The 57,671-nt window shown below is 44.7% G+C and carries 53 protein-coding genes, 2 pseudogenes and 1 other annotated feature (1 of these 56 cut by a window edge); of the genes and pseudogenes, 46 read left to right on the forward strand and 9 right to left on the reverse strand.

Annotated elements, in window-relative coordinates:
- Positions 1-101: 101 nt before the first annotated feature.
- From A5883_RS15975 to A5883_RS16020, 10 genes are all read left to right on the forward strand, one after another.
- The gene (locus A5883_RS15975) at positions 102-398 is read left to right on the forward strand and encodes a hypothetical protein (protein ID WP_086339043.1); all 297 of its coding nucleotides are present in this window, start codon (positions 102-104) and stop codon (positions 396-398) included.
- A complete protein-coding gene (locus A5883_RS15980) occupies positions 395-607 on the forward strand; it encodes a hypothetical protein (RefSeq protein ID WP_086339044.1) in 213 nt (70 codons plus the stop codon). Before A5883_RS15975 ends, A5883_RS15980 begins: the two co-directional genes overlap by 4 nt.
- Positions 608-612: 5 nt before the next feature.
- The gene (locus A5883_RS15985; protein ID WP_086339045.1) at positions 613-903 is read left to right on the forward strand and encodes a BRCT domain-containing protein; all 291 of its coding nucleotides are present in this window, start codon (positions 613-615) and stop codon (positions 901-903) included.
- Between the two features lie 36 nt (positions 904-939).
- Positions 940-2,373, forward strand: a complete 1,434-nt coding sequence (locus A5883_RS15990) for an ISLre2 family transposase (protein WP_086339046.1) — start codon at positions 940-942, stop codon at positions 2,371-2,373.
- A gap of 111 nt (positions 2,374-2,484) precedes the next feature.
- Entirely contained in the window at positions 2,485-2,943 is a 459-nt protein-coding gene (locus tag A5883_RS15995; RefSeq protein ID WP_086339047.1) for a hypothetical protein, read from the forward strand.
- Between the two features lie 20 nt (positions 2,944-2,963).
- Positions 2,964-3,290, forward strand: a complete 327-nt coding sequence (locus A5883_RS16000) for a hypothetical protein (protein WP_086339048.1) — start codon at positions 2,964-2,966, stop codon at positions 3,288-3,290.
- Positions 3,291-3,677: 387 nt separating this feature from the next.
- Positions 3,678-3,916, forward strand: a binding site (T-box leader).
- A 359-nt stretch (positions 3,917-4,275) separates the two neighbouring features.
- Positions 4,276-5,352, forward strand: coding sequence for a methionine ABC transporter ATP-binding protein (locus tag A5883_RS16005; RefSeq protein ID WP_086339049.1), 1,077 nt, complete (start codon positions 4,276-4,278; stop codon positions 5,350-5,352).
- Positions 5,353-6,033 carry a methionine ABC transporter permease gene (locus A5883_RS16010; protein WP_010748680.1) on the forward strand — a complete coding sequence of 227 codons (681 nt, stop codon included), beginning with the start codon at positions 5,353-5,355 and terminating at the stop codon, positions 6,031-6,033.
- Positions 6,034-6,085: 52 nt separating this feature from the next.
- Positions 6,086-6,925: a MetQ/NlpA family ABC transporter substrate-binding protein gene (locus A5883_RS16015; RefSeq protein ID WP_086339050.1), complete on the forward strand. Its 840-nt coding sequence runs from the start codon at positions 6,086-6,088 to the stop codon at positions 6,923-6,925.
- A 59-nt stretch (positions 6,926-6,984) separates the two neighbouring features.
- Positions 6,985-8,193 (forward strand): M20 family metallopeptidase, encoded by a 1,209-nt coding sequence (locus A5883_RS16020; RefSeq protein WP_015508853.1) that lies wholly within the window; start codon positions 6,985-6,987, stop codon positions 8,191-8,193.
- A 78-nt stretch (positions 8,194-8,271) separates the two neighbouring features.
- On the opposite strand, the gene def is transcribed toward A5883_RS16020, so the two are convergent.
- On the reverse strand, positions 8,272-8,835 hold the full coding sequence (gene def / locus A5883_RS16025) for a peptide deformylase (protein ID WP_005227211.1): 564 nt from the start codon (positions 8,833-8,835) through the stop codon (positions 8,272-8,274).
- Between the two features lie 246 nt (positions 8,836-9,081).
- Between def and A5883_RS16030 the strand changes: the two genes are divergently transcribed.
- From A5883_RS16030 to A5883_RS16155, 25 genes and pseudogenes are all read left to right on the forward strand, one after another.
- Positions 9,082-10,146 (forward strand): DUF871 domain-containing protein, encoded by a 1,065-nt coding sequence (locus A5883_RS16030; RefSeq protein ID WP_153882984.1) that lies wholly within the window; start codon positions 9,082-9,084, stop codon positions 10,144-10,146.
- Entirely contained in the window at positions 10,139-11,047 is a 909-nt protein-coding gene (murQ, locus tag A5883_RS16035; RefSeq protein WP_005227213.1) for an N-acetylmuramic acid 6-phosphate etherase, read from the forward strand. Before A5883_RS16030 ends, murQ begins: the two co-directional genes overlap by 8 nt.
- Complete coding sequence (locus A5883_RS16040) at positions 11,047-13,059, forward strand: glucose PTS transporter subunit IIA (RefSeq protein WP_086339051.1); 2,013 nt, start codon at positions 11,047-11,049, stop codon at positions 13,057-13,059. The genes murQ and A5883_RS16040 overlap by 1 nt, the downstream gene beginning before the upstream one ends.
- 128 nt (positions 13,060-13,187) lie before the next feature.
- On the forward strand, positions 13,188-14,219 hold the full coding sequence (locus A5883_RS16045; RefSeq protein ID WP_086339052.1) for an LPXTG cell wall anchor domain-containing protein: 1,032 nt from the start codon (positions 13,188-13,190) through the stop codon (positions 14,217-14,219).
- 266 nt (positions 14,220-14,485) lie between these two features.
- Positions 14,486-15,154 carry a TetR/AcrR family transcriptional regulator gene (locus A5883_RS16050; RefSeq protein WP_005227217.1) on the forward strand — a complete coding sequence of 223 codons (669 nt, stop codon included), beginning with the start codon at positions 14,486-14,488 and terminating at the stop codon, positions 15,152-15,154.
- Positions 15,147-16,874 carry an ABC transporter ATP-binding protein gene (locus A5883_RS16055; protein ID WP_005227218.1) on the forward strand — a complete coding sequence of 576 codons (1,728 nt, stop codon included), beginning with the start codon at positions 15,147-15,149 and terminating at the stop codon, positions 16,872-16,874. Before A5883_RS16050 ends, A5883_RS16055 begins: the two co-directional genes overlap by 8 nt.
- Positions 16,871-18,751 carry an ABC transporter ATP-binding protein gene (locus A5883_RS16060; protein WP_005227219.1) on the forward strand — a complete coding sequence of 627 codons (1,881 nt, stop codon included), beginning with the start codon at positions 16,871-16,873 and terminating at the stop codon, positions 18,749-18,751. Before A5883_RS16055 ends, A5883_RS16060 begins: the two co-directional genes overlap by 4 nt.
- Before the next feature lie 204 nt (positions 18,752-18,955).
- Entirely contained in the window at positions 18,956-20,101 is a 1,146-nt protein-coding gene (locus A5883_RS16065; RefSeq protein WP_086339053.1) for an acetylornithine transaminase, read from the forward strand.
- 146 nt (positions 20,102-20,247) lie between these two features.
- Entirely contained in the window at positions 20,248-21,270 is a 1,023-nt protein-coding gene (gene argC, locus A5883_RS16070) for an N-acetyl-gamma-glutamyl-phosphate reductase (protein ID WP_016609579.1), read from the forward strand.
- Between the two features lie 78 nt (positions 21,271-21,348).
- A complete protein-coding gene (argJ, locus tag A5883_RS16075) occupies positions 21,349-22,539 on the forward strand; it encodes a bifunctional glutamate N-acetyltransferase/amino-acid acetyltransferase ArgJ (RefSeq protein ID WP_034857838.1) in 1,191 nt (396 codons plus the stop codon).
- Positions 22,540-22,574: 35 nt separating this feature from the next.
- Entirely contained in the window at positions 22,575-23,336 is a 762-nt protein-coding gene (argB, locus tag A5883_RS16080; protein ID WP_086339054.1) for an acetylglutamate kinase, read from the forward strand.
- A gap of 175 nt (positions 23,337-23,511) precedes the next feature.
- A complete protein-coding gene (locus A5883_RS16085; protein WP_015508862.1) occupies positions 23,512-24,333 on the forward strand; it encodes a VOC family protein in 822 nt (273 codons plus the stop codon).
- A gap of 416 nt (positions 24,334-24,749) precedes the next feature.
- Positions 24,750-25,664, forward strand: a complete 915-nt coding sequence (locus tag A5883_RS16090) for an ABC transporter permease (protein WP_050759610.1) — start codon at positions 24,750-24,752, stop codon at positions 25,662-25,664.
- Between the two features lie 22 nt (positions 25,665-25,686).
- Positions 25,687-26,580: a carbohydrate ABC transporter permease gene (locus A5883_RS16095; RefSeq protein WP_005227226.1), complete on the forward strand. Its 894-nt coding sequence runs from the start codon at positions 25,687-25,689 to the stop codon at positions 26,578-26,580.
- 65 nt (positions 26,581-26,645) lie between these two features.
- A complete protein-coding gene (locus tag A5883_RS16100; RefSeq protein ID WP_005227227.1) occupies positions 26,646-28,277 on the forward strand; it encodes an extracellular solute-binding protein in 1,632 nt (543 codons plus the stop codon).
- Positions 28,278-28,314: 37 nt separating this feature from the next.
- Positions 28,315-29,016, forward strand: coding sequence for a DUF624 domain-containing protein (locus A5883_RS16105; protein ID WP_086339055.1), 702 nt, complete (start codon positions 28,315-28,317; stop codon positions 29,014-29,016).
- A 119-nt stretch (positions 29,017-29,135) separates the two neighbouring features.
- Positions 29,136-30,152: a serine hydrolase domain-containing protein gene (locus tag A5883_RS16110; RefSeq protein WP_086339056.1), complete on the forward strand. Its 1,017-nt coding sequence runs from the start codon at positions 29,136-29,138 to the stop codon at positions 30,150-30,152.
- Positions 30,153-30,197: 45 nt separating this feature from the next.
- Positions 30,198-31,151: a mannose-6-phosphate isomerase, class I gene (manA, locus tag A5883_RS16115; protein WP_170920124.1), complete on the forward strand. Its 954-nt coding sequence runs from the start codon at positions 30,198-30,200 to the stop codon at positions 31,149-31,151.
- A 199-nt stretch (positions 31,152-31,350) separates the two neighbouring features.
- Positions 31,351-32,490 carry a cysteine desulfurase family protein gene (locus tag A5883_RS16120; protein WP_086339057.1) on the forward strand — a complete coding sequence of 380 codons (1,140 nt, stop codon included), beginning with the start codon at positions 31,351-31,353 and terminating at the stop codon, positions 32,488-32,490.
- A gap of 68 nt (positions 32,491-32,558) precedes the next feature.
- Positions 32,559-32,900 carry a DUF1831 domain-containing protein gene (locus A5883_RS16125; RefSeq protein ID WP_005232263.1) on the forward strand — a complete coding sequence of 114 codons (342 nt, stop codon included), beginning with the start codon at positions 32,559-32,561 and terminating at the stop codon, positions 32,898-32,900.
- 177 nt (positions 32,901-33,077) lie between these two features.
- Complete coding sequence (locus tag A5883_RS16130; protein WP_005227233.1) at positions 33,078-33,923, forward strand: aldo/keto reductase; 846 nt, start codon at positions 33,078-33,080, stop codon at positions 33,921-33,923.
- A 41-nt stretch (positions 33,924-33,964) separates the two neighbouring features.
- Positions 33,965-34,569 (forward strand): annotated as a pseudogene (locus A5883_RS16135) (metallophosphoesterase).
- A 205-nt stretch (positions 34,570-34,774) separates the two neighbouring features.
- Complete coding sequence (gene amaP, locus A5883_RS16145) at positions 34,775-35,338, forward strand: alkaline shock response membrane anchor protein AmaP (RefSeq protein ID WP_060792382.1); 564 nt, start codon at positions 34,775-34,777, stop codon at positions 35,336-35,338.
- Between the two features lie 11 nt (positions 35,339-35,349).
- A complete protein-coding gene (locus A5883_RS16150; RefSeq protein WP_005227236.1) occupies positions 35,350-35,544 on the forward strand; it encodes a DUF2273 domain-containing protein in 195 nt (64 codons plus the stop codon).
- A gap of 56 nt (positions 35,545-35,600) precedes the next feature.
- Positions 35,601-36,119 (forward strand): Asp23/Gls24 family envelope stress response protein, encoded by a 519-nt coding sequence (locus tag A5883_RS16155; protein ID WP_005227237.1) that lies wholly within the window; start codon positions 35,601-35,603, stop codon positions 36,117-36,119.
- Positions 36,120-36,183: 64 nt separating this feature from the next.
- On the opposite strand, the gene A5883_RS16160 is transcribed toward A5883_RS16155, so the two are convergent.
- On the reverse strand, positions 36,184-36,897 hold the full coding sequence (locus tag A5883_RS16160; RefSeq protein WP_086339058.1) for a C39 family peptidase: 714 nt from the start codon (positions 36,895-36,897) through the stop codon (positions 36,184-36,186).
- A 412-nt stretch (positions 36,898-37,309) separates the two neighbouring features.
- On the opposite strand from A5883_RS16160, the gene mnmA reads away from it, so the two are divergent.
- Together mnmA and A5883_RS16170 are read left to right on the forward strand one after the other, a co-directional pair.
- Entirely contained in the window at positions 37,310-38,428 is a 1,119-nt protein-coding gene (mnmA, locus tag A5883_RS16165) for a tRNA 2-thiouridine(34) synthase MnmA (protein ID WP_026008140.1), read from the forward strand.
- A gap of 197 nt (positions 38,429-38,625) precedes the next feature.
- Positions 38,626-38,916, forward strand: a complete 291-nt coding sequence (locus A5883_RS16170) for a hypothetical protein (RefSeq protein WP_254907882.1) — start codon at positions 38,626-38,628, stop codon at positions 38,914-38,916.
- 58 nt (positions 38,917-38,974) lie between these two features.
- Here A5883_RS16170 and A5883_RS16175 read toward each other — a convergent pair.
- Positions 38,975-39,728 (reverse strand): annotated as a pseudogene (locus A5883_RS16175) (AAA family ATPase).
- Between the two features lie 311 nt (positions 39,729-40,039).
- Here A5883_RS16175 and A5883_RS16180 point away from each other — a divergent pair.
- Positions 40,040-40,417, forward strand: a complete 378-nt coding sequence (locus A5883_RS16180; RefSeq protein ID WP_005227251.1) for a DUF1033 family protein — start codon at positions 40,040-40,042, stop codon at positions 40,415-40,417.
- Positions 40,350-42,422 carry a DNA topoisomerase III gene (locus A5883_RS16185; RefSeq protein WP_074934407.1) on the forward strand — a complete coding sequence of 691 codons (2,073 nt, stop codon included), beginning with the start codon at positions 40,350-40,352 and terminating at the stop codon, positions 42,420-42,422. The genes A5883_RS16180 and A5883_RS16185 overlap by 68 nt, the downstream gene beginning before the upstream one ends.
- Before the next feature lie 77 nt (positions 42,423-42,499).
- On the opposite strand, the gene A5883_RS16190 is transcribed toward A5883_RS16185, so the two are convergent.
- The 3 genes from A5883_RS16190 to A5883_RS16200 are packed head-to-tail and all read right to left on the reverse strand — an operon-like array spanning position 42,500 to position 46,494.
- Positions 42,500-44,053 carry a response regulator gene (locus tag A5883_RS16190; RefSeq protein ID WP_060792376.1) on the reverse strand — a complete coding sequence of 518 codons (1,554 nt, stop codon included), beginning with the start codon at positions 44,051-44,053 and terminating at the stop codon, positions 42,500-42,502.
- Positions 44,031-45,479 carry a sensor histidine kinase gene (locus A5883_RS16195; RefSeq protein ID WP_086339060.1) on the reverse strand — a complete coding sequence of 483 codons (1,449 nt, stop codon included), beginning with the start codon at positions 45,477-45,479 and terminating at the stop codon, positions 44,031-44,033. The genes A5883_RS16190 and A5883_RS16195 overlap by 23 nt, the downstream gene beginning before the upstream one ends.
- A gap of 10 nt (positions 45,480-45,489) precedes the next feature.
- Positions 45,490-46,494, reverse strand: a complete 1,005-nt coding sequence (locus A5883_RS16200) for an ABC transporter substrate-binding protein (protein WP_005227255.1) — start codon at positions 46,492-46,494, stop codon at positions 45,490-45,492.
- 232 nt (positions 46,495-46,726) lie between these two features.
- Here A5883_RS16200 and chvE point away from each other — a divergent pair, with 232 nt between their 5' ends.
- From chvE to A5883_RS16220, 4 genes are all read left to right on the forward strand, one after another.
- Entirely contained in the window at positions 46,727-47,827 is a 1,101-nt protein-coding gene (gene chvE / locus A5883_RS16205) for a multiple monosaccharide ABC transporter substrate-binding protein (protein WP_005231478.1), read from the forward strand.
- Positions 47,828-47,974: 147 nt separating this feature from the next.
- Positions 47,975-49,504, forward strand: a complete 1,530-nt coding sequence (mmsA, locus tag A5883_RS16210) for a multiple monosaccharide ABC transporter ATP-binding protein (protein WP_005231476.1) — start codon at positions 47,975-47,977, stop codon at positions 49,502-49,504.
- Between the two features lies 1 nt (position 49,505).
- On the forward strand, positions 49,506-50,702 hold the full coding sequence (gene mmsB, locus A5883_RS16215) for a multiple monosaccharide ABC transporter permease (RefSeq protein ID WP_005227258.1): 1,197 nt from the start codon (positions 49,506-49,508) through the stop codon (positions 50,700-50,702).
- 12 nt (positions 50,703-50,714) lie between these two features.
- Positions 50,715-51,050 (forward strand): PTS sugar transporter subunit IIB, encoded by a 336-nt coding sequence (locus A5883_RS16220; RefSeq protein ID WP_010748708.1) that lies wholly within the window; start codon positions 50,715-50,717, stop codon positions 51,048-51,050.
- 512 nt (positions 51,051-51,562) lie between these two features.
- On the opposite strand, the gene A5883_RS16230 is transcribed toward A5883_RS16220, so the two are convergent.
- From A5883_RS16230 to A5883_RS16240, 3 genes are all read right to left on the reverse strand, one after another.
- On the reverse strand, positions 51,563-52,672 hold the full coding sequence (locus A5883_RS16230) for an ABC transporter ATP-binding protein (protein WP_005227260.1): 1,110 nt from the start codon (positions 52,670-52,672) through the stop codon (positions 51,563-51,565).
- A gap of 107 nt (positions 52,673-52,779) precedes the next feature.
- Positions 52,780-53,610 carry a helix-turn-helix domain-containing protein gene (locus A5883_RS16235; protein ID WP_010748709.1) on the reverse strand — a complete coding sequence of 277 codons (831 nt, stop codon included), beginning with the start codon at positions 53,608-53,610 and terminating at the stop codon, positions 52,780-52,782.
- Positions 53,611-53,815: 205 nt separating this feature from the next.
- Positions 53,816-54,682 carry an SHOCT domain-containing protein gene (locus A5883_RS16240; RefSeq protein ID WP_016609601.1) on the reverse strand — a complete coding sequence of 289 codons (867 nt, stop codon included), beginning with the start codon at positions 54,680-54,682 and terminating at the stop codon, positions 53,816-53,818.
- Positions 54,683-54,831: 149 nt separating this feature from the next.
- Between A5883_RS16240 and A5883_RS16245 the strand changes: the two genes are divergently transcribed.
- The 3 genes in view from A5883_RS16245 to A5883_RS16255 are tightly spaced (at most 19 nt apart) and all read left to right on the forward strand, a layout consistent with a single transcriptional unit that may run on beyond the window.
- Positions 54,832-55,938 carry a GntR family transcriptional regulator gene (locus tag A5883_RS16245; RefSeq protein WP_016609602.1) on the forward strand — a complete coding sequence of 369 codons (1,107 nt, stop codon included), beginning with the start codon at positions 54,832-54,834 and terminating at the stop codon, positions 55,936-55,938.
- A gap of 4 nt (positions 55,939-55,942) precedes the next feature.
- Positions 55,943-57,538 (forward strand): xylulokinase, encoded by a 1,596-nt coding sequence (locus A5883_RS16250; RefSeq protein ID WP_086339062.1) that lies wholly within the window; start codon positions 55,943-55,945, stop codon positions 57,536-57,538.
- A 19-nt stretch (positions 57,539-57,557) separates the two neighbouring features.
- Positions 57,558-57,671, forward strand: partial view of an L-ribulose-5-phosphate 4-epimerase gene (locus tag A5883_RS16255; protein WP_008376133.1) — the 5' portion only. 582 nt of this gene lie beyond the right edge of the window; the window shows 114 of its 696 coding nt (coding positions 1-114); the start codon lies at positions 57,558-57,560; its stop codon lies beyond the right edge, outside the window.

Here is a 57,671-nt window from a genome sequence, read left to right on the forward strand (position 1 = left end):
ATGTACTAGAATGATGTACTAGAATGATGTACTAGAATGATGTACGTTTATTGCGCAATCAAAGTACAACCTTACATGAGAGGGTTGAGGAGGGAACCAACATGAATCAATTTACAAAAATCAAACAAGAAGCCCAGGAAAAAAAGAAGCAGCGATCGGCACATATGCCCGCTCCACAAAGTATTAACAATATCAATAAAGGAAATTTGATGCTTTCCTTGGAAAAACTCCAAAAGAAAGAGAAGAAAGAACGGTATGTGTTTGCCTTATACCCAAAAGAACATGACTTATTGAAGGAGTTGGCTTTTCAAGCTGGATTTACCAATCAATATGGCGAGGGCAATGCTTCTGCTTTTCTCAGTGCGATCATTCAAGAGTTAGGAGGGGACAAGAAATGAAACAATTACGTATGGGTCAAGAAATTACGGCTATGACGGTTCACGGGAAGGTATTTACTGGGAAAGTAACAGGATTGAATGACCATACGGTTGTTTTATGTAACGAGGATTCTTTAGAACGTGTGGTGGTATCTGAAAAAGAATTACAAAAACAAGGCTGGACCTGGAAAAAGCCGAATCGCAAAGGGTCGTTATCTGTCAGGGGGTAAAAGGAATGAATCAGAAGTATTTGGTCTTTACCGGTACGTTATCAACCATGACTCGAAAACAAGCCCAAGCGTTGGTGGTTGCCCTTGGCGGGGAGTCGCAAACGAGTGTGACGAAACAAACCACGCACTTAGTGATCGGGGCGAGTCGCCCGACATTGTTTGATGAGTCTCATTCATTCAAGTACCAAATGGTCGAAAAAATGAAAAACGACGGGCAGACGATTCAGTGTATCGATGAACGAGCCTTTTTAGAAGGCGCAATCACTGAATTGCAGCGACGTGTCAGAAATTTATAAGCAAATGAGAGAAAAAAGCGGAGGAACAAAGAAAAGATGCAGGCGTATTTCCAACAAATGGATCAGATTTTATCGCAGGAACCATTGGATCCAATCGAAAAAGAGCGAAAAATTCAGTGTTTGATGAATACACTGATTGAAGATTATTTTCAACAATATATAAACTATAAAGAGAATAGCCAACGTTCCTATTATCAAGCACAGGGGTATCAACCAGAAAAGAAAGCAGTACGAACCGTTCACTTTTTGTTTGGTTCGATCACGTATGCACGCACCCCATGGAAAAAAGGAGGCGAAATCCTTTATCCCGTAGACGAGTTGTTTCAAGTAACTGCCTATGAGCGGTATTCACCTGGTGTCACCTTTTCAATCGCGAAAGCCAGTAAAAATTGTCCGTATCGGAAAGTGTCAACGATGATCGAAGATTTTACACTGATTTCCTGTTCAAAAGATACCGTAGGTAAAGCGGTTCGAGCATTTGGTCAAAAAGCAGCGAATCATTTTTCGTATCAACGAGACTATGGTGAAGCAGGCAAGCGCAAGGTGCCCTATTTATTTCTAGAAGGGGACGGGGTTCTTGTGAATGAAAAAGGCCTTTCTAGCAGAGGTCGAAAAACGAACCAAGGGCCTGGGAAAAAGAAAGAATTAAGCCATTTTGTGATTCATGAGGGAATCGACGACTTAGGGAATCAGACCAGCCGGCGGTTAAAACAGGCGCGCACGATTATTTCATCGAGTTATGCCGAAGCTGTCCATCAGGTAAAGGATTATTTGTATCAAACCTATGATCTGACAGAAACGATCGTTGTCGCAAATACCGATGGTGGGAAAGGGTTCACGAAAACGAAGATCCAAGAAGTATTGCCGGCAAAAATCGGCGGCTTCGAATACTTTATCGATCGGTACCATGTGACGCAAAAATTGATTCAACGGGTCTTCAAATCAGAATTAATCGATTCCTTTCAAGAGGCGATCAATGCGTATGATCCCCGTAAACGAGATGTGTTGTTAACGACATTGGAGAGTTGTTGTGAAACGCAGGAACAATGGTACCAGTATACCAAGCTTAAAGGCTATTTGTATCGGAATTGGCCGTATCTGAAACCGTATTATTTAAGAAATTTGCCAAAGAAAAAACAAGGCATAGGGATTATGGAAAGCCGGCATCGAAGCTTTACGTATCGAATGAAGAATCAAGGAAAATATTGGGGACGAGGATTAGAAGGCATGATCCAATTGATTGCCTCAGAGAAAAACCAAACCATGAAAACCATCTTTTTACAAGAACACCAGAACGCTTTTGCATTGGATGAACGCTTAAAAGGCCAGCCTTTGTGCGGGTTTGAACAGGTGGGCGAACCGGAAAACGATGGTATAACCAAGGGAGTGGTGCGTCTTCAAACGGATCGAGGGGCGGTCAAAGAGTATGTTAATTGGCTCAAAAAAGGAGCCCCCCTAAACAAAAGTTAGGAGGGACTGGGAAAAAAGATTGTAAAGAGGGATTGAGCCTCTTTACAATCCGAGTATAAAAGAAATCGATTTGAAAGACAATCTTTTTTTTATGGAAGGAGGGGGACATAGGTGAAAAAAGTTTTTATTGTTTTGATTGTTGGATTGACCATCTTAGGGAGCAGCTTATTCTTAGGCAATCTCTTTTTTTCAAAAGAAGAAGGGAAAGAAACGACGACCACAAGCACTACAGAAGAACTAAAGCCGGAACTGTTTCTAGACATTGAAATTTTAGCGCCTAATCAAGAAGAAAGCCAACAAGAAACCACCATCAACGAGCTCTATCGAGGGGAACTGGATTTCCAACATGCCGATCCAACAAAACCGTATCTCCTTACGGTTCAATTTATAGATAAAGAAAAACGGGAATTTGTTGGACCAGATAAACAGCCGTTACATCTGGAAAAAGAAATCATTTTAGGGAAAGAACAGGGAACGGTTTTTCTTGTGGTAAAGGGAAACAAACCAATGGTGGCACATATTCAGAGATTAAACGATGTGCAAGTTTCAGCGTCGCTGAAAGAAAAATAAGAGAAGGAAGTGCGTGTAGAATGGAAAATAGAGGAAATCAAACGATGTATTCTTATAAAATCCCCATTAGCAAGACCGCATTAAGAGAAAAATATGACACTTTTCTTTTGAAAAACTATCTGCTTTTTCAAAAGCATGGGTATAGCTATCATTCGTATGACCGGATGGACTATAACCTTAAACTGTCTCTAAGAGACATGACGTTAACGATTACCAGAAAAGATAGTGCAGCACTTTCTGCAAAAGAACGTGCATTTTTTGCGCAAATGCTTCCGGATTTTTTTGAGAAATTAGAAATAGAGTTCATACAAGAAAAAGAAATGATGGAAGAATACGATTTGCAGTAAAGAAAAGAGAAGCGGAGATCCTTTCATATTTATAAAAAAACGACGTCATGGGATAACACGACCCATGACGTTTTTAGTTCAAAAAGAAAATTTTAGATGTTTTTTATTGACAACACTTACAATACCAACTAAAATATGGGTTGTCAAGAAGTATTTTTTTCTTTTTTCTTTACGAATCCAAGCAAAGAAAATCAGAAAATCTACTTTTTAAATAACAGAAAAATCATAATATAACACAAAACCTCGCTAGGAGCTAATAAAAATTATAATCAAAATTTAATTTTTTTGGTTCAAAAAGAAAAAAGGGTAAAACGCAGACACATACAAATTGTGATTTTTTGTTGACAAGGCGTTCATTTTCCAGTAAAGTACTCTTCAACAAGAATAATGAATCTGTTGAGAAGGAAAGTAACCGCGGATACTTCAAAGAGAGACTCTGGTTGGTGGAAAGAGTCAAGTCAGAAGCGATGAAAAATGGCCTTGGAGGATTGATTGTCGATAAGTAGGCAATCACGGATGCGCACTACCGTTACAAAGTGCACCAATCTCTAGCACGACTAGACGTTGGGATGAGGGAAGGGAAACCTTCTAAACAAAAGGTGGTAACACGAGTATTCGTCCTTTTACTAGCAAACGCTGGTAAAAGGACTTTTTTTATACCCAAAATCAAATAGCACCACACACGAAGAATTGGTAAGTACAAAAGCACGTTTTTTCAACAGAGAGTTTCGGTAGCTGAAAAGAAGCATCAAACGACTTTTAGAAAATGGCCAAGGAGTGATTCGTTCCGAGCAGTAGTTTGCAAGGCGACGACGGTAGCGACCGTTATCTGGCTAGAGTATGATCGTACTCGAAAAGGAGCTGTATGCGAGTGCAGCTTAAACTGAGGTGGTAACACGCAAAAAGGCGTCCTCAAACAAGTCACAGGTGACTTGTTTGAGGATGCCTTTTTTTATTGAAAAAGACAAGAACTAGGGGGAAGACGATGATTTCATTAAAAGACATATCAGTAACATTCAATCAACCAAAGAAACCCGCGATCCAAGCGGTCAAAAACGTATCGATCGAGATCGACAAAGGGGACGTTTACGGCATCGTGGGCTACTCAGGCGCCGGGAAAAGTACACTCGTCCGTGTGATCAACTTATTGCAGCGCCCAAGTAGCGGCAGCGTCGTCGTCAATGGTACCGAGCTGACCACGCTTTCTGCGAAAGCCCTGCGAGAAAAACGGAAAACGATCGGAATGATCTTTCAGCACTTCAACTTGATGGACAGCCGCAATGTTTTTGATAACGTGGATTTCTCCTTAAAATATGGGGGACGGTCCAAACAGGAACGTCATCAAAAAGTAACCGAGCTGTTAGCATTGGTGGGATTGGAAGAAAAAGCCCAAGCGTTTCCTAGCCAACTATCTGGAGGACAAAAACAGCGGGTCGCGATTGCCAGAGCGTTAGCGAATGATCCAGAGATCTTGCTTTGTGATGAAGCAACCAGCGCCCTTGATCCGAAAACGACCTTACAGATATTGGCTTTGTTGAAAAAATTAAATCGAACCCTCGGCTTGACTATCGTGATCATTACTCATGAGATGCAAGTCGTCAAAGAAATCTGCAACAAAGTGGCAGTGATGGAAGACGGCGAAGTCATCGAGCAAGGTTCAAGCGTTCAGATTTTCAGTCAACCAGAAAAACCATTGACCAAAGATTTCATCCGAACGGCGACGCACATCGACCAGGCCTTAGAAACGATCCTTGGCAGTTCGAAGTTTTCTTCCTTGGCACCAAATGAATGGCTGGTGGAGCTGTCCTACGTTGGCGATCAAACCAATGAACCACTGATCGCCCAATTGTACAGCCGCTACAAAGTGACCACCAATATTCTTTACGGCAACGTGGAGATCTTGCAAGAAGTGCCGATCGGCAGCTTAGTCGTTAGCTTATCTGGCGAATACCATCAGCGTAAACATGCCTTAGAATACTTGAAGGATCAAGGAGTTTACACCAATATTTTAAAAGAAAATCATGCAGAACCATTAAACAATGTGATTAAAGGAGGATTTTAGATGGCTGCCTTATTAGAAAGATATTTTCCCAATGTTGTTGCGATCCAAGATGAATTTGTGACAGCAACGATCCAAACCTTGTATATGGTTTTTTGGACCTCTTTGATTGCGGGCATCTTAGGTATCTTGTTAGGGATCGTCTTGGTAGTAACTCGACCGAATGGGATTTTAGAAAATCGACCGCTCTTTGAATTTCTCGATAAAGTCATCAATGTGGTCCGCTCGATCCCCTTTATTATCTTATTGACGTTACTAGGAACCTTTACCCGATTCCTTGTTGGAACGACCATCGGCGAAACAGCAGCATTGGTTCCTCTGATTGCTGGGATCATCCCCTTCTTTGCTCGGCAGATCGAGATCGCCTTGCTAGAAGTTGACCCCGGTGTCGTAGAAGCAGCTGAAGCGATGGGCACCAGTCCTTTCGGTATCATTTTTCGGGTCTATTTACCAGAAGGCGTGGCGGGAATCATTCGGGTCTCTGCATTGACCGTGATCAATGTGATCGGATTGACCGCCATGGCAGGAGCTGTTGGCGCTGGTGGTTTAGGCAACTTAGCCATCACCCGCGGGTACAACCGATTCCAGACCGATGTCACGATCATGGCGACCTTGATCATCTTGGTATTCGTTTTTATCAGTCAATTTGTCAGCAACCTACTCATTAAACGAGTATCACACTGACCACCACTTACGTACAAATAAAAAATCAAGCAAGTTTATGGAGGAAGCAAAAATGAAAAAAATCGTACAATCAATCGTCTTAGGGGCAGCATTATTATTTATTACAGGATGCGGAAACAATGGCAGTGCCGCAGCCAATGATCAAGAAGAAGTGACGGTGAAATTAGGGGTGATCGGTGCGGACACCGACGTCTGGGACGATGTCAAGGATCGTTTGAAAGACGAAGGCATCAATTTAGAATATGTCCAATTCTCTGATTACAACCAACCCAATGCAGCTTTAGCTGATGGTTCCATCGACCTTAATTCATTCCAACACCAATTTTTCTTGGACAACTATAATGAAGAATTTGGTACTGATCTCGTATCGATCGGCAATACAGTCAATGCGCCATTAGGCATTTATTCCGACAAAGTGACGGATGTCAACGATTTGGCGGAAGGAGCTAAAGTTGCGATCCCTAATGATGTGACCAATGGTGGTCGGGCATTGCTTTTATTACAGTCAGCTGGAATGATCAAAGTGGATGAAGCAGCCGGACAAACACCAACGGTCGCGGATATTACAGAAAACCGTTTGAACTTAGAAATTTCAGAACTGGATGCAGCGCAAACCGCCCGGGCACTTTCGGATGTCGATGTTTCGGTCATCAATAGCGGCATGGCGGTGGATGCAGGATTTGTACCAACCGAAGATGCGATCTTTTTAGAGCCTGTTGATGAAACGGCCCGTCCTTACGTCAACATCATTGCCGCCCGTAAAGAAGAGGAAGACAATGAAGTTTACCAAAAAGTGGTCGCGGCTTACCAAACAGAGGATACGAAAAAAGTCATCGAGGAAACGTCAAAAGGATCAAGCGTTCCTGCTTGGGAAACCTTTGGAGCAAAATAAGCACCATGTAATTTGATAAAAAAACTGAAAAAGCATGTATAAAAAGGAGAGATTTGATTATGACAACAGCAACTATTACGAAAGCAGCCATCAAACCATTTATCCAAGAGCGTTTAGCCGCTTATCAAGCCTTGGCATTAGATATCCACAATCACCCAGAAGTCAGCAACTATGAGTTTTATTCAGCCGATGCCCTGATCGCCCAATTAGAAAAAGAAGGCTTTGCTGTTAAAAAGGATGTGGCAGGCCATCGCACCGGCTTTGATGCCCGCTATGTCAGTGGGAAACCGGGTCCGACGATTGCCTTTTTAGCCGAGTATGATGCGTTACCTGGCATCGGTCATGCCTGCGGACACAATCTCTTCGGGACTTATTCCGTCTTAGCTGCCAGTGCTCTGCAACCTTTCATCGATGAGCTAGGCGGGGAGATTCGAGTCTATGGGACGCCAGGAGAAGAAGGTGGAGAAAATGGTTCCGCTAAAGGCAGTTTTGTCCGTGAAGGGTTCTTCGATGATGTCGATGCCGCTCTTTGTGTCCATCCAGCCCATCGCTATGGCAAAACGACGGCTTCATTAGCCAATGATCCAGTGGATATCAAGTTCTATGGTCGGGCTTCCCATGCGGCAGCTGCACCAGAAAAAGGCATCAACGCGTTAGAAGCATTGCTGCAAGTCTTTAACGGGATCAATGGGTTGCGCCTGCATTTACCAAAAGATGTCAATATTCATGGTGTGATCACCGATGGCGGCGTGGCAGCCAATGTCGTGCCAGAATATGCAGCCGGTCGTTTTTATTTACGAGCTGCCAATCGAGCAACCTTGAATGATGTCTACGAGAAAGTCGAAAACATCGTAAAAGGAGCCGCTTTAGCTACGGGAGCGACCTATGAATTTGGTTTGTTCCAAAACTCCGTCGACGATGTGATCGTGACACCAAGTTTTGATGAGATCTTCTTCGCCCATGCCCAAGAAGCGGGCGTACCTGCCGATGAGATCGATACGGAAGCCAAAACAAGCCTTGGTTCGTCTGATGTCGGCAATGTCAGCCAAGTGATTCCAACGATCCAACCCACTGTTTCGATTTCAGATGATTACATTGCGGGGCATTCGGAAGAATTCAAAGCCGCTGCCAAGAGTGAAAAAGGCTTGCAATCGATCGCCATCGCGGCGGAACTTTTAGCGCTGACGGCATTAGACCTTTTTGAGCAGCCAGCGTTATTAGAAAAAATCAAAGCCGATCATCAAGAAAGCCTAGCGAAAGGCAATTAATGCCAAAACCGTGAAGGAAGATAGTCAATAGTATAGAAAAAAAGTCTCTGCCGCAAAATGTCGGTAGAGACTTTTTAGTTAGTCGATGACTAAAATGCCTTCTTTCAATGAAAAAGGATTTTGTTGATTGATATGATCGTAGAACATGACCCCGTTCAAATGATCGATCTCATGCTGAACGACGATCGCAGGATAGTTTTTCAAACGAACTTTTTTCTTTTTACCGTTGATGTCGTAATAGCTGATCGTGATCCGGGCATGGCGTACCACGTAGCCAGGGACTTCCCGGTCCACGGACAGACAGCCTTCGCCTTCACCCAAACAAGCTTCTTGCACGGAATGACTTAAAATTTTGGGGTTGTATAGAACATCTTTAAAATCAGGTTCTGTTTTTTCTGGGTCGCTGCTAGGAACGAGGACCGCTGTGATTCGTTTTGAAATATCTAATTGAGGAGCTGCTAGACCAACGCCGCCTCTTAATTCAAGTTCTTCTGCCTTGACTGGGTCTTGGCTATTTTCTAAAAAGGTCATCATTTCTTTTCCTAGTGCGATATCTTCTTCGCTCAAAGGAAAAGGTACTTCTTTTGCTACTTCACGCAAGGTTGGATTGCCTTCGCGAATAATATCATCCATTGTAATCATTGATGATGTGATTCCTCCTACTATGTAAAAATGACGAAAGCAAGTTTCGTTCCTAATAAAGTGTACCATAAGTGTAGAAAGAAGGGCATAAGAAAGTTTAAACGGTAAAGCTTTCTTATTAAATGAAACGATATTTCTATATTAATGATTTAATTATGAAATATAGTTGCGAATGGGAAAAGAATCAGTTATAATGCTTTTATAGAAAACGGTATCACGAAAGTGACCCATCAAGGAGGCAAAGAGATGTTCGGCTTTTCTGTATTTATGAACGAAGACTTGACGGCAGCAGAACTTGAGCAGATGACTGCGATGGCATCAGGCTTTAAAGGGATTTTCACCTCCATGCACATACCAGAAGATGATCGCAGTACTTATCGGCAGCGTTTGACGGACTTGGGAGGTTTCGCAAAAGACCATCAGCTGTCTTTAATGGTAGATATTTCTGGAAACGCATTAGCAGAAGCGGGCTTTTCCATCGACAATCTGGCGGAACTAAGGGAGATCGGTGTCACTGGTTTACGAATGGATTATGCGATCGACAATCAGCAAATCGCAGCTTTTTCAAAAGAAATGACCATCAGTTTGAATGCCAGTACATTGACGGAAAAAGACATTCGAGAGCTGCAGGCGTATGGAGCCGATTTTACTCGTTTGGAAGCTTGGCACAATTATTACCCCCGACCAGAAACGGGACTGGATGTTGGCTGGTTTCAGGAGAAGAACCGCTGGTTGAAAGCACAAGGCTTTTTCGTCCAAGCCTTTGTTCCAGGGGATGCCAAGAAACGCGGACCGTTATTTCAAGGATTACCCACACTGGAAAGACACCGCAACTGGTCGCCTTTTGCCGCAGCGATCGACTTATTGGCAACTGGCTCAGTCGATGCTGTTTACATTGGCGATGGCATGGTTTCTGAAAAAAGTGCCCAGCAGTTTGCGACGTATCTGCAAGAAGCGCGGATCGTTTTGAGGGTCAAAGATCTTGGTTCCACTTACTTTGAACACGTCTTAGGGAATCACCAAAATCGTTACGATGAAGCTCGGGATGTCTTGCGCAGCGCCGATGCCCGTTTCAATGCCATTCCAGAAGTCAAACCTGAACTTAGTCAAGAGCGGCCAGTGGGGGCTGTGACGATCGATAACCAAGAGTACTTGCGCTATATGGGAGAGATCCAGGTGTGCAAACGACCTTTGCCGGCAGACCCAAAAGTCAACCTCGCCGCTCAGGTGATACCAGCCGATCTGCCGTTGATCCAACAAATCAAAGCAGGGATGCGATTTAAATTAGAAAGAGATGATTCCGATGAATAAAATCAATTTAGACAAATTAACGACCGAACGACGCAATAGCGAAACGAGCAATTTAGATGAAATGACGATTTTAGAAGCGTGTCAAAAAATGAACCAAGAAGATCAAAAAGTTGCCTATGCGGTGGAAAAAGAAATTCCTAGTATTGAAAAAGTGATTGAACAAACCATCGTCGCTTTTAAAAAGGGCGGACGCTTGATTTATCTTGGCGCTGGGACGAGTGGTCGATTAGGCGTCTTGGATGCGGCCGAATGTGTCCCAACCTTTGGGGTATCACCTGAGATGGTGGTCGGTTTGATCGCCGGTGGCGAAGAAGCGATGACGGTCGCTGTCGAAGGAGCAGAAGACTCCTTAACGCTAGGCAAACAAGACCTTATCGATTTGAAGTTGAACCAAAATGATATGGTGATCGGGATCGCTGCCAGTGGCAGAACCCCTTACGTGATCGGGGCGCTTGACTATGCCAATGAGCTCGGTGCCACAACGGCTACGATCGCTTGTAATAAAGACGCGGAGATCTCTCAGCATGCCAGCTTTCCAATCGAGGTCGATTGTGGACCAGAATTTCTTACAGGTTCGACTCGTTTGAAATCAGGGACTGCCCAAAAATTGATTTTGAATATGATTTCGACGTTATCGATGGTAGGGATCGGCAAAGTCTACAATAATTTGATGGTCGACGTGAAAGCGACCAACGAAAAATTGGTGGAACGCTCAAAACGGATCATCATGCAGGCGACTGAAGCTGATTATGAAACAGCCGCCGCGGCATTTGAAGAAGCAGATCAGAATGTCAAATTGGCGATCGTGATGCTGTTGACTGATAGCACGAAAGACGAAGCACAAGCAAAACTTGCCACGGCACAAGGGTTTGTCAAAACGGCGTTAGGAGGAGAAAAGTAATGGCAAAAGAAACACTAACGGTAGAAGAGTTAGCGGAGAAGATTTTTCAAGAAGCCGGCGGAATGGACAACGTAGAAACAGTCAATCACTGTATGACTCGCGTACGAATGACCGTCCGCGACCACGACAAGGTCGATCAACAAGGGTTAAAAGAGATTCCCGGTGTGATGGGTGTGGTCAATGATGAGCAGCTGCAAGTCATTATCGGACCAGGGAAAGTCAACAAAGTAGCCAATGCAATGGTGGCAAAAGCCGGTGTTGATTTAGGGCAAGAGATCCCACCGCAAAAATCAGGCAAAGAGGCGTTATCAGAAAAAACGGCAGAGATGAAAGCAGCCCAAAAAGCCAAACAAAAATCATCGCCATTAAAGTCGCTGCTGAAAGATATTTCTAATATCTTTGTTCCAATGATTCCAGCCTTCGTTGGTGCAGGACTCGTCGCAGGGATCGCTTCTGTTCTGACCAACATGATCACGGCTGGCCGATTAGATGGAGATACTTGGAATTATTATGTCATGATTTTAAACGTCCTCAGAAATGGGATGTTCACCTATTTAGCGATCTTTACTGGGGTCAATGCAGCGCAGGTCTTTAAAGCCAATCCAACCCTTGGTGGCGTGATCGGTTCGATCATCTTGCTGACAGGTATGAACCCAGAAGCCCCGATCCAAAACTTGTTCACTGGCGAAGCTTTAGCTGCCAACCAAGGAGGGATCATCGGTGTGATCTTCGCAGTATGGCTTTTGGCGAAATTAGAGGCAGTGCTGCATCGAGTGATTCCTGAAGCGATCGATATTATCGTGACCCCGACGTTGTGTTTGCTGATCATCGGTTTGACGGAGATTTTCTTGATCATGCCATTGGCAGGTCTGATCTCTGACAGCTTAGTCGGTTCGATCACTTGGGTCTTGAACGTGGGCGGTGCTTTCTCTGGGTTTGTCTTAGGGGCGGCCTTCCTACCAATGGTCATGTTTGGTTTGCATCAAATTTTGACCCCGATCCACATTCAAATGATCGAAGCAACAGGCAGCACGCAATTATTACCGATCTTAGCCATGGCTGGTGCTGGTCAAGTCGGTGCAGCTTTAGCCTTATGGGTACGACTACGTAAAGACAAAGAGCTTTCTGAAATGATCAAAGGCGCATTGCCAGTTGGGATCTTAGGCATCGGCGAACCATTGATCTACGGAGTGACGTTGCCATTAGGTCGACCATTTATCACTGCTTGTATTGGTGGTGGGATCGGTGGTGCGGTCATTGGCGCTTTGACAAATATCGGCGCAACGGCGATTGGACCATCAGGACTAGCTTTGATCCCCTTGATTGCCAACGGCCGTTGGATGGGCTATATTTTCGGCTTGTTAGCAGGCTATGCTGGCGGCTTCGTTGCCACCTACTTCTTTGGGATTCCGAAGGATCGCTTAGAAGCAGTCAAAGAAAGCGAGGCAGAAGAAGCAAAACCAGCTGCAACCGTTACTGTGCAACCGCAACCAAAACAAACGAGTGAAACGGCTGCAAAGGAAACGACAGCAAATCCATCAAAAGAAACGATCGATACCCCTTTATACGCAGTAGCCACAGGCACGACAAAAGTGATCAGTGCATCAAGTGATCCGGTATTTTCGCAAAAAATGATGGGCGACGGGTATTTCGTCTTGCCAGACAATGGTGCGATCTATGCACCAGCAGCAGGAACCGTCACGACGATTTTTCCCACGAAACATGCATTGGGGATCAAGACTGCCAGCGGGCTAGAGATTCTGCTGCACATGGGTGTTGACACCGTCGAATTGCAAGGAGCACCTTTTGAGATCCTGGTGGAGGAAGGCCAAGCCGTGACACCAGCTACCCAAGTTGCCCAAGTCGATTTGGCACAGTTGACGGCTAAAGGCAAAGCTTCTGAGATGCTCGTGATCATCACCAATATGGAGCAAGTAGCCAATATCGAAGGGTTACCAGGAACAGAAACAAAAGCGGGTCAAGCCGTCATGCATGTGGCAACGATAAAATAATGTTAAAACCTCTATCGGATAAAGATAGAGGTTTTTTTTAAGAAGTTACTAAATAGATTGCGAAAAATTTTCCTTTATGTTACAGTTTCGTTACAAAGGGAGTGATCCCATTCGAGGAGGCAATGAGGATGAAAAAAATAATTTGGTTCGGACTAATGACGCTGGCTTTTTCACCACTGATGGTTCATGCAGATGAAACAGCTACGAGTGAAAATGGCAATCAGGCTACCGTTAGCGAGACGCTTTCATCAGAGGAGCAATCAGGAACGGATCAGACACAAGCTGCTGTCCAAGAAAGTACAGTAGAAAATCAAGAGACGGATCAATCCGCTGCTTCAGAAACTACGACTACCGAGAATCAAGAACCAGTCGATTCCGAAGCTGTTATTGCCTCGATCCAAGCAGAGACGGGGACGCAAAACGTCAATGAGATCAACACGTTAGCCGATGAACCTAGTTCGCTGCGTAGCGCCTTAACCCAAGGGATCACTGAAGGCAGTGTGACCGCATTTACCCAAGAACAGTTGGACCAGTTGACAGATGAAGAATTGACCAATGGCAATCGCCTAGCGCTACGTTATTCTAGTGATGCGATGGGCTTTGATATTGCTTACTTGGCAAAAATCATCGGCGCCTTGTTTGTCGATCAGACGTTATCCTGGGAAGCCATTGAGCCGCAACTGGCTTTTGATGCGAATAGCTACGCCAGTTTTGCTGACTTGATTCCTGTCGTGGATCAGTTGCAGGAATATTTAAGGGTCGTCTATCCAGCAGACGGAGTCTTTTTACATTTGAATCAAGCCGTTTCCAACGAATGGATGATTTCAATTTTGACCAATTTGAATCAGATGGAACAAGAGATGCAAGTCGATCCAGGTGCCTTTGTCCCAGGAAGGATCTCTTATATCATTCAAGCGGCAAATGATTCCATGTATCTGCCTACAGGCACGCAAACGAGTACGACTGAAGAAGCGACGGCAACATCGACGACTGCTCAAGAAACAGCGACAACGACTTCTTCGAAAGAGGCCAACGCTACTGCCGATGGTGAAAAAACATTACCTAAAACCAATGAAGCGCCAAGCTATACCTTACTGATCGCAGGTGTTATCCTGCTGCTGATCGTTTTCTTGATTCTATGGCGCCGCAAGAAAAAATGATCGTTATTTATAATCGGCAGAATGAAAAAATAGCAACCTTCGTTTTCCATCAGGGAAACGAAGGTTTTTTGTTTTCAGAAATTTCATTGGTTATTTCTTTTCAAATAACGTCCTTTATAAAAAGACCAGAATCGATTCCTTCATAAAAAAGTCAAATTTAAATTCTTGCATTCTCTGGTGAGGGGTGTATAATGACACAGTGTCATATGACAACGTGTCATATCGAGAGCTGTGATTTATTTTAAATTAGAAAGGAGTTGCTTGTGATGCCGACCGATACATTTTTTCACTTGCCGCCAGAAAAACAAAAGCGCATCTTAAATGCGGCGAAAAAAGAATTCTCAAGACTGCCGCTGAAAGACGCTTCGATCGCCAACATCATCAAAGATGCCGAGATTCCTCGCGGGAGTTTTTACCAATACTTCGAAAACAAAGAAGATCTTTATTACTATTATTTCCATACGTTGAAAAAAAATAGTCAGCGAGATCTGCTGAAATCGATCCAACATGAAAACGGGGATCTGTTTGCGGGGTTCGAATGGTACTTTTCACGGATGATCGCCGAGGTTTTCAAAGGCAAAAACGCAAACTTTTACCGCAATTTATTTATGAGTATGGATTATCGTTCCTTCCATAAAGTCGTGCCAGAGATGCAGCACAAGATGCATCAAGAAAACAAAGCCGATCGGCAGAAGCAGCAAGCCATCTTTTTGTCAGAGGTCGACAAAGATTTATTGAAAGTCAAAGACGACCATGAGTTGAAAATGCTGATCCAGCTGCTGATGCATACCGTCTTTTCGACGATTGCCGAAGCCTATCGCCAATCAGCGTTTGATCCAGACTATGATCCTGCCGAAGCGATCGCTGATTTCAACAGTAAAGTCCGCTGGTTAAGAGAGGGCGCAAAAAAAGAAAGAGGGGAAACCTATGATTAAGCTGATAAAACGCGTATCCGTCATTTCCATAATCATGGCAGTGGTGTTTATGGTGATCCAAGTCGTTTCTGATTTGTATCTACCGACATTGACTTCCAATATTATCAACAATGGGGTGGCGACAGGCGACATTGATTACATTTGGAAAACCGGCTTTTACATGATCGGCTTTTCATTGATCAGTATCATCGCCGCTTTAGGAAATACGTATTTCGCAACAAGAGAATCACAAAAATTAGGACAAAAACTACGTTCGGACATTTACCAAAAAGTTGAGAATTTTTCTTCTCGATCTTTTGATAAATTTGGGACCGCATCATTGATTACAAGAACCACCAACGACGTCAACCAAATTCAAATGGTGACGCAAATGTTTTTACGTATGATGATCAATGCACCGATCACACTGATTGGGGCGAGTTTCTTGGCCTATCAAAAAGATGCCCAATTAACACGAATCTTTTTAGTCGTTATTCCTATCATGCTAGTATTGGTCGGCGGTATTATGTATTTTGCCGTTCCTTTATTCAAAAGTATGCAAAAGAAAACCGACCGTTTGAACTTAGTCTTTCGTGAAGGCTTGACGGGGGTCCGCGTTATTCGGGCATTTGACAAGACGGATTATGAAGCGAATCGCTTTGATGAAGCCAACAAAGATTACACCCACACCGCGATTAAAGTAAACACCATCGTGGCATTGATGATGCCATTGATGACGTTGATCATGAGTGGGACGAACATTGCCATCACATGGTTTGGGGGTCATTATATTGCCGAAATGACTTTAGAAGTCGGAAACTTGATTGCGTTTATGACCTATGCAATGCAAATTTTGATCAGCTTTATGATGCTGTCCATGATCTTCGTGATGGTGCCAAGAGCCCAAGCATCAGCTGATCGGATCAACGAAGTCTTAAATGAAGAAGATGAAATTCTCGATCCAAAAACACCAGCGACATTGAGCTTACAAGGGGACCAAGCAACCTTGGCCTTTGACCATGTGGCGTATCGCTACCAAGGCGCTGAGAAATTGGCGTTGGAAGATATCGATTTTCAAGCAAAATCTGGTGATTTTGTTGCCATCATCGGTGGGACGGGCTCAGGGAAAACGACCTTAGTCAATCTCTTGCCTCGTTTGTACGATGTGGAGTCTGGTGCAATCAAAATCAATGGGGTCAATATTGCAGAAGTCACCCAGCACAATCTACGAGAAGTCGTGGGCTTTGTTCCGCAAAAAGCGGTACTGTTTTCTGGTACCATTCGTGAAAATATGAAATACGGAAAACCCGATGCATCAGATGAAGAAATCTGGCAAGCCTTAGAGATCGCCCAAGCCAAAGATTTTGTCTCCGAACTGGCAGATGGCTTAGATAGCCGTGTAGAACAAGGCGGCGGCAACTTCTCTGGTGGACAACGTCAACGTTTAGCGATCGCTCGTGCGTTAGTGAAACAAGCAGATGTCTATGTCTTTGATGATTCCTTCTCCGCACTGGACTTCAAAACCGATGCTAACTTACGAGCAGCGCTGAAACGCGACATGCAAGACAGCATTATGGTCGTGGTTGCCCAACGGGTCAGCACCGTCATGGATGCCGATACGATCTTAGTATTGGATGAAGGAAAACTCGTAGGAAAAGGGACCCATGAATCATTAATGGCAGACAATGAAACCTACCAAGAAATCGTTTCTTCACAATTGAGAGAGGAGGATCTTGCATGAGTGAAAAGAAAACAACAACACAACACCGTGGCGGACCAATGGGCGGCGGTCCAGGCCGTAACATCGGTGCCAAAGGACCAAAACCAAAAAACTTTTGGGGGACGGTCAAACGGCTTTTCGGGTACATGTCGAAACGCTCCATCGCTATCATTGCCGTCTTCGTTTTAGCGATCGCAGCCGTGATCTTCCAAATCCAAACACCGAAAATTTTAGGGGAAGCGACCACTGAAATTTTTAAAGGTGTCATGATCGGTGCGCAGCAGATGCAAGCCGGCCAACAGGTAACAGAATTTCCTATCGATTTTGAGAAAGTTGGTCAAATCATTTTGATCGCGATCGGCATGTATGTGATTTCAGCCGTCTTCAACTTTCTACAACAGTTTATTATGACCCGTGTCTCGCAACGGACGGTTTATGAGCTGCGTCGTGACTTAGATGAAAAAATGAACCGCTTGCCGATCTCTTACTATGATACTCACTCAAATGGGGATATCATGTCACGGGCGATCAATGATATGGATAATATCGCAAGTACCCTGCAACAAAACTTGACCCAATTTATTACGAGTGTCGTGACCTTTATCGGGGTTTTGTGGATGATGTTGACGATCAGTTGGCAACTGACTTTGGTTGCTTTAGCAACGGTTCCTTTAAGCTTGATCGTCGTGATGATCGTCGCACCAAAATCGCAAAAATTCTTTGCGGCACAACAAAAAAGTTTAGGATTGCTCAATGACCAAGTCGAAGAAACTTACGGCGGTCATACCGTTGTCAAAACCTTCAACCATGAAGCCGCCGATCAAGTCGTTTTTGAAGAAGAAAATGACCGTCTGTATTCCGCTGGTTGGAAAGCCCAATTTATTTCAGCGATCATTATGCCCTTGATGAACTTCATTAAAAACTTAGGCTATGTCTTCGTGGCTGTCCTTGGTGGGATCAAAGTGGCGAATGGGAACATGACGTTAGGGGATGTGCAAGCATTCTTGCAATACACCAATCAATTCTCTCAACCAATCACTCAAATCGCTAGCTTACTAAACACCATCCAATCAACCGTTGCATCTGCCGAACGGGTCTTTGAAGTCTTGGATGAAGAAGAAATGACTGATGAGCCTTCTGGATTGCCAGTGGAAGACAGTGAATACAAAGTTCGTTTCGATCATGTTCAATTTGGTTATGCGCCAGACAAATTATTGATGACCGATTTTAATCTGGATGTTAAAGCTGGTGAGATGGTGGCTATCGTAGGACCTACCGGCGCTGGGAAAACCACGCTGATCAATCTCTTGGAACGTTTTTATGATGTTTCTGGCGGTAGCATTCGTTACGATGGCAAAGATACCCGAGACTTGACTCGTGATGAGTTGCGTAGTAATATCTCGATGGTGCTGCAAGATACGTGGTTGTTTACTGGTTCCATCTATGACAACATTCATTATGGAAATGAAAAAGCAACCAAAGAGCAAGTGATCGCTGCGGCGAAAGCTGCCCATGTGGATGATTTTGTTCGCAAATTGCCAGAAGGCTATGATACGGTCTTGAATGAAGAAGCCAGCAACATCTCCCAAGGTCAACGTCAGCTGATCACGATCGCCCGCGCCTTCTTAGCGGATCCCGACGTTTTGATTTTGGATGAAGCAACTTCTAGTGTCGATACGCGGACGGAAATCTTGATCCAAAAAGCAATGGGTCGTTTGTTAGAAAATCGGACCAGCTTTGTGGTTGCTCACCGTCTCTCTACGATTCGTGATGCTGACAATATTATCGTGATGAATCACGGGTCCATTGTTGAGACTGGAAATCATGAGGAATTGATGGCACAAAACGGTTTCTATGCAGACCTGTATAACAGTCAATTTTCAGAAGAAGTGGCATGATCCACTGTTTGTAATGAAAGAAATTCTTCCCCAAATGATGATAAACAGACCGCCAAAGGTTGACTGAAAGAAAGCAGTGATTGTCACTGCTTTCTTTTTTTTATGAATTTTTATCGCTTTATTTTAAATATTTATTGCAATTAGCTGGATAAAAATGTATATTAATACATAATTTCGGATAATCTAAGACAAGGAGTGAACCCAATGAGTCATCTTTTTCCTAATTACAGCCGTTTACCCATCGATATCCAGCAAGGCAACGGCAGCTATGTGGTAGATTCGCAAGGCAACCAATATTTAGATTTAACAAGCGGCATCGGGGTCGTTAATCTCGGTTATGGGCATCCCAAAGTGCAAGCCGCGTTGATGACACAAGCAGAGCAGATTTGGCATGTGCCGAATTTGTATGACAGCCAGTTGCAAGAAGAAGTTGCCCAAAAGCTGACCCAAAATCAAAAGAGCGCCTCAGACGAGCCGTATCTGGCTTATTTTTGCAACAGTGGCGCTGAGGCGAACGAAGCTGCTTTAAAGCTGGCTCGCAAAGCGACTGGCCGCAGCAAAGTCATCAGTTTTGAACAATCTTTTCATGGTCGGACCTTTGGGGCGATGTCTTTGACTGGGCAAAGTAGTATCCATGATGGGTTTGGACCGTTAGTACCAGAGATGGTGTATGTACCCTTTAATGACCTTGAGGCATTGCAAGCCGTTTTAGATGAGCAGACAGCAGCCGTGTTTTTAGAATTGATCCAAGGCGAAGGCGGTGTGATCCCTGCTGAGGTGGCGTGGGTCCAAGCGGTGACAGCCCTTTGTCAGGAGTTGGGGGTATTACTGGTGGTGGATGAGATCCAAACCGGGATGGGGCGGACAGGAACACTGTTTGCTTTTGAAGGATATGGCATTGAACCTGATCTTTTTACCGTAGCAAAAGGGCTTGGTAACGGGATCCCTGTCGGAGCGATGCTAGGCAAAAGCCATTTGCAAACGGCTTTTGGACCCGGTAGTCACGGTTCGACCTTTGGTGGCAATAAATTAGCGATGGCCGCTGCTAGTGCCGTTTGCAGTGTGTTGCAAGAAGGGGACATTCAAGTCAATGTTCAATTGCGCCAGCAGCAGTTTCTCGACGGATTGCAAGGACTATCTAAGGTGCAGGCGATTCGTGGGAAAGGATTGATGATCGGTATCGAATTAGCCGATTCGGAAAGCTTGCAATCCGTGTTGACCCAACTGCGGAACCAAGGCCTCCTCGCATTAAAAGCGGGAACCAAGGTTTTGCGCTTGCTGCCGCCTTTAACGATCTCGCAAGAGGAAACGACAGCAGCCTTGGCGATTTTGCAAGCTGTCTTAGCATAATTGCATAAAAATAGATTTTTCGGGCTTTTTTTCTTATAAAAACCGAATAATAGCGAATTTATTTTGAATAGTTTTATAAATAATCATTGACAGAGCGATGGGAGTTTCTTATAATCTTAAGTAAATTCTTTTGAGGAGTGACGTGTTTGAAGGCAGCAATCGTTGGTGTAACAGGGTATACCGGAATTGAATTGATTCGTTTGATCCAGCAACATCCCCAATTGGAGGTGGGCACCTTGCATAGTCATTCTATGCATGAAAATTCATCAGTTTTGTATCCTCATTTAATTGGACTGACAGAGCGGCTGATCGAACCTTTTGATGCAGAAAAAATCCAAAAGGAAAATCAACTCGTGTTTTTTGCGACTCCTGCTGGAATCAGCAAAGAACTCGCAGCGACTCTTGTCGCAAATGACTTTCCAGTGATTGACCTTTCCGGTGATCTGCGATTGAAGGATCGGGATAGCTATCAAAAATGGTATCACCAAGAAGCTGCACCTGCCGAGTTGTTGGCACAAGCGACCTATTCGCTGCCTGAGTTTGCAACGACTCCTGGCAATTTGATCGCCAATCCAGGCTGTTATGCGACTGCTGCCATTTTAGCTGCTGCGCCGTTGGTTCAGCAAAAACTATTCAGCGGTACGTTGATTTTTGATGGCAAGTCGGGTTTGTCGGGTGCTGGTAAGAAATTGACGGACAGCAGTCACTTTGCAACCGCTGCGGATAACATGACGATGTATAAGCCAAATCAGCATCAGCATATTCCTGAGATCATGCAGCAGTTTCAGCAATGGGATCAGGCAATGCCGCCGATCCAATTTTCTACCAGCTTACTGCCTGTCAAAAGAGGGATCTTTATGACGCTTTATGCGCCTATCAAAGACGCGATTTCGCAAGAGGACATCTATGAGCAGTACGTAAAAACGTATCAAGACCATCCGTTTGTCCGAGTGCAACCGTTAGGAAAGCTGCCCGAGCTGCGGCAAGTGACGGGAACGAATTTTTGTGACATTGGCATATGTTTCAATCCGCTGACCCAAGTGTTGACCGTTGTCGCAGTGATCGATAATTTAGGCAAAGGGGCTGCTGGCCAAGCGATCCAAAACTTCAATCGATGGGCAAAGATACCAGAAACGACTGGTCTTATGCAAGCACCGTTATATCCATAAAATAGCCAACAGACGCGTGAGGATACTCGTGTCAGCCAGTGGACAATCCGCAAAAAGGTGGCAGTAGGAGGAAAGAAAATGAAAGAAATCGAAGGAACGATCGCAACCCCCAAAGGTTTTTTTGCCGACGGTCTGCATTGCGGTCTGAAGAAAGAGAAAGTCGATCTTGGTTGGATCGTCTCTGAAGTGCCAGCCAGTGCTGCGGCAGTCTTTACCACCAATCAAGTACAAGCGGCACCCATTCTCGTTACAAAGGAAAAAATGCAAGCAGGCACCTTGCAAGGCGTGATCGTCAATGCGGGCAATGCCAATGCTTGTACCGGGGAGCAAGGTTTAAAAGATGCACAAGAGATGGCCGAATTGGCAGCAGCCCAGCTGCATACGAGTCCCGAAGCCTTTGCGGTAGCCTCCACCGGGATCATTGGTAAGAGCTTACCGATGGAAAAAATCACTGCAGGGATTCAGCAACTAAACAGGCAAGGGGATGCCCACCGATTTCAAAGAGCGATTTTGACGACGGATCTGACTGAAAAAAGCAGTGTCATCCAATCAACGATCGCTGACAAAACGGTGACTGTTGCGGGCTGTGCCAAAGGGTCTGGTATGATCCATCCCAATATGGCTACGATGCTGGCCTTTGTTACGACGGATGCGGCGATCGCTCCAGCACTCTTGCAAGCACTGCTGAAAGAATTAACCGACGTTACCTTCAATCAAATCACGGTCGATGGCGATACATCCACCAATGATATGGTGTTAGTTTTAGCCAACGGGTTAGCCAAAAATCCAACGATTGAAGCTGACACGCCAGCTTATCATGAGTTTAAAGGGATGCTCAAAGCAGTTCTGACCGCACTAGCCAAAGCAGTTGCAAAGGATGGAGAAGGCGCCAGCAAATTGATCGAAGCTCACACGAGTGGAGCTGTGACCGATGAAGCAGCCCGAATGATCAGCAAAACCATCGTTGGTTCGCCACTGGTCAAAACAGCCCTCTTTGGCAAAGACCCGAACTGGGGGCGTATCTTATGTGCAGTGGGCTATAGTGGGCAGCCGATCGATCCAGCAACGGTATCGATTGCATTAGCCGACATTCCCGTCTTTGTCCAAGGGACACCGGTAGCTTTTGACGAAACCATCATGCAAGAACAATTGGCGGAAAATGAAGTCAAAGTCGTTGTCGAGCTGAAAGAAGGGGCAGGTGTTGGCACCGCTTGGGGCTGTGATCTGACGTATGACTATGTGAAAATCAACGCACTATATCATACCTGAAAGAAATCAGGTACTAGACAAAAAGGAGCGAGTAGATGGAAACGATCGTAGTAAAAATCGGCGGTGTCGCCTCAGACAATTTAACCCCGTCATTCTTTGAGACGATAGCAGACTGGCAAGCTGCGGGCAAAAAAGTAGTCATCGTCCATGGCGGTGGTCACTACATCTCAGAAATGATGGAGAAAATGGCGTTGACAGTCACGATCAAAGACGGCCTGCGGGTGACCGACCCCCAGACGCTTGAAGTAACTAGAATGGTCCTTTTGGGACAAGTTCAACCGCTGATCACGACCGCTTTCCAGCAAGCTGGGTTCCACGCCGTAGGACTGAATGCTGGCTGTGATCAACTGATTCAAGGAGAAGTCATTGATGAAGAAAAATTAGGACAGGTGGGGAAGGTTCAACAAATCAACGCTGCTTTCCTGAAGCTCTTGACAGAGAAAAAACATGTCCCGATCCTGGCACCGCTAGGAATTACCCCAGAGGGGCAATGGCTGAACATCAATGCCGATGAAGTAGCGTGTCAGGTTGCTGCCAGTTTACAAGCCGAAAAACTATATTTGTTGACGGATGTCCCTGGGATCAAGCAAGAAAGCCAGTGGTTATCGGCTGTTTCTTTTGAAGAGATCCCCCGTTTGATCACCGAAGAAGTAGTCACAGGCGGCATGCTGCCAAAACTAAAAAGTGCGCAGAAAGCCTTGAAAGCAGGGGTAGCTGCCGTTTGTATCACCGATCGAATCGATCATTTAGGAACCCAGATCCTCGCGGCAAGTCCAGCCGCAGCTGTCTGTAGCTGAAGCCATTAGCAACACCCAAATGCCTCTTCTCTACTCATAAAAATGCAAAATTCTGACTTTTCTGTGCTTTTCTTCTTATTTTCTCTAAAAAAAGAATAAAATAGGTAGGGATTTCATTTGCTAGAATTTCGTTTTATCAGTACAATGAGTACATATGTAAGTAGGGGGAGAAACAATGACAGATTTCTTATTGGGGAGCAGTACGAAGTTGCTGACTGTTGCAATCCGGGTAAAAGACCGCGATCAAGCGATTGCCTTTTATCGGGATGTACTTGGTTTTGAGTTGAAAAGAGAAGAAAATGAATTGGCCATCTTTGGTCTAAAAGGATTAGATAGAGAAGTTTTATGGTTGGAAGAAAGCCCGCGTGCCAACGATCACTTCGGCGAGATCAAAAAAATGCAGCGCATCGTCTTAGCCGTATCCTCATTAGAAGAAGCGGCAACTATCGCGAGCAATGCCCAACAAAAAGCGATTGCTTTCGAAGAAGCTCGTTATGAAGCGAATCAATTAGGCTTTATTATAGCTGATCCAGAAGGGAACAAAATTGAAGTCTTATTTACAGCACCCGCAGGAACTGCGGTACCAAAAGACGAAGCAGAATTGATCAAAGCGGCACCTGCAAAAGCGGCTGGCTTATCAAAAGAAGCTCATTTTGGCAAGCTGTATTTAAACGTCAGTGATCTAGCCAAAGAGCAGCTTTTCTTAGAAGAAAGCTTAGGCTTGAAAACAAAAGAAGCCGAAACGAAGGAATTTATCCTCAATGATGGTGACTTCCAAGTCGGCTTGACTGAAGCACAAGGTGGTACGATCGATTTGCCGACCCATGAGGTGCTTGGCTTAGACTTCTTGAAAATCTCCATCAGTCAAGAAGATATCGATACATTGGAAAAACACTTGTCTGAGAAGAACCAAGAGTTCTTCATCGACAAAAAACGGAAGTTGTTGACGACCTACGATGCGATCGGTATCGAATGGTGGTTTATCGTTAAAAAATAATAGGTTATGAAAGAAAAAGCAGAGAGGCCGATTCTCTGCTTTTTCTTTTTTTTGTCAAAAAAAGAAACTTTTGTTTTTATTTCGCACGAAAGAGTGCAAAAACCTGTTACATCGATTTGAAGACCAATCATTGAAAAAACGGTAGTTTATCTGTATTAGCAGAGCAGGTCCAATCTATTTGACTTTTCTTGTTTTGTTATTTAATAGTTTGGGTGCTTATTTTAAAACTTAATATAATAGCCATTATGATTCAAAAAACCTAAACATTATATTGAATTGTGGTTATTCTTAATTTATAATAAAAAAGAATCGAGATTCGATGGCTCTGGACGCAGAGATTGTTCGTTGTTTATTTTGTATGCGGTTTCTATTGTGGGTGCGACAAGGTGGAATTGGGAAGACAAGGAGTAGATGTGATGGAAAAAAAGTGGATACAGCGATATTTTGCTCAGTGGGATCTGCAGATGATGGTACTGCCTGCGATCTTACTGGTAGGCATTTTTAGTTATATCCCAATGTACGGGATTTTGATGGCGTTTCAACAGTACAATATTTTTGAAGGTATGACAGGCAGTCCATGGATCGGCTTTGATAATTTTCGGCGCTTTTTTAGTGAACCACGTTTTTGGGAAATTTTACGGAATACCATTATGATCAGTGTGCTAAAGATTGCTATTTGTTTTCCAGCACCGATTTTGTTGGCATTGATGCTTAACGAGGTCAAGAACGTTGCCTTCAAGCGTGTGGTGCAGACGATTACTTATCTCCCACACTTTTTATCATGGGTGATCGTGGCGGGATTTACGATGTCGATTTTATCGATGGATAACGGTAGCTTAAATATTGCTTTGGAGAGTTTAAACCTGATCGATGAACCAATCAACTTTTTATCGATCCCTCGCTATTTCTGGACGATCATCGTTACGACAAATCTTTGGAAATCGATTGGCTTTGGCTCGATCGTCTATATGGCAGCCATTGCTGGGATCGATCCGCAACTGTACGAAGCAGCATCACTAGATGGCGCAACGAAATTTCAGCAAGTCTTTTTGATCACTCTGCCTTCGATCGTTCCAATCATTACGATTTTTCTCATTTTGGAGATCGGCAACTTATTGAATGCGGGCTTTGAAGATTTGCTTTTACTGGGGAGCAATCCAGCTCTTAGAAATGTGGCGGATGTCATTGATACCTATGTGTATCGGGTAGGGATCAGCAACTCTCAATATTCATACGCAACAGCTGTTGGTTTGTTCAAAGCAGTCATTAGTGTCACTCTTTTGAGCGGAGCAAACTTTTTCGCACGCAAAGTGGGTCACAGCTTATGGTAATCAGCAGAGGAGGAAATGAACAATGAAGAAAAATTGGGGCGACCAAGCGATGATGATTTTTATTTACCTCTTCTTGATAACGCTTGCATTCTTGACGTTTTATCCCTTCTGGAATTCGCTGGTGATTTCCTTTAATTCTGGACGTGACACGGTGACTGGTGGGATCACGTTTTGGCCAAGAGAATTCACGTTGGAAAACTATCAGATCGTCTTTCAAGATCAGCGCTTGATGAATGCCTTTTTCATCAGTGTCTTACGGACAGTGATCGGGACGTTTTCATCTATCATGCTGACAGCGATGGCAGCATATGGAATGTCAAAAAGAGAACTGATGGGGCGAAAATTTATTACGATTTTTTTCATCCTCACGATGTTCTTCAGCGGCGGCTTGATTCCAACCTTTTTAGTGGTACGTTCACTTGGACTGATGGATTCTTTTTGGGTAATGATCATTCCTGGTCTGATCAGTGTTTGGAATATGATCATCTTCCGTACGTTCTTTCAGCAACTGCCGAAAGGATTGGAGGATTCAGCGAAAATTGATGGGTGTGGGTATTGGGGCACGTTTTTCCGAATCATTTTGCCGTTATCAGGTCCAGTCATTGCCACTTTGTCGCTATTTACCGCCGTTGGGCATTGGAATGATTGGTTTATGCCAAGCATCTACATTACTTCAGATCATCTCATTCCCTTGCAGACCTTTTTGCAACGAGTCTTGAATTCGAATACGGTGAGTTCGCAAATGAGTCAAATCGATTCTGGCTCAGCAGCACGTTTGGCGGAAATGACTGGTGTCACTGGCAAGTCCTTATCAATGGCAATTATGATGGTGGCGACTTTGCCGATCGTAATGGTTTATCCGTTTGTCCAAAAGTATTTTGTAAAAGGTGTATTGATTGGTTCGTTGAAAGATTAGCAGAGCAGGAGGAACTCTCTTGATTAGAGGGGAGAAGGAACGAAACGTTGAAAGGGGATAAAAGAATGAAAGCAAAGGTATTAAAAAGCGTGCTGTCAGTGACTGCGATGAGTCTCTTACTGGCTGCTTGCGGCAGTGAGTCAGGGACAAAAGAAAGTGATGGGGCGGCAGCGAATGACCGTGACAGTTCGGAGGTCTTTGAATTAGGTAGTGAACCGTTGGAGATCACGATGTTTGGTAATTATGATTGGTACACGATGGATCGTTGGGGAGATGATCCAGCAACTGCTGCTATCAAAGAACTGACCAAGGTAGATATTCGCGCAATCGATGGTGGCGGGAATGCAGCACAGCGGCTAAGCACAATGATCGCTGGCGATGATCTACCTGATTTTATTTGGCTTGATCGAGGGTCGGATGTGGAACGGCTGCGAGAAGCGGGTGCCTTAGTGCCATTTGATGATTACTTGGATAAGTATCCAAACTTGAAAGAATGGGCGGGAGAAGACATCCTGAACATGCTTCGTTCAGAAGACGGCAAACTTTATCAGTTTCCCAACTGGTATAGCTCGGAGCCTTTCGGGAATGCCGGTTATGTCGTCAATAAAGAGATCCATGATGCTTTAGGTGCGCCAGAATTGAAAACAACAGAGGATCTTTATGAGTATTTGAAAGAAGTTCAAACAGAGTTTCCTGATGTCATTCCATTTGAAACAGATGTCAGCGGACAAGGGATCAATGTCTTGTACTCCGCATTTGCAGAAGGGCGTTCACCAGCAGATATCCGCATTCGCGCTGTTCCTGAAGGCGACGTATTGACCTCGATCTTTGCCAATGAAAACTACGTAGAATCGATTGAATATGCGTCAAGACTGTACCGTGAGCGCTTGATGACCCAAGATACCTTGACCCAAGATGCAGATATGGTGGCAGAAAAAGTAACCAGTGGTCGTGTAGCTGTCTATGCGGCTGCCAGCCCGTCCAACTATGCTCGCGATGCCCATTACATCTTGCAAGAACAAAATCCAGATGCGGGGTATTTCTATATCGAGCCGATTGCAAAACCAGGACTAGACCCTGACAATATTTTCCCAGGTTCCTATGAAATGCTAGGGTGGAATGTCAGTGTCATTACTAGAAATGCAGAAGACCCAGAAAAAGTCTTTGCCTTCTTAGACTGGTTGACTGGACCGTTGGGCCAATCGATCTTGATGTTTGGTCCAGAAGGCCAGTATTGGGATGGCTTTGACGAAGAAGGCTATACGCAATTTACGGATGCCTATGCAGAAGACAGTGCAGGCGTTTCAGAGATCGAGCAAGCAACATCAAGTTTCCAATGGAACGGCAACTCCGCCTTTTTAGACAATACCAAAACAAAATTTGAGTTAAATCTTCCAGAAGATCAAATGAACTGGGCAACGAAATGGCAGCATGCCATCACTTGGGATACGCAAAAAGACGACACGGAATTTGCGGCGATCAACCCGATGCCAGACTCACCAGAAGGAATTATTCAGCAACGGATCAACGATATTTTTGAAGAAGCCAATGCTTCAGCGATCTTTGCTGACAGCGATGAAGAAGTGCGCGCCATCTTTGCTGAGGCGGAAGCCCAAGCACAAGCAGCTGGCTATCAAGAGTTGCTGGATTATCAAACAGAGAAATGGCAGCAAAATCTACAAAACTTAGCCCGCTAGAGGGTAAATCAGCTGATTAGAGAAAGGAGGCGGACTGATGGGAAATGAACGATGGTATCGTTGGTATGGTGCCAGTCAAGCGATAGCTAGTATGTTGCTTTTGAATGGCTACTGGTTACTGTTCAATCTGCCCGTTCTATTGCTAGCTTTGGGGCTGATTTTCCCCAGCTCTCCTCGTCAGTTTCTTTTCTCTTTGGTTGGTTTGATCATTAGTTTTCCTAGCATTCTTTTGCCAGCGACCTTTGCTTTATTTGGGGTCATGCGGCGTTGGTTGTACTATCAAGAACCACGTCAGGCCATCAGAGGGACCTTTTGGCGGCTCTATCGGGAAAATTATCGGCGCAGTTTTGCCGCAGGCCTCTTTTTCGGTAGTCTCGCTTTGCTGCTGTTAGGCTCTTATCGCCAAATCGATTCCTTTCAGTTGCCCTTATTGGCTGTCGGCTATTTGTTTTTAAGTATCATTTTACTCGTGTGGTTGCTGTATTTTATCTGCGACAGTGTGCATTTGGCGGCACCCCTGCGGCTCGCCTTGATCAAAAGCTTTTTCATCATCTTTTGGGCACCGTTGCAGACACTGATGTTGCTAGGGCTGTTGAGTGGCCTCGCTTTACTGCTCGTCTTGATCCATCCCTTACTCGCGGGATTGATCGTAGGGGGACTAGGTAGCCAATGTGCGTGTTACAGTTATTTGAGAATCATCCAAAAGGCGCAAGCAAAAGCTGCACCAGTCGACGAGTAATCTATGTAATACTGATTAGAAAAAAATCTGAAAACTATCCTTAATGGGTAGTTTTTTTCATTGGCGAAAAGTGCTAAAGTTAGAAGCAAGACAAGCCTGAAAGGAGCAAGTATGGAACGATGACAATGTACCCAAAAACAGTACAGCTCATTCAAGAAAAAATGCCGACCGTTTTCCCAGGAGCGGTGCTGCGTTTTATCGCTGGTGAAACCCAAGAGACCCATGTATTCGGACAGGCAGCGCTTCTTCCGAAAACCGAACCTATGACGAAAGATCATTTGTTTGATTTAGCCTCATTGACGAAAGTCGTTTGTACAACGAGTGTTCTGTTAAAATTGTGGGATCAAGGAAAAATCGAAATGGAGGCGCCGCTTACTCGTTGGCTGCCAGCGTTTAAAGACGATCGGGTAACGATCAAGCACTTGCTGACGCATACGGCAGCCATCAACACGTGGATTCCTTATCGAGACCAGTTGGATGCTGCTGCCTTGCGCAAGGCGTATTTGCAGCTTGAAAGCAGTGATACGATCGGTCAAACGGTCAACTATACGGATACTGGGACGATTTTGCTGGGCTTTTTATTGGAGGAGCTGTATCAAAAACCAGTGACCGAGATTTTTCAAGAAGAAGTCTTGACGCCTTTAGGCATGAAGAACAGCGGCTTTCCGCCTTTTCCTCCCTCACAGCTGCCAATGATCGTGCCTACCCAGCAGCAGCCAGACGGCAGCATCCTTAGAGGAATCACCCACGATCCTAAAGCACGGGTGTTGGGAAACCATGCCGGCAACGCAGGGTTGTTTTCTACCGTGGATGACTTGACGCTTTTCGTTCAACTGTTACTGGCAAATGGTCAGCAGCAAGGGGCGCCGTTTTTCTCAGAAAAAGTCATGCAGGCGCTGGCTCAGCGGCAGACGCCTGAAAGCACAAAGCCCCGCACCTATGGCTGGGACTTATTGGGTGCGCCGTACCAATTATTTCATACAGGCTATACAGGCACGTTTCTCGCAGTAGATATCCCTAACAAAAAAGCGTTTATTTTCTTATCGAATCGGGTCCATCCAGTGGATCATCGAGAAAGCTACTTGGGTCATCGTGACGAAATCCTGCAATGTTACTTAAAAGAATCTGCCGAATAAGCGGATTCATGCTATAATATGCACGAACAACTAGAGAGGGGAACAATTATGGAACCATTGTTTATGAAACCTGTTTTTCAAGAGAAAATTTGGGGCGGCAGTCGCCTGCATTCTGTTTTTGGTTTTGATTTACCGAGCGACAAGATCGGTGAAGATTGGGCGATCAGTGCGCATCCTCATGGGGTGAGCGTCATTGAAAATGGTCCGTTTAAAGGCAAAACATTGGCGGATCTTTGGCAAGACCATCAAGAACTATTTGGTCATTCAGACGAACCAGTCTTTCCATTATTAATTAAAATTTTAGACGCGGAAGATGATCTATCCGTTCAAGTCCATCCTGATGACACGTATGGGTTAGCCCATGAAGGGGAATTAGGGAAAACGGAATGCTGGTACATCATTGATGCCGAACCAGGTGCGGAAATCATTTATGGCCACCATGCACAAACCAAAGAAGAACTTGCGGAAATGATCGAAGCGGGTCGTTGGGATGATTTGTTAACAAAAGTCCCTGTGAAAAAAGGCGATTTCTTCTATGTGCCAAGTGGAACGATCCATGCCATTGGAAAAGGGATCATGATCTTGGAAACCCAGCAGAGTTCGGATACGACTTATCGGGTGTACGACTATGATCGTACCGATGATCAAGGACAAACTCGGGAGCTGCATATCCAACAATCGATCGATGTGACGACGATTCCTGCACGGACGCCAGAATTATCGATCCGTGAGGTTAAACAAGGACAATCAGCAGTTGTTACCTATCTTGAAACGCCATTTTTCAATGTGTATGAGTGGGAAGTACGTGGAAAATTATCGTTGGCACAAAAGGCCGATTATACCTTGATGACCGTGATCGATGGGTATGGGCATTTGATGATCGACGGTCATTCCTATGAACTAAAAATGGGCACGAGTTGCATTTTGCCAAACCCGATCAAGAAATGGGAATTGGTTGGTGAATTGACTGTCATTGCCTCTGAACCTGGAAAAAAATAAAACGATCAGTAAGTGACGTGAGCCGCACAAGCAAAACAGCACACGTTCCTGATTTTTCGTAAGGCTGAACTCGTTCAGCTGCCTGTCATCATTGGCGATTTTTCCGCTTTTGACTGACAGGTTTTTTCGTATGGACACTCACGATAGACGTCTGAGGAAGATTTGTTATAATGGCAGTAATGAAGGATAGGTGAAAAGAATGGTTTACTTAGATCATGCAGCAACGACACCGCTGCATCCAGAAGTGATCAAAGTGATGAGTGAAACGATGCAGACATTTTTTGGCAATCCATCAAGCATTCATCATTATGGTCGAGACGCCCACACCCAATTAGAATTGGCTCGTCAAGCGATCGCTCAGCAGCTAGGAGTCAAAGAACATGAGATCATTTTTAATAGTGGTGGTACCGAAAGTGATAATACAGCAATCATCGGTACAGCCCTTAGCAAACAAGCACAAGGCAAACATATCATTACGACCCAGATCGAACATCCGGCGGTCATTGAGAGTATGCGCTATTTAGAAGGCTTAGGCTTTGAGGTGACCTATTTGCCCGTAGATCAAAAGGGGCAATTGGCCGTCAGTGAAGTTGAGGCTGCCTTACGTCCCGATACGATTTTAGTATCCATAATGACGGCAAACAATGAAACGGGCAATTTGCTGCCGATTGCAGAAATTGGGGCCCTTTTACGGGAGCATCCCGCCGTGTTTCATACCGATGCCGTGCAAGCTTATGGCAAGATCCCGCTTGAAATCAATGAAAACAGTATTGATCTTCTAAGCATTTCTGCTCACAAAATCAACGGACCAAAAGGGATCGGCTTTTTGTATAAACGAGATGGCTTGTCGCTGCCTGCGCTACTCCATGGCGGCGAGCAAGAAGAAAAACGGCGAGCAGGGACGGAAAACTTAGCAGCCATCATGGGAATGGCCAAAGCAGCTTCTTTGCATACCCCCGAAACGCAGCAAGCAGCGGCGGAACAATATCAAACGTTTGCCGATGTGCTGATGGAGACCTTAGCAGCACAAGGCATCGATGTTCAGTTGAATGGTGATCCAGCACACAAATTGCCGCATATTTTGAATCTGCGTTTCCCAGGTGTCAGCAGTGACTTGCTGCTGATGAAATTGGACTTAAAAGGGGCTGCGATCTCGACAGGCAGCGCTTGTACGGCGGGCAATGTGGAGCCCTCCCATGTGCTCGAAGCGATGGTGGGCAAAGAGCATCCAGCTATTCGGGAATCGGTCAGAGTCAGCTTTGGCTATGGCAACACATTGGCGGAAATCGAAGCATTTGCTCAGCTATTAGCAGAAACTGTCTTAGCCACGAAAAAGTAGGAGAACAGCTAGCAATCTCGCTGAAAACTATTTATAATGAAAGAAATGATGTTAAAGAGGTGAAGAACATGGCATTTGAAACAACAGCAACCGTTTTAGGCGCAGCAACCCAATACCGCATTGCTCCTGAAGCAAAAAAATATACGTTGCGGGACAATGGCTTTACAGAAACGAACGGCGGCAACTTCCAATTGATTCGCGGCCTTGAAGCAACACCCCAAAGCAAAGAAGGCTTTAAATTAAAAATCACTGTTGCAAAAGATTTGCAAACCTTCAAGATGTCCATCACGACAGCCAATGGGTTAAAAGCAGTCAATATTTTCAAAGATGAACAGCACAAAATGCTGCAAGAAAAATTTTACTTTTTAATGGATGGTTTTATCAGCCGCGGGTTGTTTGTCAAAGCGTAAGCTTTTGTCAAAAGCAGCTATATCGTTCAAAGGGCAAGAAGTGTGTCACTCCGCCAAGCAGGCATGGGATTGATACACTTCTTTTGTATCTTTGGCGGTTTCTTTTTATACTATAGAAAACAAACCCAAGGTGTTCGCAGGAACAGGATGAGTTAAGACGAGAAAGAGGGAATCAAGATGAAACGAACCTTAAACAAGCAATCAGTGCTAGCCGTCGGCATGGGGACTTGGCATATGGGGGATGACCCAGCCAAGGAAAAAGCCGAGATCGATGCGTTGCAAGCGGGCATCAAAGCTGGAGCGGCTGTCATCGATACCGCAGAAATGTACGGCGAGGGAAACGCAGAAACGCTAGTTGGCAAGGCGATCCAGCCCTTTACACGAGGGGATCTTTATTTGATTTCAAAAGTCTATCCCTGGAATGCCTCCGCAGATGAATTGCCGAAAGCTTTAGACCGCAGCTTAACGCGTTTAGGCACCGACTATCTTGATCTGTATCTGCTCCACTGGCGAGGAGATGTGCCGTTAGCAGAAACAGTTGACGCACTAGAAGCTGCCAAAGCCTCTGGAAAGATTCGTGCATGGGGTGTCTCTAATTTTGACGTGGCAGATATGGAGGAGCTGTTGCGGTTAGAAAACGGCGATCAATGTGCCGCCAACCAAGTACTCTATAATTTAGGTGCCCGGGGGATCGAATACGATCTTTTGCCTTGGCAGGCAGAGGCTGAGATTCCTGTGATTGCCTACTCACCCATTGCTCAAGGCGATCGGCTAGGGCACCACTTCAAAAATGATGAAGTGTTGAAAGAGCTGGCAGAAGCCAAAGGCTGCACGATCTTTCAGCTGCTTTTGGCATGGACCCTTCGACAACCCCACGTCTTAGCGATCCCCCAAACCAGTGACTCGCTGCATATGCTGCAGAACATTGAAGCTTGCAAAATCGTTTTTTCCCAAAGCGAATTGGCAGCAATCGATGCGCGGTTTCCTGCACCGACGAAAAAGCAGCCGCTAGCGATGATTTAAAGACGCTGATCACAGAAAAAGCACCAAGGTAAGGAGCGACTATGAAATTTTTTACGTCTGATACCCACTATTTTCATGCAGCCTTGCTCGGGGACAATGACTTTGCCCCACGCCCCTTTGAGACAGTGACGCAAATGCATGAAACGATGATCGCCAGCTGGAATGAGGTCGTTGCGGATAAAGATGTCGTCTATCATTTAGGGGATGTCGCGATGCACCCTGATTACGAAGCGGGCTTTCCAGAAATTGCTGCGCTGTTAGCACAGCTGCAGGGCAAAATCGTTTTTATCAAAGGCAATCATGATACCCGAGCTTTCTTTGCGTACTTGCGCAAGCATGATCCTGGTTGTTTGGGAGCCGAAAAGTATGCGTTTGAAGATGTCGGTGTCTTGCTGAAGTTTGCTCATCAGCAATTTATACTGACCCATTATCCTATGCTGCTGGGGATCACCAAAAACAGCCGTAATCTGCATGGCATATTCATCATCACAGTGTACCGATCGCTGAGAATCTCAACGTAGGAGTCGATGCATCAGAATTGGCGTTTCTGCCACAGCCGCGTCCTTTTGGTCGGCCAGTTTCCGAAAATGAACTGGCGGTGTTGTATCATGCAAAACAACAAGAACTTACTAAGCTGGCTCGTTAACAGATAACAAAAAAAGCAAGCGTCCAAACAGATTTGGGCGGCTTGCTTTTTTTGTGATGACTTTGACAGCAAGCTTTGATTAAGGAAATTTTTTTGATAAAAATAAACTTTATATGTAAAAAATAATCGATTCCAAGAGTTATTATTTGATGGATATTTAAGAAATGTGTATGCTTTAAGTAGAAAGCAGTAAAGGAGGTTGCCAATGCGTAAGATTTCTAAAGTGATTTTTATCATCGGATTGCTTTTACTCTTACTTGTCTTTTATTTTGGGATCATCGCCAATCAGCAAGCGGCTTCATTGCCTGTTTACTTGATTCCTTTGGATGAATATCCTTGGGTCGGATCTTCCATGAGTATGCTGCTCTTTTGGTTATCTGTTGGCTTCGCCATTTTTACCGTGATCGCGCTCTTTGTCGTTTTGTTTTATCCAAAACGTTCGGACCGCTTGATCATTTCCCATAAGACAGGCGATTTAGTGATTCAGAAGAAGGCGTTAGAGCATTTTGTGCTTGAACGGGTGAAACAAGCAGATTTCATCCATCAGCCATCCGTAAAAATCAAAATCGTCAAGAATAAAGTATCCGTAAAAATCGATGGAGAAATGAAACAAACAGCAGCCATCCCGCAAAAACAAGAAGCATTGGTTGGTGAGATCAGCAGCAGTCTGCAGCAGCTTTTCGGTATCGAAAGCAATATCCAAACGGAAGTTGTCTTAAAAGATACGCAAGAAACGCCAGCAGCCCATGACCAGCCGCGTGTAGTTTAGGAGGAACAGGTATGAGTGAATGGTTCTACCACTATAAGATCCCGCTTATCTTTGCAGGTTTCGGTTTGATCCTAGCGATCCTGTTTCTAACGATCGGCTTTTTGAAAACCATACTGCTGGTGCTGTTTACGGCACTAGGTATGTATCTGGGATTTTATCTCAAAGAAGTCGGATTCTTTGAACAATTTCAAAGACCGCGCCGTTAACTTTGGTAACATTATTAGTTTAATTTATATCAAGATTATAGTAGGAGGAATGTACGATGGAAAACCAAACAAAACCAACAACAGGTGTTAAAGGAGAATTAACTTACGAAGATAAAGTGATTCAAAAAATCGTAGGCATTGCATTAGAATCTGTAGACGGACTCTTAACAGTCGATGGCGGTTTCTTCTCAAATATTGCAGGTAAATTAGTCAACACCGATGATGTGACTTCAGGGATCAACGTTGAAGTTGGGAAAAAACAAGTGGCAGTCGATCTTGATATCGTTGCAGAATACGGCAGCGACATGACCACGATCTACGACCAAATCAAAGAGGTTGTTTCAACACAAGTCAACAAAATGACGAATTTAGACGTCATCGAAGTAAACGTGAACGTAGCAGATGTCAAAACACGTGAACAATTCGAAAAAGACTCTGAAACAGTTCAAGACAAAGTAAGCAGTGCGGCAGAAACAACTGGCGACTTTGCGTCAAAACAAACACGTAAAGCCAAAGGTGCCTTCAACCGAACAACGACGCGTATTCAAGAAAACAACGAACCACGCGTTCAATAATAGTAAGATAAGCAAAAGACTAGCTTCGGCTAGTCTTTTTTTGTCGCTTCAGCCGATCAGAACATCAAAGCCAAAAGCTCCAATAATGGATTCCTTCTGCTTGAAAGACATCGTTAGGGTAGCTTTTCTCATAATGGGCTTTTTCGGGGGAATCATTAGGATCGAATACTTGAACATTTCCTTCTTTGTTCAAAGCCAATACCATGATATGTCCTGAGGTCGTAAAGGTTCCTGCTTGAACCGAGACCACAACGGGGATACCTTGTGTCATTTTCTCATAGGCAGCCGCAAAGGAACTTCCTAAATCGGCAAATTGGTAACCAAAAGCTTCGGCAAACTGAGGAAAGATTTGCCAACTCGTTCCTTGTTTGGGAAGATAAAATTGATCGCCAGCCCACTTTAATAATTTGTCAGGATTCGACGGATGATCCGTCCAAAAAGAATCGATCATCGCTAAAGAAGCAATAGCGCACCCGTTTGCTGCAAACGTATTTTGCGCTTCTCCATATCCATATGTGTCATTGCCCCAGCGTTGATCGGTTTGTACAATCAACGACAGTTGCTGCGTGTCTGCCATCGCTTGTTGAATCACTTGATTGGCTCGGTGAGTGAACTCTTTTGAGACAAGCGCTGTCTGATCAAACGCAACATCCCTGACCTGATCAATCACGTAATGAATGACAAAAACACCACCGATGAGAAAAAACAGCAGTGCAAGGCTCTTTCTTTTCTTTCCGTCGTTTCTCCTAGTTTTCGATATCCCTGTGTGTGATCTCATGAAATGCCCCTCCTCATAAAGTAGTATCTAAAAGAAGTATAGTCTTTTTCTGATAGCGGCATTTCTGCTTTTCCTGAAGAATTCCATACGATTTTATGACAAACGACCGTTTAAAAGGTAAAATGCGGCTTCTTAGCATTCGCTTATCTAGTTGTCTTTGAACAATGGGAGTCGTTTGGACGGCTATCGATAAGATACACAAAAAGCAGCGCTTCTTCTATTGGGCTGAATGGGGGAAGAACGAACAGCGGGTTTCCTCCAGATGACTTTTCTAAAAAAGGAATTTATAAGAAAAGACAGCAAACAGTGAACTTTTTTGTGTTTTGTTGTATAATGCAAATTACTGAAAAGTTGCGACCTTCAAATCGTAGATGATTTCAGAATCTATAATTGAAATGATGGTGAAACGATCATGTCTAACGAAAACACCCGTGTGGTGGTTGGAATGAGTGGCGGGGTAGACTCGTCAGTAACAGCACTTTTGCTGAAAGAACAAGGGTATGATGTTGTCGGGATCTTTATGAAAAATTGGGATGATACCGATGAAAACGGTGTTTGTACCGCAACAGAAGACTACAAAGACGTAGCCAAAGTGGCTGCGCAAATCGGGATTCCTTATTATTCAGTGAATTTCGAAAAAGAATATTGGGACCGTGTATTTGAATATTTCCTTGCAGAATACCGTGCCGGACGGACACCTAATCCAGATGTCATGTGTAACAAGGAAATCAAGTTCAAAGCCTTTTTGGATTATGCGATGGATCTTGGTGCCGATTATGTAGCAACTGGCCATTATGCGCAAGTGACCGTTGATGAAAACGGCGTGACTCATATGTTGCGAGGCGTGGATAACAACAAAGATCAAACGTATTTCTTAAGCCAATTGTCACAAGAACAATTGAGCAAAACCATGTTCCCCCTAGGCGGCATGGAAAAATCAGAAGTACGAGCGATCGCTGAACGGGCAGGTCTAGCAACAGCCAAGAAAAAAGATTCCACGGGTGTCTGCTTTATCGGAGAAAAGAATTTCAAACAATTTTTGAGTAATTACTTGCCAGCGAAAAAAGGCAATATGGTTACATTAGATGGCGAAGTCAAAGGACAACACGATGGCTTGATGTACTACACCATCGGACAACGTCAAGGCTTAGGCATTGGCGGCGGCGGTGCCACTCAAGAACCATGGTTTGTCGTAGGAAAAGACTTAGCGACCAACACTTTGTATGTGGGACAAGGATTCCATCACCCCGCTTTGTATGCAGATCGCTTGGAAGCAAGCCAAATCCACTTTACTACAGAACAAGACCGCGGCACGGAATTTTCATGCACAGCAAAATTCCGCTACCGTCAACAAGATGTACCGGTAACGGTGCGTCTATTAGATGGAGATCGAGCAGAAGTGATTTTTGACGAACCAGTACGCGCCATCACTCCTGGACAAGCAGTCGTTTTTTATGACGGGATGGAATGCTTGGGCGGCGGTTTGATCGATGCAGCCTACAAAGAAGCCAAAGAATTACAATATGTTTAACCACTAACACAATCTGCCCTAGCTAAGAACACTGAACCAATCAGTTGCACTTAGCTAGGGCTTTTTATAAATCAATTCGAAAAACCGATTAGAGCGAGCGCTTTCCATTTTAAAAAAATAGTCAAATTATGCTATAATTTAGATAGAAAATGAATGTTTTTGATGTATTGGCATTTTTAAAAGAAAGGAGGAGGAGCATGAATCGTACCAAAGCCAATCTCATGAAATGGGGGTTTGTCGTTAGTGTCTTAGGGGTGGTGATGCTTCATCAGACTCAGGTCATTTCAAGCCAAATCAACCATCTTGCCTTAGCCGTACTATTGGGTTTAGCCGGGTATTTGCTTGTTTTTAAAAAGTTCTACTTTTTGTCCTCTCAAATTGCGGGGCATTCCGATCAGTATAATCAAGCAGAAGTCAAGTGGGGCAAAATTGCGGGAGTTGTCGCCTTCTTTATTGCTCTGATCAATTTGATTTTAGTCTTTGTGTGAGTGTGGCGGAAAAAAAAGCCGCCAAAAGAAATCTTTGACGGAAACTGGGTTGCTTGGCTCATGATCGATCATCAAATTCGGCTTGGTGTGCTTGAAAAAAGCGGTAATACTGCTGGACACTAGCTAACTGGGTCCACTTCCGAACATCGACGGGCGTTTGATCCAAATCATAGATTTTGGCTTCCTTTAAAGACAAAACGAAAGGACTATGGGTAGCAATAATGAACTGACACTGTTCATAGCGAACAAAATCTTCCAGTAACTGCACCAGTTCCAGCTGACGCTCAGCAGAAAGAGAATTTTCTGGTTCATCTAATAAGTAAAGGCTGTTGGGACGAATCTTTTCTTGAAAGAAGCGAAAGGCACTTTCACCATTGGAATATTCTCGGACATTGTCGATCAAGTGCTTGCGGGTGAATTTGGACTGTGTGTTGGATCGTGCAAGATTGATTTTCTTCAATTCATGGTAATCGTCAAAACCCGTGAAACGAAAGTCTGCATACTTTGCTTGGTAGTATTCTTGGAATACTTCTTCTCGGCGATGATCGATCCCTTGATTCAAAAAAATTCGAGCGATTATACGCAGCAAAGCGCTGCGCGTAGATCTTTTCGGCAATCACGTTCAATGCGGTGGTTTTGCCAGAACCATTGCCGCCATATAAGATCGTGACCGGTTCAAAATCGATCTGCTGAAAAAGGCGGGCACTGAGAATCTGAAAAGGGTAGTAAGAATCATAAACGGTTCGTTTGATGGAAAGGAAAAAATCAAACTCGGTCTCTTGATCGGGAAAAGTGATTTGTTCGAGATACATGGGGCACCTCCTGGCAATTTCGTGATTGTCATTATTGTAGCATATCCATCGCAGACAAATTTTTTTTACGAGGTTAAAATAAATCTTGTTTGATATTTTTTTAATCTTTTGATGTTATATTCACAACAGGAAACATCTGTGCTAGACTATAGGGGCATAGAAATGATGTAATCTTAAACAACCGATAAATCGTACAAAAAAACGAGGGTTTAATGAATTTTTAAAGCAATGTTTAAATGCTGAAACTTATTCCTTGCAAGTTTAAGTAAAAGTGACTAATATGAGGAAGGAATCGTGAAAGGAGCAATGGAATGTATCAAGTAGTAGTCATGTATGGGGACAATGAACCGTGGTGGTTTTTTGAGGGATGGCAGTCAGATATTCAAGAGGCGTTCACATTTGCAACTTTCAGCGAGGCGCAGTCATTTTATGAACAAAAATGGCAAGAAATCAGAGAAGAGTATTCGTACATAAATGCAAAATCAAACTTTATGACGGCTTTTTGGAATGAAGAAGACGAACGCTGGTGCGAAGAATGCGACGATTACCTCCAACAATATATTGGACTGGCATTGCTCAAAGAATATCAGCAAGTCGTCGATGAAAGCAGGAAAGATTTTTATGAAACAACTAATTCTAGCGGAAAAGCCAAGCGTTGCCAAAGACCTCAGCAAAGTTTTGGGCTGTGAGCAAAAACATAAAAATTATTACGAAGGACCCAAGGCGATCGTTACTTGGGCCCTTGGTCATTTATTGGGCTTGAAAATGCCTGAAGATTTAAACAAAGACTGGGCATCATGGCAGATGGAAACGTTACCGATGATCCCTAAGTCCATCGGGATCAAGCCGTTGCCAAAAACCGGTCATCAACTAAAAGCCATCAAACAGTTGGCTCAAAGAAAAGATGTCGGGGAAGTCGTGATCGCTACCGATGCGGGAAGAGAAGGGGAGCTAGTCGCTCGCTGGATTTTGGAGTGGGTTCGTTTTGACAAACCAGTCAAACGTTTGTGGATTTCTTCGCAAACCCCTAAAGCCATCAAAGAAGGCTTTGCAAAATTGCAGTCAGCCAAGGACTACGACAATCTTTACTACTCCGCCCTTGCGCGGGCAAAAGCCGACTGGCTGGTAGGGTTGAATGTCACCCGGGCGTTGACGGTCAAATATCAAGACAATCTTAGTGCGGGTCGGGTCCAAACCCCTACCTTAGCTTTGGTGCGCAGTCAGGAAATGCAGATCGAGAGTTTCCGTCCGCAAACCTATCATGTGATTACCCTAAACGTAGGCGATGCCAAGGCTCGCCTGCAGCAAAAAAATCCCTATCAACTAAAAGAACGCAGCGACGCCGAAGCATTGGTCAAGCAAATGAGTCAACAAAATGGTCGCGTGACAGCGATCGAAGAAAAGGTCAAAACAGAAAGTGCACCATTGCCTTATGATTTGACCGAGATCCAACGAGAAGCCAATCAGCGTTATGGGTTTTCAGCCAAGAAGACCTTGTCGCTTGTTCAAAGCTTGTATGAAACCCATAAAATCGTCACTTACCCAAGGACGGATTCCAAGTATTTGACCAATGATATGAAGGCAACCATGAAGGAACGCCTGCAGGCAGTTGCGGATTTTGCCCCAGAAGTCAAAGGATACTTGAAAAATGGCGGACAAGTGGTGCAACAAGCTGTCTTCAATGATAAAAAAGTTACCGATCACCATGCCCTATTGCCAACGGAACAGCGGGCACGTTATGAAAAATTAACTACCGATGAACAACGAATCTATCAAATGATCGTTAGTCGTTTCTTGATGCTCTTTGCGAAACCCCATAAAAAGCAGCAGCAGAAAGTGACCGTGACCTTTGGTTCAGAAACCTTTGTATTCAACCGCAATACCGTGTTAGAAGCGGGATGGAAAACGACTTCTGAAGAAGAAACCAGTGACATAGCTTGGCAAAAAGGCAGTACTGTCAAGCCTGAGTTTACCATCCAGAAAGAGTTGACTACACCACCGAAACCGTTGAATGAAGGAACTCTTTTAGGCAAAATGGAAAAACACAGTCTTGGTACGCCGGCAACCCGTGCGGAGATCATTGAAAAGCTGATCAAATCTGAGCTGATGGAGCGGACCCCAAGCGGCTTGCAAGTATCGCCAAAAGGCAAGCAGCTGTTAGTCTTAGTCAATCCATCCTTGGTGACACCAGAATTGACGGAAAAATGGGAGAAGGAACTGGAAGCCATTGCGAAAGGCACCTATTCTGCCCAAACCTTCCTCGCACAAATCGAAGCAGACACAAAACAACTGGTCAAAGAAATCAAGCAAAGCGAAAGCAAGTACCAAGATTTCTCATTGACCCAAAAACGTTGTCCCGAATGCGGCGAACCCTTGCGGGAGAAAAATACCCGTGATGGCAAGATCTATGTTTGCTCCAGTGGGACCTGCAAGTACCGTCGTCGGAAAGACCCGAAAGTTTCAAACCGACGCTGCCCGCAATGCCACCGAAAGATGGAGATCATTGAAGGCAAAAACGGCGCCTATTTCCGCTGTAAATTCGATGGGACCACCGAAAAAATGGCGGATAAAAAGGAACGCAGCAAAAAGCTGTCGAAACACGAAGAACGCCGCTTGATGAACAAAATCAATCAAGAAGAACCGCAAGAAAGCCCATTAGCAGCTGCTTTAAAAGCTGCTATGGAGAAGAAATAACTGCATGAGGTAGAAAATGAAAAAGAGTGAGGACGATTTTGCTGTCCCTCACTCTTTTTTTGCATCCCTTCACTCATTTAGGCATTTTTTTGACGATATTCTTTCGGTGAGATTTTTTCTTTCTTCTTGAACAAAAAGGAAAAATAATTTGGGTCATTGTAGCCAACATCAAAGGCGATCTCAGATAGCCGTAGATTGGTCGTTAACAGCAGTTCCTTAGCTAAGGTCAACCGTTGCTCGGTCAAGTATTCGATAAACGTAGAATCAGTGGCTTGCGAGAAGATGGTGCTGAAATGTGCTGGACTCAAATGAACTTTTTCAGCAACTACATTTAAGGAAATATTGGGATCAGAAAAGTGCTCACTGATAAAGGCTTTGGCTTGATTGATGACGCTTTGATATTTCGCCATTGCAGGATTGATGGGTTGTTGGGTCAATAGCGGCAACAGTTCTGCCAGAGTCGTTTGATAGTTCTCTGGCTCATGGGTCAATGCCGCTAGATAATCTAAGTCATGGGCGTGTTGAACGATCTGGGGCAGCGAATGACTGTCTTTTTTCTTCAACAATGCCAGCAGTTCGACTAAGACGAACAAACGGTACATTTGCGTTCGCTCAACGGTTCCTTGAGGCGCCATCAATTCAGCGATCAGCTCAGGGATCGTCTGTTTCCCAGCATTTGCCAGCCGTGAAGCAAGGTCGGTTTTGAAGGGATTGGTGGGGGACAGTTCCCCTTCGCGAATGTCGTCTTCATAGCTGATGATTTTTTCCTTGCGGATGCTGCCATAGGTTTTTAGCATGTCACGAGCTTTCTGATAAGAAAGAGAGATGCCCGAGAAGCGATCTGCTACCGGTCCGATCGCCACTGCTACTTCTTCCCCAGAACCATGAACGAGGCTTTGAGCGATCTGATAGGCTTTTTCTAAAACTTGTTCTCGGTCATGGTCAAAAAGCAAAAACTTGATGAAGCGGCTAGAAACACTGGAGAACAAGACGGCATCGTCTTGTTCATAGGCTTTGGTCAGCTGCTGGCTAAAGCGAGTGTAGTCAGAAAAGCTTTGATTGAAGGGGGTTTTTGCTAAGAGCACACAAAACTGTTTGCCTGAAAAGCGCCGGCCCAGTTCTTCTGCTTGCAAAAAGGCTTCTGAGATCGTGATCTTTTGTTTAAAGAGGTGATTCAGAAAGTGATTCTTTTTGATTTCCATTTCGAATAAATCGTCTTCTTTGGATAATTGTTGATGAGTGGCTTGTTGTTCATCTAAATGTTGAACGACGGTTTTGATGGCTTGTTCTAATTCTTCGTTTTTGATGGGCTTGAGCAAGTAATCGTCTGCTTGCAGCTGCAGTGCCGTTTTTGCATAGTCAAAATCATCAAAGCCGCTAACGAAAATAATGCGAACTTGCGGCAATAATTTCTTGGCTTCTTTCGCAAAGACCAAGCCGTCCATAAACGGCATTTTGATATCACTGATAATAATATCAGGACGCAGATCAAGGATCGAAGCCAGCGCCAATTCGCCATCTGCGGCTTCATCGCTATAAACGATCGGGTATTGTTTGGCGAGAGTCATGATTTGGTGGCGCAAACTATCGCGAATCAGATGTTCATCTTCAACTATGAACACTTTGTACATGGTTGGATTCCTCCCTTTTTGGTACTGTGACGTTAATCGTGGTGCCTTCTTGGTATTGACTGTGGATCGTCAGTTGCGCTTCGCTGCCGTAGTTCAGCTGGAGACGGCGATAGACGTTATATAGGCCATAGCCGCTCTCAGAGGCGGGATCAGTGGTTTCTTTAAGGTTACGACGAATCTCCTGCAAACGCTCAGGGTCGATCCCAACACCGTTGTCACTGATGGTCATTTGAATCTGGTGAGGCAATTCTGACACTGTGATTCGAATCATGCCGACACGACGGACAAATTTGGTGCCATGATATACGGCGTTTTCAACAAGGGGCTGCAGGACCATTTTCAAAACCTGTAGTTCTGGACTGACGGTTTGATCTTCAATGGTGTAAGACAGCATCCTGCCATAGCGGATCTGCAAAATCTTCAAGTAATCATCCACATGCCGCAATTCTTTTTCCAGCGGAATCCAGTCTTGCCCTTTGCTTAAGGAGATGCGGAAAAAATCTGACAGCGCATAAGTCATTTCGGTTGCTTGCTCAAAACGGGCAGCTTCGATCAAAGAAACGATCGCATCTAAACTATTATAGATGAAATGTGGAGTGATCTGGGCTTGTAAGACCCGCACCTCACTTTGGGCTAAGTGATACTGCTTCAAGGCATTTTCTTCCAAGAGCCGAGTCAAGTCATCTGCCATTCGATTCAAGCTACTCGTCAGAGTCCGCAGTTCTGGGGTTTCGGGCAGTTCTGCTCGGTAGCTCAAATGTCCTTGGGATAGTTCATTGGAAAGGTCTAACAACCGATCCAACGGGTATTGCAGATTGTCACGAACAAAGCGGCGGTTTTTATTGATGATCGCAAAGATGATCAAAAGCAACACGACCTGAAAAAGGATCAGCAGCAACACGGATTGGACCAATTCGTGATTGGTTTGGCTGGCTAAGCTGATCTCTACCCCGACAAACTGCTGCAAAATATCGGATAGCAAATCGATCACCGAATCCACTTGGATCATGACGTATTGGTTTTGTTCCACCGGTTCATCGTTGAGAATATTATCGATCAACTGTTGCTGATAGGTTTCTAAAGAATCGAGCGTCCGAAAGGCGACTGCTAAAATATTGAGCTCTTTGGCAGTGCTGGTATTTTCTTGAATGTGCTGCAGATCGCTCCTTAGTTCATCGATCACATTGGTTTCTTGGACTTGTGCGACGGTTTTTTGACCAAAGACTAAATCCCACATTTCTTCCAAGACAATGGCATCGACTTTTTCCGATAATTGATTGGCTTCTTCAATATTGTTGATGGTGTTTTGGTAAATAAAAATCTGTCGCGAGTAAAAGACACTGCTTACTACGAGGGGGATAAAGGCGACGAGGATCATCAGTTTGTTGGTCTGCTGGAAGATGCCCTTGATACTTTTTGTTTTCATCTTTATCTCCTCAATAATTTCTCGGTGGAATTTGATCAAAGTCCATATCACTGGAAAAAACTGTTTCATGGACATAGATTTCACGAGGAATGGCATCGGCGCCGCGAGCCAAGTAGCGCGAGATGGCATTTTTGACGAACACACCAGCGTCTGGGTTGCATTCAACGACACAATTGACGATCCCTTGTTTCAATTTGTCGATCATTTCTTTTTGGGCATCGATCGATACGATCACCAAATCCTTCCCTGGCTCAATATCGGTTTTTTCGAGGGCTTCAAGAGCGCCAAGAGTCATCTCGTCATTGTGACTGAACAAGACATCGATCTGCTCCATTTTGCCTTCTGCGATGTATTGTTCAATGACTTCTTTGCCTTTGCGGCGAATGAAGTCACCATTTAGCTCATCTTTGACTTGGATCGTTACATTGTTGTGGGCATAATCACGCTTGATGGTTTCTCGGAACCCTTCTGAGCGCAAATACGTCGGAGAAGTAGCATCCAGTCCCGTCAATTCTAAAACATTGATCGTTTCATTTTGATGTTCTTTATAATAATTGCTGACGTAGAGACCTGCACGATTGCCCTCGGCTTTGAAGCTTGGCCCGATATGAGTCAGAAACAAGGAGGGATCGCTGACGTTGACATGACGGTCCACCACGAAAACGGGAATCCCCGCTTGCGCAGCTTCTTCCAAAATCGGTTCCCAATTGTTTTCCTGAATCGGGGTAAAGACGATGGCATCGACTTGATACACGATAAAACTGCGGATATCTTGAATCTGACGTTCTTGATTCATATAGCCGTTACGATAGAGCACTTCATAGCCTTCCTTCTCTAATTCAGTGCGAATCGATTCGGTGTGGCGCTTGCGCCAGCTGCTTTCTGTTCCCGATTGAGAAAAACCGATCACGATACTTTCTTCCGATGTTTCAGCGGTCGTTTCTTTGACTGCTTGGCAACCAGCCAAGAAAGACAAACACAACCAAACGAGTAACCCAATTTTTATATTCCTCATTTTTTTCACCTCTATGGTCTATTCTACTAAAAAATACGGAAGCGCTTTACACAAAATATCAAATCAAATAAAAACCAAGGGAATCTTAAAAAATCCAAGATTACGAAAAGAAATGGGGGCAACTGAGTCGTTTTTTCTCAAGAAATCCAAGAAACCTCGAAAAAATCTAAATGTAAGCGATTCCTTAACTGGCTATACTGAGAATGTAAGAAAAAGACATGGAGGGATCACAATGAAAGGTACTTTTGGTAAATTGGTCGTCCTAGCATCCACCTTATTGGTTGGCGGATTGTTAGCAGCTTGTGGGAATGGATCAGACAGCGGGGCAAACGGTGACGGAGACAAAGGATTTGTTGGGATCGCGATGCCGACCAAATCGGCAGAACGGTGGATCGCAGATGGCGACAACATGGTAGAAGAATTAGAGAAGCTCGGCTATAAAACTGACCTGCAATATGGAGAAGACAAAGTAGAAAACCAAGTGGCACAAATTGAGAATATGATCACCAAAGGCGTTGATACTTTAGTGATCGCCTCTATCGATGGTTCGGCACTGACAGACGTGTTGGAAAAAGCCCATAACGAAGATATCACAGTCATCGCCTATGACCGTTTACTGATGAACTCGGAATACGTCGATTATTATGCCACCTTTGATAATTTTGGAGTCGGCGTGCTGCAAGCGTCTTATATTGAAGACAAATTGGGTCTCAAAGACGGTGAAGGACCATTTAACATTGAATTATTCGGCGGCTCTCCAGATGATAACAATGCACTGATCAATTATAATGGGGTCCTTTCGGTCTTCCAACAATACTTTGACAGCGGACAGCTAGTCGTTCCTTCTGGTCAAACCAACTTCAACCAAATCGCTACTTTGCGTTGGGATGGTTCAACTGCGCAAGCTCGGATGGACAACTTGTTGAGTGCCAACTATACGGATCAAACATTGGATGCCGTTCTTTCACCTTATGATCCAATCAGCCTAGGAATCATTTCATCGCTTAAAGGCGTTGGCTATGGTTCTTCCGATAAACCACTACCTGTGATTACCGGTCAAGATGCGACGGTGGCAGGGGTGAAATCGATCATCGCGGGCGAACAGACCCAAACGATTTTCAAAGATACACGGGTGTTGGCGAAAAACACGATCGAAATGATCGAAGCCATCACCAATGGCGAGGAAGTGCCAGTCAACGATACGGAAACCTATGACAATGGCGTCAAAGTCGTACCAACCTACTTGTCAAATCCCGTTTCTGTGGATAGCGACAACTACAAAGAAGAACTGATCGATACCGATTACTATACAGAAGAAGAGCTAGGCATTTAAGCAAGAAGCGCTGATCCAGCGAGAAAAGATACATGGTTTCCCCGAAAGCAGTAGGGAAGAACGAATCATCCCCACTATTCGTTCTTTCCGCTTTTCTTACAAAGGCAGCGCACCACTTTTACATAAAAAGGAAAAGGGTGAAAGAACATGGCAGATAATATTTTGATGATGAAAGGCATCGTCAAAGAGTTTTCAGGGGTTCGCGCCCTTGATAACGTCAACCTCTCGATCGAGCGAGGAGAGATCCACGCACTGTGTGGAGAAAATGGCGCTGGCAAGTCCACGCTGATGAATGTCTTAAGCGGACTCTATCCTTACGGCAGCTATGACGGAGAGATCTATTATGAAGGGGAGTTATGCAAGTTCAAAGATTTGCGGGACAGTGAGGACAAAGGAATCGTTATTATTCATCAAGAGTTAGCATTAAGTCCTTACCTGTCGATCAAAGAAAATATCTTTCTAGGAAACGAACAAGCCAAACACGGCATCATTGATTGGGATCTGACCGAAAAGAAAACAGACAACCTCTTAAAGATCGTTGGCTTGAAATTAGACCCGAATACGCTGGTTTCACAAATCGGTGTCGGGCATCAACAGCTGGTGGAAATTGCCAAAGCATTTTCAAAATCCGTCCGATTGTTGATTTTAGATGAGCCAACCGCGGCGTTGAATGAAGAAGAAAGTGCCAATCTGTTAGAGCTGATCAAAGAGTTCCGCAACCAAGGGATCACCTCGATCATCATCTCTCACAAGTTGAATGAAATCGTCAATGTGGCGGATCGCATCACGATTTTACGTGACGGGCAAACGATCGAGACGCTGAGTGGTGCCGAAATCTCTGAAGAGCGCATCATTCGCGGCATGGTTGGGCGAGATTTGACCAATCGCTACCCAGAGCGGAACCCCACTATTGGTGAACCGTTTTTTGAAGTCAAAAATTGGACGGTCCATCATCCAATCGACCATACCCGTGTGGTGAATGAGAATTTGAACTTGATGATCCGCAAAGGAGAGATCATCGGCATCGCCGGTTTGATGGGTGCGGGACGGACAGAGTTTGCCATGAGTGTCTTCGGTCATTCCTACGGCAGTTCGATTTCGGGGGAAGTCTATAAAGACGGCCAACCGATTTCTGTCAAAGACGTGCCAACCGCCATCAAAAATGGGTTAGCCTATGTGTCGGAAGATCGAAAAGCGCTGGGCTTGAATCTGCTGATGGATATTCGCGAGAATACCACCATTGCTAGTCTTGCCAAAATCAGCCGCCAAGGGGTCATCGATAAAGAAAAAGAAGTCACGATGGCTGAAGAATTCCGCAAAAAAATGCGGACGAAAACCAATTCGATCTATCAAAACGTCGGCAGCTTGAGCGGCGGGAATCAGCAAAAAGTTGTTTTGGCAAAATGGCTGATGACCACACCAGACATCTTATTTTTAGATGAACCGACCCGTGGGATCGATGTCGGGGCGAAATACGAAATCTATACGATCATCGAAGAGATGGCAGCAGCTGGCAAAGCCATTTGCATCATCTCCTCGGAGCTGCCAGAACTATTAGGCATGTGTGACCGAATCTATACGATGAACGAAGGCCGCTTCACTGGCGAGGTCCTGCGGGAAGAGGCGGACCAAGAACGATTGATGAATCTAATGACATTAGAAGAGAGTGGGGTTTGAGATGGAAACAACCAACAAATTAAAAAAAGAACGCAGCCATTCGCTGAAAGAAAAGGCACTGGAAATCTTTAGCAAATACAGTATGATCATTATCTTAGCAGTGCTGCTGGTGGCCTTTCAGCTCATGACCGACGGGATTTTCTGGCGGCCGCTGAATATCACCAACCTCGTGTTGCAAAACAGTCATATTCTCGTTTTGGCAGCTGGTATGCTCTTGGTCGTCTTGTTAGGACACGTTGATTTATCCGTAGGGTCCGTGATGGCGTTTGTCGGTGCGATTGCAGGCGTCTTAATGGTCAATAACGGCATCAGTCCTTGGCTGGCAGTGCCTCTTTGCTTACTGATGGGCGCAGTGATCGGTGCCTGGCAAGGCTTCTGGGTCGCGTATGTCGGTATCCCAGCATTTATCGTGACCTTGTCTGGTTTACTGATGTTTCGAGGACTGACCCAAGTCGTCTTAGGGGGTCAATCATTGGCGCCGTTTCCCAAGGCATTCCAACAAATTTCTACTGGGTATTTGCCAGATATTGCAGGCGGTCAGATCCATTTACTTTCCATGATTTTAGGTGTAGTGATCACGGGCATCCTGATTTTAGGCCAATGGCGGACCCGTGAGCGTCGCAAAAAAAATCTTTTTGAAGTGGAATCAATGGCAGCCTTTGCCTTTAAAGCCGTCTTTACTGCGGTCGTATTTCTCGGCGCTACCTATATCTTTGCCTCTTATCAAGGGTATCCGATCATTTTGATCGTCTTAGGGGTGATCGTGGCTGCTTATGGCTTTTTGACTAACAAAACCGTTGCTGGTCGTCAAATCTATGCAACCGGCGGCAACAAAAAAGCAGCGGAACTTTCTGGGATCAAGACGAAGAAAATCACCTTCTGGGTCTTCGTGAACATGGGGATGATGGCAGCTTTGGCGGGCTTGGTTTTAGCCGCTCGGTTGAACGCAGCCACCCCGCAAGCAGGAACGTCAATGGAATTAGATGCAATGGCCGCAGTGTATTTCGGCGGTGCTTCCACCTCAGGCGGTATTGGTACTGTGATGGGTGCGATCGTTGGTGGGCTCGTGATGGGTGTCTTAAACAATGGGATGTCGATCTTAGGAGTCGGTGTCGATTGGCAGCAAGCCATCAAAGGGTTGATTTTGCTGCTGGCCGTCGTGTTGGATATCTACAATAAGAAAAAGAAAATATCGTAGGAGGGCCTGTTTATGGAGGAACAAGCACAAAAGACGATTTTATTGATTTGTACCGCAGGTATCACTACGGGTCTCTTAGTGAAAAACATGCAGCGGGCTGCAGATGAAAAAGGATTAGCCGTGCATATCTATTCGGCACCAGCCATCATTGCTGAACAGATCCTGCAGCAGCAGACTGTCGATGCCTTGCTGATCGGTCCGCAGTCGAAGTACGAAGTCAATCGATTGAAAGACTTTCTCATGGTCAAAGCGGTGCCTTATAAATTGATCAAAGAAACAGATTACGAGTTGTTAGATGGCGAAGCTGTCCTTGCAGACAGCCTGACCCTCTTGCAAAACGATCGCTAACCAGCAGCTTGGCAAAAAGCTAGGTGGTCAGCAGTTGAATAGGCTCCCCAGAGTAGTGCTTGTCATCCCCCACAAGCACTACTCTTTTTGTGGTGCTTTTCTGCCTACACTAGCCAAGAAAGCCCCTCTTAAGCAGCAATGCGTGGCAAGCCCGTTGGTTCGTTTTCTCGTGTTTAGGACATCGCATCATAGACAAACAAAAGAGAAGTTGAGGGGGAAGAGGACGAAGCTGACACCACGCGTATGCTGTCTAAAGGCAAGTGATGGGCGAGTGTTTCACGTACTTAAAGCATCGTGGCTGTGGGCGGTAGGAGGGGGGAAATGAGCTGATTACACCGCTTCTGGTTTCTCGTTCGTAACTAAGCGTTTCGTAGGAAACACAACGAAACCCAAAAACAGACAGTCTGCTGACTGTCTGTTTTTAGGGGATACAAATAAGGAATAAAAGTGGATATTAGTTAAATGCGACTGCCTAGGGGGCAAATCCGAGAACAGTGCATGGTAACTACAAATTAAGGAAGTGTGATGACATTTTCTGAATCTTTGTCGAAGAAGTGTGCTTTGTTGATGTTGAAAGCCAAATCAACCGTTTCACCTGGACGGTGGAAGTCACGAGCATCAACTTTCGAGATAAATTCAGTCGCACCTACGCGTGTATAAAGCATCGTTTCTGCACCTAATAATTCAGATACGACTACTTCGGCACGTACAGTTGCTTCAGGAGAAGCTTCCAATGCGATTTGTTCACTGTGAATATCTTCTGGACGAATACCAAAGACTAATTGTTTGCCTTCGTACCCTTTTTCCACAAGAATCTTGTTCTTGCCTTCAGGAATACGTAAGTTCAAGCTTTGTCCATCAGAGATCATACCGTTTTTCAACGTAACATTGAAGAAGTTCATTGCTGGTGAACCGATAAAGCCGGCAACGAAAATGTTTTTCGGTGTGTTGTAGACCTCTTTTGGTGAACCGATTTGTTGAATGAAGCCATCTTTCATGATAACGATCCGGTCAGCCATGGTCATCGCTTCTGTTTGGTCATGGGTTACATAGATCGTCGTTGTTTCTAAACGTTGGTGTAATTTTGCGATTTCCGCACGCATGGCAACCCGCAATTTCGCATCTAAGTTTGACAACGGCTCATCCATCAAGAAGACTTTGGCATCACGGACGATGGCACGGCCTAGGGCAACCCGTTGACGCTGACCACCTGAAAGGGCGGCTGGTTTACGATCTAAGTATTCTGTCAATCCTAAGATCTCAGCGGCATTTTCTACCCGTTTTTTAATTTCTTCTTTGTCGTATTTACGCAATTTCAAACCAAATGCCATGTTGTTGAAAACAGTCATATGGGGATACAATGCGTAGTTCTGGAAAACCATCGCGATGTCGCGGTCTTTTGGTGCCACATCGTTCATTACTTTTCCACCGATGCTCAATTCGCCTTCAGAAATATCTTCTAAACCAGCGATCATTCGAAGCGTTGTTGATTTTCCGCAACCAGAAGGTCCAACGAAAACGATGAATTCGCGATCCGCGATATCTAAATTAAAATCAGTTACCGAATACGCATCATTATTATCATATTTTTTGTGGATATTTTTTAAGGCCATTTCTACCATTGGGATTACCTCTTTCCATTTAGTTTACATGAACATCATAAATGAAAACGCTTCGAAGGTGCAACGGAAACATGCACAAGAAAAAAACGTTTTCTTGTGCATGTTGTTTAATTGCTCTGATGGGTGAACTGATCGATCAATAAATAGCAAAGCAGCAGATCATCCATATTTTTTAAATTTAAGCGCGTCAGTGTTTGAAACTTATCGATCTTATATAGGAGAGAATTCCGATGCATGAACAGTTCTTTGGCTGTGGAGCTTGCATTGCCTTGATTGCGCCACAGGGATTGAATGATCGTTTCGGTCTCTTCTTCAAACCAATCTAGATACAAGGTACGAAACAAGGAAATATACTCGGAAAAGCCGTTGCGAAAAAGAGAGAAGACCACTTTGGGCAGATCCATACTTTTACTGGTGGTTTTCGTTTTTAACTCATTTTTGAACAGGGTAGACTCACTTGCCCATAAGGTAGTGAAATCGTGGCGCGGATGATGGAAGGGACCGACGAACAGCTGAGAATAGCAGTCGAAATCCATATCCAAAGCGACGAATAAGCCGTCGAGATCTTCGATGGGCAAATTGGCACCATCTTGTTTTTCTACGATCACTGCATGGTCTTCGGTGAGGAAAAAAAGATCCACCACGCTAGGGAGCATTTGCTGGATCTCTGCGAGCCATTCGGATTGCAAAGAGTCGATGGTTCGGGTGAAATGAACTTGCAGCAAGCGAATCCACTCTGGCTCTTGAACGGGCTGATGTTCAAATAAAATCGGATACCATGGATGGTTTCGGTTATCGATTTCTGGTTGCAAAGAGCCGTTTCCCAGTTGGATCAGCAATTTTTCACTGTCACTTAATTGGTCAGTTGGCAGCCAAATATATTTTTTGCCGAAGGCGATGGATTCGATATCCTTCGTTGTGGCAACTTTGTCATGCAACGTTGCCTGGGGGAAACGTGCTTTGATGTCATTAAAAGAAAAAATGAGAAAGACCTCCTTTGAGATACTCTACGTATTCTTCAATTAGTATAGCATGTTCTAAAAAAACCGTTCAAAATTTTCCCAGGAAAAAAGCACAGCCCTTCACCGAAAGCTCTGTCTTCTCATGGCAGGAGGGCGGCTTTTTTCTCCGAAGCGATTGCTTCTATAATCCCAACAGTTGTTTTTTCTTGAATGCAAATTCTTCTTCAGTCAAAATTCCTTCGTCGACCAACACTTTTAGTTCGCGTAGTTCAGCAATGAGCGCTTCCGTCGGCTTCGCAGCTGGCGGCGGCGATGGGTTCGTTAACGGGACCGACCGCTCCCGAGGGAAGTTGGTGAGGTAGCGCTGTATGATCCGAGCAATCACCAGGTCTTTTTCGGCAAAGCAAAGGGAGTGATTCGGTTCCATTCGTCTGAAGGAATGGGTTTCTCTGATCGCTCCGCCGCCAATATACAATTCTAAAAAGCCATTGCCTTTCCAAAGACCTGATTCAGCAACTTCTTTCAAATTGACACTGGTGATTTGGGGAATCTGCAGAACCTGTTTCGCTTTCTTCTTGTAATCGATGATTGTGAGGGTATCTTCTGAAATGACCCAAGCATCACGATAATGATAGGAAAGTAATTTGATTTTTCCAGCCTCTTCATCCACGTAACTTTTGGCTGATTGCCCACCAAGTGCTGTCAAATGATCTGTTAAAAATTCATAGGCTTTTTGGGCATCGATTCGATTGGTGAAATAGAGCAATTGAGAATTACCTGGTACCTGCAGTCGGAGGTAGTCCACTAAGAGACCTTTGCCTATATGTAATTCCACATCGGCAATTTTTGCCATGGGGATTTTTTCATCTGGGATTTTTGGATGGGTGTTGTTTATCCAGACGCCTTTTTTCGTAATGAGCCAACGACAGCTGGCATCATGTCTGCGATTTTCTCGATATTTTTTTGAATACAAAATAATGGGTTCCTCGTAGGTTTCATTAGGTGTTCTCGTCAAAATACTTACCTCCTTAAACGTAATAAGCAACATTTTATTCAATTATACAACAAATAGTGTTTTGATTCGTTTTATTCTGATGAAAATAAGGGGAATATATCATTTACCTTCTTTTCGTTAGGTTTTTTTAGAAAAAAAGCCATAGCAGCAATTGACACGGAAGCGGTTTCTTGGTATCTTAGATGTACGGACAACTTTTGAAAGATGGGATTAAAATGGCGAATAAGTACGAACAACTTGCGGATATCTTAAGAGAAAAGATCCGCTTAGGCACCTATCAAGAAGGCGATGCGATCCCTTCAGAAGCAACCTTACAGGAAGAATTTCATTATAGCCGTCACACGGTGCGCCAAGCGATCGCTGTTTTGGTCAATGAAGGCTATTTAAGAAAAGAACGGGGCTCAGGCACCTACGTTTCAAAACCTGAGACTGTCAATCATAAAAACCGCAAAACGATTGGGATCATCATGACCTATTTGTCTGATTATATTTTCCCTTCGATCATGCGCGGCGTGGAGCAGACATTGCGGGAGCAAGGCTATTCACTGCTTCTAGGATCAACCAACAATGACCATGAGCAAGAAAGAGCGTGCTTGCAGCAAATGATGGATCAAGGGGTAGACGGGTTGATCGTTGAGCCAACGAAGAGCAGCCAGTACAACCCGAATCTTGCCTATTATGTCGCCCTCCAAGAAGCTGGGATTCCTCTCGTCATGATCAATGCCTATTACGAAGAACTAGACTTGCCGCATATTTGTGTCAACGATACACGTTCTGGTTTTTTAGCAACCAATTATTTATTAGAACAACAGCATCAGCAGTTGATGATGATCACGAAAATCGATGACTTACAAGGGAAATATCGGATGAAAGGGTTTGTCAAAGCATTGACCCAAGCCAAGCGGACGTTTGCAGCAGAAGACGTCTTGACGTATACGACCGAGACGAAAGAAGCCGTTATTGAACAAGCGATCCAGCGCTTGACGGCTGCCGATAATCAAGTCACAGGCATCGTTTGTTACAACGATGAGATCGCGCATCGCTTGATTCAAGCATTGACGGCTGCTGGGAAGAACGTTCCTACTGATTTTTCGATCGTGGGTAACGATGACTCGCCCCTTAGCACCTTGTCCACACCGACGATCACCACACTGACTCACCCGAAAGAAGCGATGGGGGAATTGGCGGCACAATGGATCACTACAGGTAAGGCAACAGAAGCGCAACGCTTTTATTTTGAACCGGAGCTGATCGTTCGCGGTTCAGTCAATAACCAAAAAGGAGAATAAGAAGATGACGCAACAAGTAAGGCAAGCAATTATTGACGGGCGCACGTCTCTTGGGATCGAGCTAGGCTCGACACGGATCAAAGCTGTCTTGATCGATGAGCAGTTTCAGACGATCGCTTCAGGTAGCTTTGAATGGGAAAATCAATTGGAACAAGGGATTTGGACCTACTCACTAGAGGCGATTTGGCAAGGACTGCAAGCCAGCTACCAAGAGTTGGCGCACAACATCCAACAGCAATTCGAGGTACCTTTGACGACGATCGGCAGTATCGGTTTTTCTGCAATGATGCACGGCTATATGGCTTTTGATCAACAAGGCACGCTGTTGGTACCTTTTCGGACATGGCGCAATGCGATCACGGAAGAAGCAGAAAAAGCCTTGACGGCATTGTTCCAATACAACATTCCGCAGCGTTGGAGTATCGCGCATTTGTATCAAGCGATTTTGAATCAAGAAGCCCACGTCCCAGAGGTTGCTTTTTTCACTACCTTAGCCGGCTATGTCCATTGGCAGCTGACAGGGGAAAAAGTTATCGGAATCGGCGATGCATCAGGGATGTTCCCAATCGACAGTACGACAAAAAACTATGATGCGAATATGCTGCAGCAATTTGATGCACAAATCAGCAGTCTGGGGTATCCTTGGCAGATCAAAGACCTTTTGCCACAAGTGTTGACAGCAGGCGAACCAGCCGGCACATTGACGGTAGAAGGCGCAAGAAAACTCGACCCAACCGGTACCTTGCAAGCCGGCATCCCGTTATGTCCGCCAGAAGGCGATGCGGGTACTGGCATGGTTGCCACGAATAGTGTGGCTCAGCGAAGCGGGAATGTTTCAGCCGGGACGTCGGCTTTTGCCATGATCGTTTTAGAAGAACCCTTAACGCAAGTGTATCCAGAGATCGATTTGGTCACGACGCCTTCTGGTGATTTGGTGGGGATGGTCCATACGAATAACTGTACCTCGGAGATCAATGCCTGGGTCAAACTTTTCCGCGAATTTGCCGACGCAGCTGGAATGAAACTCTCCACGGAAGAATTGTTTGCGACCTTGTTCAACGAAGCATTGAAAGGGGATTCAGACTGTGGTGGGATGCTCTCTTATGGCTATTATTCTGGTGAAAATATCACCAAGATCCCTGAAGGACGACCGCTTTTCGTCCGATCGCCAGAGAGTTCTTTTACTTTAGCAAATTTCATGCGCTTACATCTGTTTAGTGCCTTTGGTGCGATGAAGATCGGGATGAAGATTCTGGAAGCCGAAGACGTCGCCATTGATCGAATCGTTGGCCACGGGGGGATCTTCAAGACGCCAGAAGTTGCCCAGCGTGTCTTGGCAGCTGTCATGGAAGCCCCAGTTACGGTCATGGAAACGGCTGGTGAAGGCGGCGCCTGGGGGATCGCCCTTTTAGCAGCATACCTTCGCCGCCACAAGCCAGAACAATCCTTGGCCGCATTTTTAGCAGATCAAGTGTTTAAAAATGACCACGGCGTGACGTTAGCCCCAACGGACGCCGACATTCAGGGGTTCACCGTCTTTACCCAACGTTACCAAGCAGGGTTGCCGATCGAGCAAGCGGCAATCGATGCGTTGATTTAAAAAGAAAGAAGGGAATTTTGTGTTAGAAGGATTAAAAGAAGAAGTCTTTCAGGCCAATTTGGCATTGCCGAAGCAAGGATTGATCAAATACACCTGGGGCAATGTGTCAGCAGTGGATCGCCAACAGCAGTTG

Source organism: Enterococcus sp. 5B3_DIV0040, from assembly GCF_002140755.1.
In the GTDB taxonomy this organism is placed as follows: domain Bacteria; phylum Bacillota; class Bacilli; order Lactobacillales; family Enterococcaceae; genus Enterococcus_D; species Enterococcus_D casseliflavus.

Excerpts from the sequence above, each read along its gene's own strand:
- A5883_RS15975 (WP_086339043.1), top strand. The coding sequence starts at position 102 with ATGAATCAATTTACAAAAATCAAACAAGAAGCCCAGGAAAAAAAGAAG.
- A5883_RS15980 (WP_086339044.1), top strand. The coding sequence starts at position 395 with ATGAAACAATTACGTATGGGTCAAGAAATTACGGCTATGACGGTTCAC.
- A5883_RS15985 (WP_086339045.1), top strand. The coding sequence starts at position 613 with ATGAATCAGAAGTATTTGGTCTTTACCGGTACGTTATCAACCATGACT.
- A5883_RS15990 (WP_086339046.1), top strand. The coding sequence starts at position 940 with ATGCAGGCGTATTTCCAACAAATGGATCAGATTTTATCGCAGGAACCA.
- A5883_RS16000 (WP_086339048.1), top strand. The coding sequence starts at position 2,964 with ATGGAAAATAGAGGAAATCAAACGATGTATTCTTATAAAATCCCCATT.
- A5883_RS16005 (WP_086339049.1), top strand. The coding sequence starts at position 4,276 with ATGATTTCATTAAAAGACATATCAGTAACATTCAATCAACCAAAGAAA.
- A5883_RS16010 (WP_010748680.1), top strand. The coding sequence starts at position 5,353 with ATGGCTGCCTTATTAGAAAGATATTTTCCCAATGTTGTTGCGATCCAA.
- A5883_RS16015 (WP_086339050.1), top strand. The coding sequence starts at position 6,086 with ATGAAAAAAATCGTACAATCAATCGTCTTAGGGGCAGCATTATTATTT.
- A5883_RS16020 (WP_015508853.1), top strand. The coding sequence starts at position 6,985 with ATGACAACAGCAACTATTACGAAAGCAGCCATCAAACCATTTATCCAA.
- def (WP_005227211.1), bottom strand. The coding sequence starts at position 8,835 with ATGATTACAATGGATGATATTATTCGCGAAGGCAATCCAACCTTGCGT.
- A5883_RS16030 (WP_153882984.1), top strand. The coding sequence starts at position 9,082 with ATGTTCGGCTTTTCTGTATTTATGAACGAAGACTTGACGGCAGCAGAA.
- murQ (WP_005227213.1), top strand. The coding sequence starts at position 10,139 with ATGAATAAAATCAATTTAGACAAATTAACGACCGAACGACGCAATAGC.
- A5883_RS16040 (WP_086339051.1), top strand. The coding sequence starts at position 11,047 with ATGGCAAAAGAAACACTAACGGTAGAAGAGTTAGCGGAGAAGATTTTT.
- A5883_RS16045 (WP_086339052.1), top strand. The coding sequence starts at position 13,188 with ATGAAAAAAATAATTTGGTTCGGACTAATGACGCTGGCTTTTTCACCA.
- A5883_RS16050 (WP_005227217.1), top strand. The coding sequence starts at position 14,486 with ATGCCGACCGATACATTTTTTCACTTGCCGCCAGAAAAACAAAAGCGC.
- A5883_RS16055 (WP_005227218.1), top strand. The coding sequence starts at position 15,147 with ATGATTAAGCTGATAAAACGCGTATCCGTCATTTCCATAATCATGGCA.
- A5883_RS16060 (WP_005227219.1), top strand. The coding sequence starts at position 16,871 with ATGAGTGAAAAGAAAACAACAACACAACACCGTGGCGGACCAATGGGC.
- A5883_RS16065 (WP_086339053.1), top strand. The coding sequence starts at position 18,956 with ATGAGTCATCTTTTTCCTAATTACAGCCGTTTACCCATCGATATCCAG.
- argJ (WP_034857838.1), top strand. The coding sequence starts at position 21,349 with ATGAAAGAAATCGAAGGAACGATCGCAACCCCCAAAGGTTTTTTTGCC.
- argB (WP_086339054.1), top strand. The coding sequence starts at position 22,575 with ATGGAAACGATCGTAGTAAAAATCGGCGGTGTCGCCTCAGACAATTTA.
- A5883_RS16085 (WP_015508862.1), top strand. The coding sequence starts at position 23,512 with ATGACAGATTTCTTATTGGGGAGCAGTACGAAGTTGCTGACTGTTGCA.
- A5883_RS16090 (WP_050759610.1), top strand. The coding sequence starts at position 24,750 with ATGGAAAAAAAGTGGATACAGCGATATTTTGCTCAGTGGGATCTGCAG.
- A5883_RS16095 (WP_005227226.1), top strand. The coding sequence starts at position 25,687 with ATGAAGAAAAATTGGGGCGACCAAGCGATGATGATTTTTATTTACCTC.
- A5883_RS16100 (WP_005227227.1), top strand. The coding sequence starts at position 26,646 with ATGAAAGCAAAGGTATTAAAAAGCGTGCTGTCAGTGACTGCGATGAGT.
- A5883_RS16105 (WP_086339055.1), top strand. The coding sequence starts at position 28,315 with ATGGGAAATGAACGATGGTATCGTTGGTATGGTGCCAGTCAAGCGATA.
- A5883_RS16110 (WP_086339056.1), top strand. The coding sequence starts at position 29,136 with ATGACAATGTACCCAAAAACAGTACAGCTCATTCAAGAAAAAATGCCG.
- A5883_RS16120 (WP_086339057.1), top strand. The coding sequence starts at position 31,351 with ATGGTTTACTTAGATCATGCAGCAACGACACCGCTGCATCCAGAAGTG.
- A5883_RS16125 (WP_005232263.1), top strand. The coding sequence starts at position 32,559 with ATGGCATTTGAAACAACAGCAACCGTTTTAGGCGCAGCAACCCAATAC.
- A5883_RS16130 (WP_005227233.1), top strand. The coding sequence starts at position 33,078 with ATGAAACGAACCTTAAACAAGCAATCAGTGCTAGCCGTCGGCATGGGG.
- amaP (WP_060792382.1), top strand. The coding sequence starts at position 34,775 with ATGCGTAAGATTTCTAAAGTGATTTTTATCATCGGATTGCTTTTACTC.
- A5883_RS16150 (WP_005227236.1), top strand. The coding sequence starts at position 35,350 with ATGAGTGAATGGTTCTACCACTATAAGATCCCGCTTATCTTTGCAGGT.
- A5883_RS16155 (WP_005227237.1), top strand. The coding sequence starts at position 35,601 with ATGGAAAACCAAACAAAACCAACAACAGGTGTTAAAGGAGAATTAACT.
- A5883_RS16160 (WP_086339058.1), bottom strand. The coding sequence starts at position 36,897 with ATGAGATCACACACAGGGATATCGAAAACTAGGAGAAACGACGGAAAG.
- mnmA (WP_026008140.1), top strand. The coding sequence starts at position 37,310 with ATGTCTAACGAAAACACCCGTGTGGTGGTTGGAATGAGTGGCGGGGTA.
- A5883_RS16170 (WP_254907882.1), top strand. The coding sequence starts at position 38,626 with ATGAATCGTACCAAAGCCAATCTCATGAAATGGGGGTTTGTCGTTAGT.
- A5883_RS16180 (WP_005227251.1), top strand. The coding sequence starts at position 40,040 with ATGTATCAAGTAGTAGTCATGTATGGGGACAATGAACCGTGGTGGTTT.
- A5883_RS16185 (WP_074934407.1), top strand. The coding sequence starts at position 40,350 with ATGAAACAACTAATTCTAGCGGAAAAGCCAAGCGTTGCCAAAGACCTC.
- A5883_RS16190 (WP_060792376.1), bottom strand. The coding sequence starts at position 44,053 with ATGTACAAAGTGTTCATAGTTGAAGATGAACATCTGATTCGCGATAGT.
- A5883_RS16195 (WP_086339060.1), bottom strand. The coding sequence starts at position 45,479 with ATGAAAACAAAAAGTATCAAGGGCATCTTCCAGCAGACCAACAAACTG.
- A5883_RS16200 (WP_005227255.1), bottom strand. The coding sequence starts at position 46,494 with ATGAGGAATATAAAAATTGGGTTACTCGTTTGGTTGTGTTTGTCTTTC.
- chvE (WP_005231478.1), top strand. The coding sequence starts at position 46,727 with ATGAAAGGTACTTTTGGTAAATTGGTCGTCCTAGCATCCACCTTATTG.
- mmsA (WP_005231476.1), top strand. The coding sequence starts at position 47,975 with ATGGCAGATAATATTTTGATGATGAAAGGCATCGTCAAAGAGTTTTCA.
- mmsB (WP_005227258.1), top strand. The coding sequence starts at position 49,506 with ATGGAAACAACCAACAAATTAAAAAAAGAACGCAGCCATTCGCTGAAA.
- A5883_RS16220 (WP_010748708.1), top strand. The coding sequence starts at position 50,715 with ATGGAGGAACAAGCACAAAAGACGATTTTATTGATTTGTACCGCAGGT.
- A5883_RS16230 (WP_005227260.1), bottom strand. The coding sequence starts at position 52,672 with ATGGTAGAAATGGCCTTAAAAAATATCCACAAAAAATATGATAATAAT.
- A5883_RS16240 (WP_016609601.1), bottom strand. The coding sequence starts at position 54,682 with ATGTTGCTTATTACGTTTAAGGAGGTAAGTATTTTGACGAGAACACCT.
- A5883_RS16245 (WP_016609602.1), top strand. The coding sequence starts at position 54,832 with ATGTACGGACAACTTTTGAAAGATGGGATTAAAATGGCGAATAAGTAC.
- A5883_RS16250 (WP_086339062.1), top strand. The coding sequence starts at position 55,943 with ATGACGCAACAAGTAAGGCAAGCAATTATTGACGGGCGCACGTCTCTT.